The following is a 57,671-nucleotide window of genomic DNA, read 5'->3' on the forward strand; positions in this document are numbered from 1 at the left end:
AGTTCGGCAAAGTCCCCTGTCTGTGTGTGTATTTGCCAAAGGCTAGATTGTGACATATTGATTACTCTAACCCTTTAGCTAAGACCTTAACTCAAATCTACCTACCCGTAATGATTTTAGGTAACTCTAAGTAACTTTAAACATATTCTAATAATAAACAACAAGCTGAGTAACCCGCACCAAAAGAACATAATACGCTCTTGTCGCCAGTCACTAAACCTTGCTTGTTTTTGTGTAAAGCAACGATACAACCTGCTGAACTAGTATTGGCATACTCATCCAAAATAATAGGTGCTTCATGACTTTTTGGCTCTCTGCCTAGTACTTTTTTAGCTATAAAGTTATTCATAGTACTATTAGCTTGATGTAAGTAGAGTCGTTTAATATCATTAGCGCCCAGCTCCATTTTAGCCATTTCGCTAGTAATTAACTCTGATACCATAGGCAATACTTCTTTAAAAACTTTACGTCCTTGTTGAATAAAAAGCTTATCAACATCATTAACATGTTCAGGACTACAGTTATTCATATAACCAATATTACTACGAATATTATTAGAGAAGCGGGTCATTGGTTTTTCACTAATAATTTTAAAGACGTGCTCAGCATTGGCAGTACTTTCATCTTCAATAATAGAAGCGGTTGCCACATCACCAAAAATAAAGTGGCTGTCTCTGTCGCGATAATTCACTTGCGGTGATAATATTTCAGGGTTAATCACTAACACTGTTTTGGCGGTGCCACTGCGAATGGCATTAGCTGCATTGATTATGCCAAAAGTTGCCGCTGAGCAAGCAACTAACATGTCAAACCCCCAACCACCACAACCAAGCGCCTGTTGTATTTCAATTGCCATTGCCGGATAAGAGCGCTGCGTATACGCACAAGCAACAATAATAAGGTCAATATCGGCAGGTGTTTTATTCGCAGCTAGCATGGCTGCTTTAGCTGCAGCGACACCTATTTCAGCCTGCATTGACAGTTCGTCGTTACTACGCTCGGTATAACGTGGTGACATAACATCAACATTTAAAATATCTTCTTTCGCCATAACATAGCGGCTTTTAATACCTGAAGCCTTTTCAATAAAGCTGCTATCTGAAGGAGCTAGTGCAGCGACTCTCCCCTCCTCAATATCTTTGCTATGATTGCGATTAAATTTTTCTACGTATTGGTTAAAACAATCAACCAGTTCTTCATTGGATATACTCTGCGTTGGTGTGTATAAACCAGTGCCGCTAATAACTACTGCCATAATAGGTCTCTTAAAACAAGGGATAGATACCATTGTAATTTATGTACTAAGCTGAATCCACTTAATACCCAGTATGAAATAACATAATATTTCAATGGCAATCAAATGATAGTGATTATCATTTGCATATAGTTATTTCTTTGCTTATACTCTTACTTATAGAGAATAATTAGGGGGAAGTCGATATGGCCACTATAACAACAAATGATATCAACAAAGTACAGCTAGAGATCTCAAGTGATTTACTCGCCAATTTACTTAATTCAGGCTTACTACATTGCGGTGATTGTAAATGTTTAAATGCTAATGCGAAGAACGTCATTTGGCACAATTTACTTGCTCGCAGTACCAACACCAACAGTCATACCACTAATACGCTCAATGCGTCTAACAATGAAGAAGAAATATTGTGTGCTTAACAGCATCAAATGACTTTGCTTATGGCTCTGCATGTTGTTAACCACCCACGACGCTAACCCAAGCACTGCAATGAGTTAACTTAGTGTAACTCGCATTGCTTAAGGCGTTTACTTACATAATCTTTAATATGTTTATTAAGCATTTTCTTGCCTGTGAAAGAAAATTGCTGGCAAATAGTATCGCTGTCATGCTTTTGTATCAATCGAGCAATGAGTACTAAAGCATCCTGCTTAACTTGACAAGAAATGTTTTCATCATGCGCCAACAAGTCATGCTTTAGCCATAAATATAAGCTATAACAGCAACTACTATATAGCCGCTCTCCTTTTGAAAATGCGTGAACATTAGCCATATCCAGTGCAGACAAGCTGATTAATTCTTCACTAGTATTTTGTTTTAATAGTAAACTGACTAATGCTGTCGGTAAGGTTTTATATTCTTCGAGTAGTAGATAATCAAAGCTTCGATAAAAATTCTTTTGTAGTACTTGTTGTGCTTGCTTACTTTGCGTCTTAATACTCTTAATCAATAAAGCGGAATGCTCACCACTGGCTTTGTCTTTAGTAAACCCTATTCTAGCGGTAGCAAAGCCGCTATTAAGCCAAAATGAAAGTAAGTCAGGGTTAATACCAAAGCTAGCGCCAATAAAGTCTGCGCCCTGCGCTATCGCCAAATGCTCTATATTATTAAGGAGTGTAGAGCCTAAGCCTAAATACTGCATTTGTGGGTGCACGGCAATACGCATAATACGTAGATAGTTATAATTAAATGCCTGTTCAAACCCACAGTGACTCAATAATGATTGGGGTAAAAAATGATTACGCAAACGACGTTGGCCATGTTTTATTGCCTTAATATCAGCTTCATTTACGCCAGCATCTTTACCTTCTTGCATTAATAGCGCAACGGCAAGTAATTGTGCATTATCATTGCTATCAGAGAAAAAAACCGCTAACTGGACTTGTCGATTATCGAGTAAGAGCTGTAAATCACTCGGCTTTGTTTGATAATGTGCGGTCACTAATATAGCAAAAACTTGTTGTAACAACGCCTCATTAGCAACTAATGCGTCAGCACTAATAACTTTGAATACCCCTTCACTTAATAACGGGGCTGTTGATGTTTTTGTTAAGCCTTTTGTTATACTTTTTGATGACGTTTTAGTTAATACTTTAGTTAATGTCGAACTTAACTGAGGTAACTCAGCATTAAGTAAACAAGCATCAAAAACTAACTGCTCAAGTGGATCATTTTGTCGCCAGCGAATAGGCTGATGCAAGTGTAAACTTTGCCACTGTGGGCATAACCGAGTAAGTATTTTTTGAAACTTCAAGGTGAAACCACGCCCTGCTCCCTCATAACCGTGCACAGTACTGGAGAAAACCATTCGATGATAACTACCTAGTAATTGCTCCAATAAATAAACAGGGATCCCTGCTGCTTCATCAACTAAAACAAGGTTAACTTTATCGACTGTTTTTATTAATTGATCAACGGGTATAAAAGTTAACTGCGCCTTACCCAACACAATAATGTTCTGTTGCTGCTCAGCATCAGGTAGACACTGCTTGAGTTGTTGATAAAAAACGGACAACGCCTGAGTATCAGGTGCGGTAATGACAATAGTAAATAGTTGCTGCTGATGGGATTTCATTAGCTGAGCACAGGCAATAGCTAACGCTGAAGATTTCCCCCGACCACGATCAGCCGTTAACACTAAGGGTCTTTTTCGGTGTCCTGAGATAACTTTTTCGATGGCTAAAACCGCACTGTATTGCTCTTTAGTCACACAGCCTAACGGATAAGTTGAACTTAACGTTGCTTTTACTGATAAGGAAAAATCAGTACTATGGACTAAAGGCGTAAGGTCAGATTCAGTGATAATAGTATGGCTAGGCATGGCTTTTATTAATGAATAAAAGCGCTTAAAAAAACGTGTTGGCTCAGTTTTTTCTTTTAATAGTGATTGTTCATTTAATATGGGTAATTTAGGTAGCACTAAGAAAAATATACCGCCTGCTTTTAATGTACCTGATAGCGCGGCAAAAGCATCAATGGTCAACTGACTGTCGGCAAAAATAATAACATCACTTTCACTACCTAACTTATCTCGGTAACGTTTTTGCGGCACATTAGCAGGCAATAATGGATTATCACTATAAATAAGACAGCTTGCTTCATGTTCAATAGAGCTTTGAAAAGCAGTTTTGTCTTGAGTATTAAGAGTGCTTTGAGCTGAAAGGCTCGCTGATGATACTGGCGTTTTATTCGCTAAAGTAGCCGCTACCAGATCAATAGATGTCAATAAAGATAGCGCCCATTGCTCATTACCTGATAAAACCACTAAACGTCGTTCATTGTTGACTAACGCTGCATGAGCGAAGTCTTTAAACCAAGATAAAAAATCGGGTACTGCTATCATCTTTTTTAGTGTCCTAAAGTGTGTACCATTAATGAGCTTTTCAACAACGCTCAGGCAAAAAAACGCTATGTTGCTTAAAAAGCACCTATGGTCTATATATTGAGCTATACAATGAATCATTATTTTATGATTAAACTGGAAAGCTTGATGTAGGTCAACTGAGTGTCTTTAACAAACGATTAAGATGAATAAAAATTAATCAATCAACAGTGTTTATTACCAGTAAAGCAAGCTTAGCCCTATACGCATACCTACTACGCATATTAGTTTAGCTATAACGTAATTTATCTTTATCATAAACGTTGAGAATATTATGAACCAAGCTACATCGCCTGAACAACAAAAAAAGCATGAGCGAAATACCTTTATTTTTCTTGCTGTGTTTTTAGCACCTATCTTATCTGTCATTATCGTTGCTGGTTTTGGCTTTGCTGTTTGGATAAGCCACATATTTTTCGGCCCACCAGGCGCTTAAAATATGTCTATCAACCCCCCTACAACAGCACGTTTAGCTGATCCGTCAAAAAGACGTTTTTTTCGCGGCCAAATAAAAGCTAAGCAAGAAATACGCTTACCTTGGGTAGTTAACGAAGCGGTGTTTACCTCAGGTTGTACCCAATGCCAAGACTGCATTAGCCAGTGTGAAACGAATATTATTGTTAAAGATGAACAGGGTTTCCCCAAAGTTGATTTCAGTTTAGGTGAGTGTAGCTTTTGTAATAAGTGTATCGAGGTGTGTGAACAACCACTTTTTTCAGGTGCTTTTGCTGATAATGAGCCTGTAAATAGCGGTGAAAAAGCTTGGCCTACCACATTAGAAATTAGTGATAAATGTTTAGCGAAAAACAATATTTATTGCCAAAGTTGCCGCGATGAATGTGAAACCAGCGTCATCAAATTTAACTATCTTGACTCAAGTATTCCCCAGCCTAGTTTACATCTCCTTGATTGCACTCAGTGTGGCGCTTGTATCAAGGTTTGCCCTCAAGATGCTATCGCCTTTACTTTCAACTCAACGCCAGCCAACGCGACTAATTAGAAGAGATACCTATGACAAAAAATACCCTAAATACCGCCTCTGAATATCATGTTGCTAGTTTAGTTGCTTATCCTATATTTACGCAGCTAGATGATGTTAAAGCAGCAATTGTTGCTGTTGACGGCACTGAAATACATGCAACCAGCGAGGAAGGCAAAATAGTTTTTACTATAGAAGGTAATAGCTATAAAGATATTGGCAAAAAGATGGATCTGATTAGAGTACACAAAGGCATTATTAATTTATCACCTGTTTACCATCAAGTGCTTGATGAAAGTGGTGATGACAAGGTCGCACACAATAGCTGACTTACCAAGTAAGTAAGTAAAATAATTAACCCATTTATATTATAAAGGTAATAAACGTAACAACGATATAAATAAAAAACATAGCCCTATTTACCGTAAAACACAAATAACGCAAGAAGAAGGTAGCACCATGACAATTAATCGCCGAGAATTTATTAAAGCTAATGCTATTGCCGCAGCGGCGGCTGTTGCTGGGGTATCCGTACCTGCTATCGCATCAAACTTAATTACCAGCTCAGATATTACCAAGCTAAAGTGGGATAAAGCGCCTTGTCGTTTTTGTGGTACTGGCTGTAGTGTTAATGTCGGTGTTATGGATGGCAAAGTAGTAGCTACACACGGAGATATTAAATCACCGGTAAATAAAGGATTAAATTGTGTTAAAGGTTACTTCCTATCGAAGATTATGTACGGTAAAGATCGATTAACAACACCATTGCTACGTATGACCAATGGAAAATACGACAAAGCAGGTGAGTTTGCCCCTGTGTCTTGGGACAAAGCATTTGATGTGATGGCTGAAAAAGCTAAAGATGCATTGAAAAAAGATGGTCCAGAAGCGCTCGGTATGTTTGGCTCTGGTCAATGGACAGTACAAGAGGGTTATGCCGCTGTTAAGTTAATGAAAGCAGGCTTTCGTACCAACAATATAGACCCTAATGCGCGTCACTGTATGGCATCAGCTGTCGGTGGTTTTATGCGTACCTTTGGTATTGATGAACCTATGGGCTGTTACGATGATTTAGAAGCCGCAGATGCGTTTGTATTATGGGGCTCAAACATGGCCGAAATGCATCCCATTTTATGGACTCGTTTAACTGATCGCCGTTTAAGTGCGCCGCATGTAAAAGTGGCCGTGTTATCTACTTTTGAGCACCGAAGTTTTGATTTAGCAGATAACGGCATAGTCTTCACGCCACAAACTGATTTAGCCATTTTAAATTACATTGCTAACTACATTATTCAAACTGACCGTGTTAATACAGACTTTGTTAACAAGCATACTAACTTTAGATTAGGTGAAACCGATATTGGTTATGGATTACGCCCTGAGCATGAGTTAGAGCAAAGAGCGAAAAATAATGGCGAAACATCAGGTAGTTCAACACCAATAAACTTTGATGAATACGCTAAATTTGTCAGCACTTATACCCTTGAATACACCGCTAAATTATCAGGTGTGCCAGAGCATAAACTAAAAGCATTAGCTGAGCTTTATGCCGATCCAAAAATTAAAGTCACTTCTTTTTGGACCATGGGCTTTAACCAACACACTCGTGGTGTGTGGGCCAATAACCTTTGTTATAACATTCACTTATTAACCGGTAAAATATCTGAACCAGGCAACAGCCCATTTTCATTAACAGGCCAACCCTCAGCTTGTGGTACGGCGCGTGAAGTAGGTACTTTCTCCCATCGATTACCTGCTGACATGGTGGTTAAAAACCCTAAGCATAGAGCAATCGCAGAGAAAATTTGGCAATTACCTGAAGGCACAGTGCCACCTAAGCCAGGCTATCATGCAGTATTACAAAATCGCATGTTAAAAGATGGCAAGTTAAACTTTTATTGGGTGCAATGTAATAACAATATGCAGGCCGCTGCCAATATTAATGAAGAAGCTTACCCTGGCTATCGTAATCCTAAAAACTTTATCGTTGTCTCAGACCCTTATCCTACCGTCACTGCACAAGCGGCTGACTTAATTTTACCGACCGCAATGTGGGTAGAAAAAGAAGGGGTTTATGGTAATGCTGAGCGCCGCACTCAATCCTGGTATCAGATGGTTGAAGCGCCAAATGGAGCTAAATCAGATTTATGGCAGTTAGTCGAATTTTCTAAACGCTTTAACGTTGAAGACGTTTGGCCCGAAGAACTTATTGCTAAAAAGCCTGACGTACGTGGTAAAACATTATTTGACGTACTTTATAAAGACTCTGCTGTTGGTAGGTTCTCACTTGATGAGATACCCGAAGATCGCTTAAATCATGAGTCACGTGATTTTGGTTTCTATATCCAAAAAGGCTTATTTGAAGAGTATGCAACTTTTGGTCGAGGTCATGCACATGATTTAGCTCCTTATGATAGATACCACCAAGAGCGTGGTTTACGCTGGCCTGTCGTTAATGGCAAAGAAACGAAGTGGCGCTTTAAGGAGGGCTCAGACCCTTACGCTAAACCGGGTAGTGGCTGGGACTTTTATGGTAAACCAGATGGTCGTGCTGTTATTTTCGCCCTGCCTTATGAGCCGGCAGCAGAGTCGCCTGATGAAGAATACGACTTATGGTTATCAACAGGTCGTGTATTAGAACATTGGCATTCAGGCTCCATGACACAACGTGTACCAGAGCTATATAAGTCGATGCCAGATGCCTTAGTTTATATGCACCCTGATGATGCTAAAAAACGTGGTATGCGCCGTGGTGATTTAGTAAAACTTATTTCTCGTCGCGGTGAAGTACAAACACGGGTAGAAACGAGAGGCCGTAATAAGCCACCAATTGGTTTAGTGTTTATGCCCTGGTTTGATGCTAGTCGCCTACTCAATAAAGTGACATTAGATGCCACGGATCCGTTATCAAAACAAACGGATTATAAAAAATGTGCTATCAAAATTGTTAAAGTTTAGGAGTCTGACATGAAAAAAATTAACCTCGCTGTGATTGCCAGTTTATTAATGCTGGCGATAGCCCCTATGATGTTCTCTCTAAATGCCAGTGCCGCTGATAAAAATACCGTAAACTCTCTAGCAACGCTCAGAGATAGCACTCCTATTGATCGTCAAAAAGAGCCCAATAGCATACCCAAAGTAGTAAATAAAGATATTAAGCAAGGACGTAATTATCCCATGCAGCCACCTGTTATTCCTCATACTACCCGTAGTTATGAAGTGAATTTGAACAATAATAAGTGTATGTCTTGTCACTCACGTCACCGCACAGAAAAGTCTCAAGCACCTATGGTCAGCGTTACCCATTATATGGATCGCGATGGCAACTTTTTAGCCGATGTGTCACCTCGTCGTTACTTTTGTAACCAGTGCCATATAACGCAGCTTGATGCAGAGCCTTTAGTAGAAAACACCTTCACTGATATGCACAGCTTAATGAAAGAAAAAACTGCCACTACAGAGCAACATTAGGAGCCATCATGAAGAATATATTATTAATAGGGTGGCGAACGCTCACTAGACCTAGCGGCTACTATAGCTTGGGTGCTTTAGTTATTGGCGGTTTTATTGCCGGTATCATTTTTTGGGGTGGTTTTAACACGGCCTTAGAAGTAACCAATACTGAAAAATTTTGTATCTCATGCCATGAAATGGAAAATAACGTTTATGAGGAGCTAAAAACTACCATACACTTTACTAACCGTTCAGGCGTAAGAGCAACCTGCCCTGATTGTCATGTACCTCATAACTGGACCGATAAAATAGCCCGTAAGATGAAAGCCTCTAAAGAAGTATGGGGGGCTATTTTTGGCACTATAAATACTCGAGAGAAGTTTTTAGTACAACGTAAACGCTTAGCCCAACATGAATGGGAGCGCTTAAAAGCCAATGATTCATTAGAATGTCGTAACTGCCATAATTTCGATTATATGGATTTTACCGAGCAAAGTGAACGTGCTGCTTATCAACACTCAACCGCATTGGCCTCCGGTGAAAAAACCTGTATTGATTGTCATAAAGGTATTGCTCACGAATTACCTGATATGAAAGGTGTAGAAGGTTGGTAATACTACAACAGTAACTTAGTAATATGCTTTATCAAAACCAGTGCTTGTCACTGGTTTTTTTATTACTTGATTAACTATCATACGTTTTGTATTGATAATTAAATACATACTAATACCAAGTTGATTAAGTTATTTCCCAGTCAGCGAGCATTAAAAGGTTTAGAGGTAAGGCATTGATTGAAAAGAATGGTTATTCAGGAGAATGTGCGTCCTGCATTCTCTAATAAGCTACCTTCGTGTAGCGTCCTTGTCAAAATCAATAACGCCACATGTAAGCCTTTATCTTTTATTAGCTACTCCCCTTGGGAGCTTGCTCTGTGTTAGGAATAAATTTAATTAAATTGGTATAAATTAAAAATAAAGTCAAGCATGAATAAAGGCAAACCTATTAGCAATAAACTTTAACAACCACATTATGAAATTTAATTAGCTATCTGCGACTTAATCACCAAATTTAACATCACTATAGTCAATTATACCGTTCATTGTCTGATAACGTATTAGCATTTTTTTATCGAGACCTAATATAAAATCACCTGTAAAAAAATTAATAGTAATTATTCGTAATAATTTTATATTTTTTTGTCATTGGATATTGAAAATAGCAACGTTATTACCTATGTTAAGCAATATACATTCTATAATTTTTATAGCCATTGCATTAAAAGGTAACCCAACCATGGTAAGCGATATAGACGATGACTTTTTAGACGACACCAGTGATAGTGACACTGAAGCTGATGAAAAAGAGGAGTCAAACGGCAATACTTTAACAGAGAAAAAAATCCAAGAACAAGCACAAAAAAATCTGTTAGCACGTAAGCGTATTGAAGAATTAAGGGAACAAAAACTACTCAAAAGTTTACTTGATGATAGCGAGGATTGGTAAGAAACAGCGAATATAAACATCTTTTCTCATCACGCTAACACTGCCTTTATAGAACCTTGATATAACTTTGCAACAAGCTAATTTAAGCATAGAATAACTACCTATTATTAACACTCATTAGCTTGTAATTATTATGACCTTATTTGAAAAACTACGTTGTCTATTTACTTTTGGCCAAGGCGTCGCCTTACCACTTCCTGAATTATCGAGTGATACTACACCCGCTCAATTATTCGAATTATGGTTTGACGATGCTAAAAAAGCCGGTATTTTACTGCCCGAAGCAATGTCTGTTAGTAGCTGTAATAGCGATGGGCAACCTAGCTCTCGTATGGTGTTACTTAAAGATTATGATAATGATGGTTTTGTATTTTTCACCAACTACACTAGCCGTAAAAGCCAAGAGTTGAGTGAAAATAATAAAGTCGCATTATTATTTCATTGGAACGTATTACAACGACAAATTCGTATTGAAGGAACAGTAGAAAAAGTATCTGTACAAGAATCTGCTGATTACTTTCACAGCCGAGACAGAGGTAGCCAAGTGGGTGCTTGGGCATCAAAACAAAGTCAAAAGCTTAAGTATGATAATGAATTAAAAGAGCAGATGAGCCATTATCAAGAGAAATATTCGGAAGGCGAAGTGCCACACCCTGAGTTTTGGGGGGGGTGGCGCATTAAACCTCATGCAATAGAGTTTTGGCAAGGGCGTGCTAACCGCTTACATGATCGTTTATGTTTTGAAAAAGATGGTAACAAGTGGCTTAATTATAAGTTAAACCCTTAAGACATAAAATATTTTTACGTGGTAAGGGAGTATAGTTAAGTTATAGTAAGTCGGGTTTAGTCACTCATTATGCCTTAGGTACTGGAATTACCTGAGGCTTTTGACAGTTAGGTCTATTGCCTGCTTGATAGTATTTCATTGAACTAGTTAAGTGTTTCGTTAACTGTTTAATACGTGTTTCATTTGATGGGTGAGTCGACATAAACTCTGCTGGCGCCCCATCACTTAATTTAGCCATATTTTGCCAAAGTTTAATGCTTGCACTTGGATCAAAACCTGAACGAGCCATCAGATCTTGACCAACAATATCAGCTTCACTCTCATGAGCTCGACCATAAGGCATTATTACACCATATTGTAAGCCAATTCCTAGCCCTGCCATCCACAGACCTTTATTTTCGATGTCTGTAAAACCAACTGCTGCGGTTGCTGCAGCCATACCTATGTTCTGTAATTTATTTGCTGATAAACGCTCATTAGAGTGATGTTCAATGACGTGACCTACTTCATGACCAATAATAGCGCCCAATTGATCTTGATTTTCAGTGACGCTTAAAATGCCGGTATAAACACCTATTTTACCACCTGGCAAAGCAAAAGCATTGACTTGCGCAGAATCAAAAACAACGACTTCCCAATCACCTTGATGCACCGATTTAGCAACATTTTTAGTAATGGCGCTAGCAACACATTGAACAAAGTCATTAGTGGCTTTATCGGCACTCATTGGCGTGTTTTTTTTCATATCGTCAAACGAAGCTGCCCCCATAGTATCCAGCTCGGTATCTGAAAATAACATCACTTGCTTTCGTCCCGTACTTGAGCTTGAACAAGCGCTAAGGGCTATCAACACGCTAAGCATAATAAGCGTACGTTTCATCATTGGACATCATCCTTCAATTGTTAAATTTTTTTGTTATGGCTATTAATATATCAGCTAGCAATGTTTTTAGTCTATTTTTACTTTTTAACATAAAACTCTGCATAAAAAAACCGAGCCAGGCTCGGTTTTTTATCATCACACACATTCAAAAAGTCGCTATAAAGCTAATAAGTGCTAGCCACCAACTAAGGCTAATAAAATACCCGCAGCGACAGCAGAGCCAAGAACACCTGCAACGTTAGGTCCCATGGCATGCATCAACAAGAAGTTATGTGGATTTGCTTCTAAGCCGACTTTATTAGCAACTCGCGCCGCCATTGGCACAGCTGAAACGCCTGCAGCACCAATAAGTGGATTAATTTGCTCGTTAGATAGCTTATTCATGGTTTTAGCCATCAGCACCCCTGACGCAGTACCGATTGAAAACGCGACAGCACCTAGCGCTAAAATACCTAAGGTCTCTACATTTAAAAAAGCTTCTGAACTAAGCTTAGAGCCAACCCCTAACCCTAAGAAAATAGTAGTAATGTTAATTAGCTCATTTTGAGCAGTTGTGCTTAATCGATCAACAACACCTGACTCTCGCATTAAGTTACCTAAACAGAACATACCCACAAGTGGCGTAGCGGAAGGTAAAAAGAAAATAGTCATCATTAATACACCAAGCGGGAAAATAACTTTCTCGATTTTAGTTACAGGACGTAACTGTGCCATTTCTATTTTACGTTCATCTTCGGTGGTTAACGCTCTCATTATTGGCGGTTGAATAATTGGTACTAAAGCCATATAAGAGTAAGCTGCTACCGCAATAGCGCCCAGTAATTCAGGTGCGAGTTTTGAAGCAAGAAATATAGCCGTTGGACCATCAGCGCCACCAATAATGGCAATCGCTGAAGCGTCTTTAAGGGTAAACTCAATGCCAGGAACATAATTCAAGGCAATAGCGCCAAATAAGGTAGCAAAGATACCAAACTGTGCTGCAGCACCTAAAAGTAATGTTTTAGGGTTAGCAATAAGGGCACTAAAATCGGTCATCGCACCAACACCCATAAAGATAATGAGTGGAAATATACCGGTATCAATACCTGCATAGTAGATATAGTGTAATAAGCCGCCCACTTCTGAAAAGCCTGCCGCAGGGATATTGGTTAAAATGGCGCCAAAGCCCATGGGTAATAACAGTAATGGTTCAAATTTTCTTGCAATAGAAAGATAAAGTAAACCACAGCCTACTAGCATCATTATCACCTGACCTAGCTCAAAGTTTGCTAGGCCGGTTGATAACCATAAAGTATTTAATGAATCCATAATGGCCTCTATCTATGAGAAACTAAGTAATGCATCACCAACGGCAACTGAGTCACCTTCTCTGGTGAATAAAGAGACGATTTCGCCTGAAGAAACAGCACGTATTTCAGTTTCCATTTTCATTGCTTCCATAATAAGAACAACATCGCCTGCAGCTACCTGGTCGCCTTCATTAACTAATACTTTAAAAATATTACCCGCCAGTGGCGCATTTAATGTTTCTTCTGTTGTGCTAGCTGCTGACTTTTGAGCCGTATTATCAGTGGCCGCTGTTATACCTTCAATAGAGCCTCCTGGTGCGACAACGACATCGAAAACCTGACCATCAACACTTACTGCATAGTTTTCTTTAGCACCGTTTTGCGCTGATGTAACTGCCGGTTTATTGGTTTTAGCCCCCTGATTATCACTAGCGCTTTCTTTTGTTGGAATTGGCTCAAACGCCTCACAATTATGACGGTTTTCTAAAAATTTCAACCCTATTTGTGGGAATAAAGCATACGTTAATACATCATCAATACTGTCATCAGCTAAGGTGATATTTTTTTCATTTGCTAAAACCTGTAGCTCTTCAGATAATTTATCGACTTCAGGGTCTAATAGATCAGCTGGACGGCAAGTAATAACCTCTTTACCATCTAAAACACGTAACTGCAATTCACTATCAACTGGTGCTGGAGTAGCGCCATATTCGCCTTTTAATACGCCAGCAGTTTCTTTAGTGATCGACTTATAACGTTCACCGGTTAATATGTTAAGTACCGCCTGAGTACCAACTATTTGCGATGTTGGCGTTACCAAAGGTATATAACCTAAATCTTTACGCACTTTAGGAATTTCAGTTAGCACATCATCAAATCTATCTGAGGCGCCCTGCTCTTTTAGTTGATTTTCCATATTGGTTAGCATGCCACCAGGAACTTGCGCCGTTAAAATACGTGCATCAACGCCTTTTAAGCTACCTTCAAATTGGGCATATTTTTGTCTTACATCTCGAAAATATGCGGCAACTTCCGCCATTTTTTCAACATTAAGGCCTGAATCACGTACAGTACCCTCAACAATAGCAGCAATGGTTTCCGTGGGTGAATGACCATAAGTCATACTCATTGAAGAAATGGCCGTGTCTATCACGTCAACATCGCTATCAATAGCTTTCATTTGAGTCGCAAGGCTCAAACCCGTCGTAGCATGACAATGTAGCGCAATAGGTAACGCAACGGTTTCTTTGAGTCGACTAATTAACTCTGCCGCATCATAAGGTTTTAATAAACCAGACATATCCTTAATACAAAGCGAATGTGCACCCATATCTTCAAGTTGTTTAGCCATAGTTAACCAACCTTCTAGCGTATGAACAGGGCTTTCGGTATAACTTAATGTACCTTGTGCATGTGCGCCTACTTTAACCGCAGCTTTAATTGATGTTCTTAAGTTTCTAACATCGTTCATCGCATCAAAAATTCTAAAAACATCAATACCGTTGATATGAGCACGCTCAACAAACTTTTCTACAACATCATCAGCATAGTGGCGGTAGCCTAAAATATTTTGACCACGAAATAACATTTGTTGCTTAGTTTTAGGCATCGCTTTTTTAAGTGCACGAATACGCTCCCACGGGTCTTCACCCAAGTAACGAATGCATGAATCAAACGTTGCACCACCCCAGGATTCGATAGACCAATATCCTACATCGTCTAACGTAGCTGCAATAGGCAGCATGTCGGCTAAACGAAGCCTAGTGGCTAGAATTGACTGATGTCCATCTCTTAAAACAACTTCGGTGATACCTAATGGCTTACTCATGTTTATGCCCTTTTATCTAATTTTTAATGATGATTATTAAGAAGAGTTGCAAGTATGTTTACGTTATTACGTTTGTCCGTGTTCCGTTCGATAACGCTTTATTGCGCCACCAATTGCCGCAACAACTTGAGGGGAAATATCCCCACTGTTTGCGTTAGCACTCTTATTCTTTTTATTAATGCGAGTGGTCGGGGTCACGATAGGATCTGGAAACCTTATCGCGAGTCTTGCCAACACCGTATTAATAAAAAAAATTAGAATACCTAAAAATGCAAACACAAATACCATTCCCGCTAACATGAGTGTTCCAGCTTCTATAAAGTGCTGCTGCATATTGTCCATTTTTATTCTCGTTTAAAAAACTTACAATTAGAATAATCACTCCACCAACAAGATTGCAAACAGTTTTATTCAAATTCATAAAAATAATTTAAGTCAACCCTAGAAACGACTAATATTCAGCAATAAAAGTGATATATCGAGACAATTTTGCATACTTTAAATATTGTATACATTATCAAAACCATGAATGTAGAGTATTCTTAGAGAGTAATCTACTATTTTATACAATATACACAACCACAAAGTTCATTCATAAAAAGTGAATATATATACAAAAAAAGGGAATATTAGAGGTAATTAAGTGAGTGTTCTAACAAAAAAGAGGGACTACCGACATAACTTTTGATGGTCGACAATATGATAAAAAATCAATAATACCGAGTAATAATATCAGTAGCGATAAACCCAATTGAAGCGTTACAAGTAAAAGATAACTGAGATATTGACTCTCTACTTACCCTTTTACCTGCGGTTATCTGATTATCAAACGGTACAGTACTTTATAAGGTTTATTTTACTTATTTGAATTGTCAGTCTGTAAACATCGCGCAAAGCTACTATAACGGTTTATCGTCAATAGAAGAGCTTAATTCTGTGCTATTAATATCGTCCGACTCTTGTAATATTTCTAGCATATCTGATGCAACTTCAGGAAAAGAGTCGACAAATGTACTGGCAATATCGACGGCATGCTCAGGGATATTTTCAACAATGTGATTAACATAGTTAGTTGCCGCATGCTCGATATTTTCTAACGCGTCCTCTGCAGAAGTTTGTTCACTTTCACTATCAATCAAGTGTTGTACATAAGCTTCGGCAACATCATTGGATGATTCAGGTAATGACTCAGAAACGGTTAAAGCAAGCTCTGCTGACTGGGTTGGAGCAACGTCGGTTAAGCGATTATAAAGCTCTGTTGCGGTATTTTCTGACGCCGCTGCGACTCTATCAATAGCTCGCATTGAATCTAAAGAATCTGAAAAGTTAGTCATGTATTCTTCTGTCATTTCTAATAGTTCGTCAGGATATTCTTGTGCCATATTTTCAGCCGCTAATTCCATCACATCAATGCCGTTATCTGGCATTGCATTAGCAATCGCAACCACAATATTAGTAAATTGGTCGGGATACTCTGATGTGATCCAATCAACCAATTTCTCTGCTTGCTCAGGAGAAGCATTAGTCAGTGCTTGTGCAATATGAATACTCATTTGCGGCGCTGCAGAGGTTATTGCTCCATATAATTTACCTATGTCTATTGCCTCTATGGTACTTAGTGCCGCTGCTAAGTTTGAAGCATTTTCAGGATCTCTAAGTACTAGCGCTTTAACCATATTAACAGCCGCTGATGGATTTTTACTAGCAAGATTAATAGCAACTTCTACTTCGGGCGTTGCTTCAAATTGTGCTTCGACATAGTGTATACGAGGATCCAATTCTGAGACTACACCACTGGGTGTTTGCATAATAAAATTTTCTTGTTCTTCAAGAGGTAAAGCTTGTCTTAGCTTCATACGAATACTGATAAAAATTAACAGTGTTAACGCGACCATATTCATAAAGCCAAACAAAGCGCTGCTACCGAACACATCCATTGCCATAGAAGCAAGATAAGGCCCTAAAATACTACCTACTGCATAGATCAATAATAATGAACTCATTGCTGACAATATTTGTTCTTTTAACACTTTATCAAACGTTTCAGACATGCTCATAGGGTAAAGGCAAGCAACCAAACCCGTTATAAGCGCAATAACCAATAAGGTAAGTTTGAACATGTCATTAGCGATAAGTAGGGGAACAAATAAGCACAATATAATCAGCGTTGCGACCATACAAAACATAACTTTTCGACGGTCAAAATGATCAGATAAGTAAGCAATTGGGAATTGTAATATAATTGCGCCAGAGATAGCTGTACCCATGAATATTGATAAATCTAACCCAACAATGCCATTGGTACTGGCAAAAATAGGTAACATATTAATTAAACCAGCATATAAAACCCCGCAATAAAAGCAACTTACCACGCCTAAAGGAGACAGTTTAAAAACGGTCAGTAAAGACATCGATTGACTATCTTCTATTTGTGGACCTTTTTGGTTGCTAATAACGATAGGAGTAATAGACAAGCTAAATAAAATACCGCAGATAACAAATAGAGTAATATCATTAATTGGCGCGACATTTAATAAAAATTGACCGGAAAATAGTGCTGTCATTATCATCATTTGATTAATAGAGAGTATGCGACCTCTATTTTTTTCAGTGGCGCTATGACTTAACCAGCTATCGAGTGTGGCATTAGTACAAACAATGCAAAACCCCGTTATCACCCTCATACAGGCAAGCATTAAGGGCTCTGGGTAGAGACCCGAAAGTAAAATAGCAACTGAGGTTAAGCTACCGCACATGGCGAAGATTCTTATATGCCCCACCCGTTGTAACAAGAGCCGGCTATAATAGGCACCCAACAAAAAACCCACAGATAGCATAGACAGCACTAAGCCGATATGACTCATGCTCATGCCATCACTCTGCATGCGTACCGGTAATAAAATATTGCTCAAGCCATAACCGAGCATTAACAAAAATCCACTTATTAATAATAGAATAAACGGTTTGAGGGTCATTATCACAATAAATTCTCTTATCTATTAAGTGGATAGCTATGTTGTTTAGCATAATCCCGATGGTGCAGACAATATCTTAACAAGTGTCTTCAAACGAAAAAAGCCCCAGCTAAAAGATAGGACTCTAACTGTGCTGGTTTCGACAGTAATCGACCCCTTTGCTTGAACAGCGCTTGGTTCATTCTGCTGCGAACTGACGACAACATACTCTCTAATAAGCGTTTAGCATTGCTAAACGCTAAAACGAAAAAAGCCCCACCTAAAAGGTGAGGCTTTTTAATGTGGTGGGCGCGGCAGGTATTGAACCCTTTGCTTGAACAGCGCTTGGTTCGTTTGCTACGGACTACCTAATACATTATTTTTCAATTGTTCAATTTTTCAAATGTGGTGGGCGCGGCAGGAGTCGAACCTGCGACCGCCTGGTTCGTAGCCAGGTACTCTATCCAGCTGAGCTACGCGCCCACATAGAAATTATTTATCCAGCCTTAACTTAAGCTGCCTTCATTATTTAATCACTCGAAGAAAGTACCTTTACTAACAATGCTACCAATAAATCAGTAGTTACTATGATTAAAATTATCTTTAAGTCTTCTTTAAAAAGATATATATCACTATTTGCTAATAAAGAAAAAAGCCTCACCAAGAGGTGAGGCTTTTTAATGTGGTGGGCGCGGCAGGTATGAACCCTTTGCTTGAACAGCGCTTGGTTCGTTTGCTACGGACTACCTAATACATTATTTTTCAATTGTTCAATTTTTCAAATGTGGTGGGCGCGGCAGGAGTCGAACCTGCGACCGCCTGGTTCGTAGCCAGGTACTCTATCCAGCTGAGCTACGCGCCCACATAGAAATTATTTATCCAGCCTTAACTTAAGCTGCCTTCATTATTTAATCACTCGAAGAAAGTACCTTTACTAACAATGCTACCAATAAATCAGTAGTAACTATGATTAAAATTCTCTTTAAGTCTTCTTTAAAAAGATACATATCACCATTTGCTAATAAAGAAAAAAGCCTCACCAAGAGGTGAGGCTTTTTAATGTGGTGGGCGCGGCAGGTATTGAACCCTTTGCTTGAACAGCGCTTGGTTCGTTTGCTACGGACTACCTAATACATTATTTTTCAATTGTTCAATTTTTCAAATGTGGTGGGCGCGGCAGGAGTCGAACCTGCGACCGCCTGGTTCGTAGCCAGGTACTCTATCCAGCTGAGCTACGCGCCCACATAGAAGTTATTTATCCAGCCTTAACTTAAGCTGCCTTCATTATTTAATCACTCGAAGAAAGTACCTTTACTAACAATGCTACCAATAAATCAGTAGTAACTATGATTAAAATTCTCTTTAAGTCTTCTTTAAAAAGATACATATCACCATTTGCTAATAAAGAAAAAAGCCTCACCAAGAGGTGAGGCTTTTTAATGTGGTGGGCGCGGCAGGAGTCGAACCTGCGACCGCCTGGTTCGTAGCCAGGTACTCTATCCAGCTGAGCTACGCGCCCACATAGAAGTTATTTATCCAGCCTTAACATAAGCTGCCTGCATTATTTAAACACTCGAAGAAAGTGGTGGGCGCGGCAGGAGTCGAACCTGCGACCGCCTGGTTCGTAGCCAGGTACTCTATCCAGCTGAGCTACGCGCCCTCATGAACTATGTTTTATATCTTAGTCTAAAGATATCGAACTTTCGTTCTTCACAACCATTACTTTAATAAAAAGAAAATGGCGGAGAGGGAGGGATTCGAACCCTCGATCCGGCTACAAACCAGATACTCCCTTAGCAGGGGAGCGCCTTCGGCCACTCGGCCACCTCTCCAATGGGTGCGAATAATAAGGGATTCTAAAAATAAGTCAAACATTTTTTATAATTTATTTACTATAAATGACTGTTTGCCGACAATTTAGGCAACTTTACCATTTTTTAACCGTTAACCAAAGCTAAGGCATAAAAAAACACCGCCTTAGCGGTGTTTTTTCATAGGTATATCAAGCTTTATATATACTGTTGTTGTTCAAAAAAGCTATCGATTTATCTACAATCAATAGTATTAATCAACTTTATTGCCTGAAACATCATCATCATCACCTTTCTCGGCTTGAATACGCATGTAAATTTCTTCACGATGTACTGATATTTCTTTTGGCGCATTAACACCTATTCTTACTTGATTTCCTTTAACGCCTAAAACAGTCACGGTGACTTCGTCACCAATCATCAAAGTTTCACCTACGCGTCGTGTTAATATAAGCATATTTGCTTCCTTATCCTTTAAAGTGAGATCACTAAATAAATATATATAAGCTAGTAATATATTCGAATTAGTTACTTTTTAATCCATTAACTAGAACACATAGTCATAATTAATTTTCTATAAAAAGTCATTTTTCATTAAAACATCATATCCGATGATCATTTCAATGAAGTTTAGGTAATAAGCAATCAAACTATCATTACCTATTAATCTATCATATTTTAACAAAATTTCTTTAGCATTGAATAGCTTTATAGCTCACTTTTACCACTAAAATTGTAATCAATTAACCCAGTTTAGTCGTATATTGTAAAGAAGAGCAAACAAACGCCTCAACAAGATAAAATATAATAGTCGCTATAAATAGCAAAAAGGAAGCCTAGGCTTCCTTTTTATTGTGCTTAAAATGAGCCGTTAATTAACTCACTATATTGTATAAGCCTTAAGCTAACTTCTCTGTTAACCATGATGATACGCTAGCTAAAGCAGAGGTTATATTTTCAGGTTGGCTACCGCCAGCTTGCGCCATATCAGGACGACCGCCACCTTTGCCACCTACTTGTTGGGCAACCATATTAACTAATTCGCCAGCTTTAACTCGACCAACTAAATCTTTAGTTACACCAGCAATCAAGCCAACTTTAGCGCCATCAGCGGTTGCGAGCATAATAACCCCTGATTGCATTTTGTTTTTAAGCTCATCAACCATGCCACGAAGTGCTTTACTTTCTACACCACCTAAATCAGCAATAAGCACCTTAACACCATTGATTTCAATCGTGTTATTAACCAAATCAGAGCCAGCTTGTGCAGCAAGCTCTTGCTTTAATTGACCAATTTCTTTTTCTAATTGCTTAGTACGGCTAACAAGTTGCTCAACTTTACTGCCTGCATTAGTTATATCACTTTTAACTAGTGCAGCAATGTTAGTTAACGCGCTAGCTTGTTGATTAATAAAATCAAGCGCACCTGTACCAGTAACGGCTTCAATACGACGAACACCCGCAGCGATACCTGATTCAGAAACAATTTTCAGTAATCCAATATCCCCCGTTCTTTGTACATGCACACCACCACAAAGCTCTATAGAAAAGTCGCCTAAGGTGACTACGCGAACTTCATCATCGTACTTTTCACCAAACAGTGCCATAGCACCCTTTTCTTTGGCTTCATCTATATACATAGATTCTGTTTTTCTTGCGTGGTTACGACGAATTTCATTATTAACCATTTGTTCAACAGTATGTAATTCTTGCGCAGTTACCCCTTCAAAATGAGAGAAATCAAAACGTAACTTATCACTGTCACATAATGAGCCTTTTTGCGTAACATGCTCACCTAACACTTTACGTAAAGCAGCATGTAACAAATGCGTTGCCGTATGGTTTTTAACAATAGCAGCTCTGCGCTCAACATTAATTTCAGCTTTTACTCGTCGGTTTAAACCAATATCAGTATGTGCTGTGCCTCTGTGAGCAAAGGCATTACCTAATTTAACTGTATCAGTAACTTCAAAAACACCGCCATCAAGGTGTAATAAACCACTATCACCTACTTGACCACCAGACTCAGCATAAAATGGTGTGTGGTCTAATATAACAATACCTTGCTCGCCACTACTTAATTGGCTTACTGCTTCATGACCTGTATTGTTGAATAGCTCGACAACGGTAGCTGAGTAAGAAGCATTGTCGTAACCTTTAAAGTCTGTTTTATGATCAGATTTCAGCTGTTGATTATAATCAGTACCAAATTGACTTGCTTGCTGAGCACGTTCACGTTGTTGGCCCATGGCTACATCAAAGCCATTATGATCAATTTTAAGATGACGTTCGCGCGCAATATCTGCCGTTAAATCCGCTGGGAAGCCATAAGTATCATATAACTTAAAAACGTCGTCGCCTTTAATAGTATCGTCAGTTAAATTAGCAAGAATATCTTCAAGTAAAATCATACCGCGATCTAGCGTACGACCAAATTGCTCTTCTTCAATACGTAATAATTTTTCAATAATGGCTTGTTGCTGAACTAACTCAGGGTATGCATCGCCCATTTGTTCAATTAATGAAGCAACCAGTTTATGAAAGAAGTGACCTTTTGCTTCGAGTTTATGACCATGGCGAATAGCTCGTCGAATAATACGACGTAGTACATAACCACGACCTTCATTTGATGGTACAACACCATCAACAATTAAAAAGCTACATGAACGAATATGATCACTAATAACACGCAGTGATTTGTGCTCCATATCATTACAATCAAGTAACGCGGCGGTATCTTTAATTAGCGCTTGAAAAATATCTATTTCGTAGTTGCTATGCACATTTTGCATAATGGCAGAAATACGCTCTAAGCCCATGCCCGTATCAATTGACGGGTTAGGTAGTGGCTCCATAGTACCGTCACTTTGACGGTTAAATTGCATAAAGACTATGTTCCATATTTCAATAAAACGGTCGCCATCTTCATCTGCAGAGCCCGGAGGTCCACCAAAAACATTTTCACCGTGATCATAAAATATTTCAGAGCAAGGTCCACAAGGGCCAGTATCACCCATAGACCAAAAATTATCTTTCGCGCCAATACGAATAACACGTTCAGCGGGTACACCTACTTTCTCAATCCAAAGTTGCTCTGCTTCATCATCTTCTTCAAAAACAGTGACCGTTAATTTTTCTTTCGGTATTTGTAAAACTTCAGTTAAAAAAGTCCAAGCAAAGAAAATCGCTTCTTCTTTAAAATAATCACCAAAACTAAAGTTGCCCATCATTTCAAAAAATGTATGGTGGCGTGCTGTGTAACCCACATTTTCTAAGTCATTATGCTTACCACCCGCTCGCACACAGCGCTGCGCTGAGGTAGCTCTGGTATAACTGCGTGTTTCAGCGCCTAAAAAAACATCTTTAAAAGGAACCATGCCCGCATTGGTAAACAATAAGGTGGCATCATTACCAGGAACGAGTGAACTACTTTTAACGACTTGGTGTTGCTTAGTGGCAAAAAAATCTAAAAATGCCTGACGGACTTCAGCGGTGCTTTTAATCATGGGATACTCAATAAATCGATTTGGGACTATTTTATGCAGGTCTATGTTTCAGGTCTACTCTAAATTATATTTTTAATCTAATTTTTCTAAACTAGTAATACAAGAATATCATCTCTGGAATAGCCACGGTATTGTAAGAATGAATCATGTTGGCTTGCTCTACTTGCTACTGCTTTTCTATCAAGCGAACTATCTGTATCGCCATCAACAGTGTTCTTGGCAGCAAGCTGATTATTATACCCAAGCTGAGCTTGAAGTTACCAATATTTTCACAACTTTTATGCAGTTTTTGGATAATTAATAGACTAATCAGCTAATAATGCTTAAAAAGATAGCTGGAGTTGCTGAGTTTCGCTAGGGCTATCGGCGAAACCCAATGTTAAACCAACCAAGCGAACACCACGTTGATTTGCTCTGTCATAAGCTTTTGCTAATAAACGCGTAAACAATATTTGCTGGCAGGCATTACTCTGTATTTCTACCGTGGTTTGAGTAAAGTCAGTAAATTTAAGCTTTACACCTTGTCTAACAATTTCTCTATTACGGTGAGGTGCAAGCCTTGCCTGCAATTTTGTATATAAGGTGTCAATCACAAGCTGACATTCATCTTCCGTGCATAAATCTTGTGCTAACGTAGTTTCAATAGCCAGTGACTTTCGCTGTCGACTCACTTCTAAAGGACGCTCATCTACACCATGAGCTTTTAGGTAAAGGTTACTAGCAAACTGACCAACAATATTTTGTAAACTACGAATATCGCTTTCCCTGACATCAGCACACGTTATATAGCCATGGCGCTTAAGTTTTTCAAAAGTTTTGGGACCAATACCAGGTATTTTCTTTAATGAAAGTTTTTCAACAAAGCTGGCAACTTTATCGGGAGTTATAACGCACTGCCCGTTTGGTTTGTTTTCGTCACTAGCAATTTTAGCTAAAAATTTATTGGGCGCAATACCCGCCGATGCCGTCAATGCTAACTCATTAAAAATATCAGCTCTAATTTGCTCAGCAATAAGCGTAGCGCTCCCCTGGCACAACGTTGCCTCGGTTACATCAAGATAAGCTTCATCTAATGATAATGGCTCGATAAGATTGGTATAACGCGAAAATATTTCTCTAATTTTTTCAGAAGTTGCTTTATAGACATCCATGCGACCATGGACGATAGTTAGGTTAGGACAAAGCTGTTTTGCTTTGGCGGCAGGCATAGCAGAGCGAACGCCAAATTGACGTGCTAGATAGTTACTGGTACACAAGACACTGCGCGGACCATCACCGCCAACAGCTAATGGAATATTTTGATACTCAGGGAAGTCTCGCATTTCCACAGCTGCATAGTAGCAGTCCATATCTATGTGTATTATTTTTCTCTGCTTAGCCATCTTTAGTTTACCGCCAGGAGCTGTACATAAAAACAGTATACTATTTTTATGTACCTTGGCAAGTGAGTTTAGTGTATTGGCAACGCGCTATTATGACTATATTGATTCTGTTTTAACGGTGTAGTTAAATCTATCAATTATCTTTCTCACCGAGAAAATAGTTTCATAGTCGCTATCAAAGTGATGTAATTAATAATTAACTTATAAAAATGAAAGCTGCGGTATTTATGCTCACTTTAAAAAACATGTCTGACATTTTAAATTCTCTTCCTGACCCGACATTTATTTTAACGAAAACGGGGCGATATGTAGATGTGTTTGGGGGAAAAGACCTTCGTTATTACCATGATGCAAGTCATCTGATTGGTTTGTCAGTTAACGATGTTTTAAGTACAGAAAAAGCCGCGTGGTTTATTGGTAAAATCAATGAGGCATTAAAAACTAAGGAGCTACTCATTACTGAATATAGCCTATCCAACAAAGATGTTAAGGGGTTAGATAATAATGGTCCTAGCAATGCCATCTATTTTGAAGGACGTATTCAGTCTCTAAACTTTAGTGTTGAGGATGAGCCTGCTGTTTTATGGCAAGCAACTAATATTACTAAGCGGCACCAATTAGCAGAAAAGTTGCGTACCATCAGCGAAACAGATCCTTTAACTGGGGTTTGGAACCGTCGTTATTTTTATAAAATGATTGATAAAGAAAAAAGAAGAGCTAGGCGTAACGATCTCCCTATCTCTTTATTGATGCTAGATATTGACCATTTTAAATCAATAAATGATCAATGGGGACACAAAGTTGGCGATCTTATACTTAGTGAAGTTGTTGCAGTGACGCTCAATTGTATAAGGGAATCGGATATGGTTATTCGATGGGGCGGCGAAGAATTTCTCATTTTTATGCTAGATACCGGGTTGGATGCTGCCTACTATGTTGCTGAGAAACTTCGTCTTAAGATTGAACATCACACATTTTCAAGTGGTGTTGAAGTAAGTGTTAGTATTGGCTACGCTCAATGGAATAATGTAAGTGAAAATATTGAAGAGACTATTACCAATGCTGATACTGCGCTTTACCTTGCTAAAAATGAAGGTCGTAATTGCGTTAAAGGTTACCATAATGACTAGCTGCGTAACTGATAAATTAATCAAGCTGTCAGTTAAAAAGCTATTAGCAACTTATTGTTCTGGTTTAGCTAAATAGCACATATTTATTGTGAACACTTCAATTTAACTCTGCCGTTTTATCTTAGGATAAAAAATCTCATGGTGAACGTGATTATTACCATCGTTTAGCGCGACTAATCTAGTGATAACTTAACAGAGATTAAAAAAATAAGCTTAGCTAAAATGATAGTTCTAGCTAAGCTTAATTACGTTTACTTGAGTTGTGTTATGTTGTGTATTTTACTCAACCAAACTATCAACCACCAGCTCAAGTGTTTCACTTCGATTAACATCTACACTAAGGGCTTGTGCTTTATAATCACCTGGTTTAATACCAACACCACCTTGCATTGAAACAACCGCATAAACGTGAACTTGCTCAACACTGGCTAAGTTATTGGCTGGGCTCATCGCTTGGCTATTGTTCAGTACCACTACTTTAGGTAAGTCACTCGCTTTTATTTTAATAGCGGCAAGCGGCATACGCTGCCCGGTAGTGGGTACGGCGTAAATAAAGACTATACGGTCTTCACCGCCAGCAAGTTGCTTGGTAATTTCATCAGATAAGCTAACACTAACAGTTAATTGCGGACCCGTTTCAGCTGCTGCCTGTGTAGTGTTATCTGCCGAACCTGTCGACTGACCAAGGCGGTTTTTAGCTTCAGCTACCGCTTCTTTTAGCGCAGTAATATTTACGCCTTGATTATTGGCATCAATAACACGCTGCCAATAGTTTATCGATAACTGGTAATTTTGAGCAATAAAATTGTGCATACCTAATAAAATATTGGTTGAGGCATCATTACTATCAAGCGCTAAGGCTTTATCAATATAAGTTTGTACTTCAGGGGTAATTTTTTGACCATTTTTATAATAGATAGCTTGCGCAATAGCCCCTAATAAGTCGGCATGTTCACCTTCAATTTTTATTACTTGGTTAAAGGCGTCAATCGCTTCATCAAAAGCACCCACAGCAACATAAGTTTGCCCTAAGTTATACCAAGCTTCACTATCATCAAGATTTGAATCAATATGATCTTGTAACTTAATAATATGTGCCATCGCTTCATTTTCACGTTGCTTTAACCTTTCTTCTTGTGACATTGTCTCTTGCTGACCATGGCTTGACGGTACCTGGGTGATTACTCTATAGCTGCCTTGTTTATTATAAAGCACTACGGTAAAAAAAATAATGAAGACGCTTAAACCTAAAGGCCAAAGTGGAGAGTAGGTTTTCTTTGCTGAAACGGTATTGGTTGCTTGTGCTGATGTACTTTCAATATCTTGTAGCAAAGTGTTATTAAGCTCACTTAATAAATACTGATAGTTTTCTTCATCAATACCACCTTCGCGATAATCTTTTTCTATCTCTTTTTTGTGCTCATGATATAAACGCACGTTAGTTTCGTCACGTATATTACCAACAACATGCGCTTCTTCTGTCTTTTGTTTGAAGAAAGGTCGCCATACCATTAATAATAATAAAATTAGAAATATAAGGCTTATTACTAAAAATTCCATAATGTTATCTACTACTTATTTTAATGTATCGAGAGGTTATTTATCATTTAACAACTTTTTAAGCTTATCTTGTTGTTCAGAAGATAAAGCCAAGTCTTTCTTATCAACAGGCTTTCTGCGAACAATCATAATAACCACCAAAATAGCTAACAAAATTAACACCGCTGGACCAAACCATAACACATAGGTTAATTGAGAAACTCTTGGGCGATATAAAACAAACTCACCATAACGGTCCACCATGAAATTAACAATTTCACTATCGGCTTTACCCTGTTGTAATAAGTCATATAACTCTTTACGTAAATCAGCAGCAATGGGCGAATTAGAGTCCGCTAAGTTTTGGTTTTGACACTTAGGACAACGTAATTCTTTGGCTAATGCTTGAAAGCGTATTTTAGTCACTTCATCATGAAATTCATAAGTATCTACAGGACTTGCTTGCACTGGGTTTACCGTTAACATAAATGCTAAGGCAAGAAGTATAAAGCTAATTAAGCGCATGTTATTTCCCCTGCTTTTTTTCTTCAATGAGCTGAGCAATTAATGGCTCAAATTCTCGTCGCCACACCCGTGTATCAATAGCACCAGCAAACCGTTTACGAATAACGCCATGGTGATCAATAACAAAGGTTTCAGGTGCTCCATAAACACCTAGGTCTAAACCCAAAGTGCCTTTTTCATCAAAAATAGAAAATACATAAGGATCTTCATAATTTTGTAGCCATTGCTGCGCGGCCATACGATCGTCTTTATAGTTTAAGCCATACAAGGTTACTTGCGGGTCTTTAGCTATATCAACTAAATAAGGGTGTTCATATTTACAGGTTGGACACCACGTTGCCCACACATTAACTAAAACAATATCACCGTTAAGATCAGCATTGGTCACCAGCTTGTCATTATCAGTTAGCGTTTTTAACGCAAAACTTGGCATAGTTTTCCCCACAAGTGCCGATGGCATTTCCTGTGGGTCAAGTGATAAACCGCGATATAAAACTACCCCTAAGGCAAGTACTAATATTAAAGGTAAAAAACGAATTAACTTACCCATTATTATACCCCTGATGTTTTTTTGTTAGCTGTTGATGAGCTAGTGGATGAACTAAGTACTGGGCTAGTTAATGAGTCAGCCATTACTTGCGAATTATCAACCACTGTTTTTCTGCGGCGATAGCGCTTATCAAAGATAGAAAGCAGCGCACCAAGTCCCATGAAAATAGCACCTAACCAAATCCAACGAACGAAAGGTTTGTAATGTACGCGAATAGCCCAAGCACCCTCTGGTAGTGGGTCTCCTAAAGCAACATAGACATCACGGAATAAGCCTGGATCAATACCTGCTTCAGTCATACCCATGGTTTGTACACGGTAAGTACGACGCTCTGGTTTTAATAACGAAACAAAGTCACTTTCGCCTGAGCTGTTCACTTTATAGATATTAATTTGTCCTTGCTCAGCACTATAGTTTGGCCCTTCAATATGTTTAATGCCTTTAAACTCAATTTCATAACCAGAAATAACCACTCTTTCATTAAGCGACATTTTCATGTTAGTTTCGCTTTCATACATTGACACGATTGTCACGCCAACAATAGTAATAGCAATACCTGCATGAGCTGTTGCCATACCTAAATGACTAATCGTTAATTTTCCTGATGTGTTAAGTTGATGATGGACTTCCTTTACTACCACTAAGAAAACCCAAGTAGCAAGCGTAATCCCCATAGCAACTAAGGCATTAAACTCACCACCGTAAATCACAGGGAATAGCAAACCAAAGGCAATACTAAACACAGACGGTTTAAATAAATGTTTGCGTAGTTCACCTTTTTTAGCTTTTTTCCAACGAATTAACGGCCCTATTCCCATCACAACAAATAAAATACTCATAATAGGAATAAAAACGGCATTAAAGTAAGGAGGACCTACCGATATTTTTCCGTACCCTAACGCATCAACTAATAGAGGGTATAAGGTGCCTAACAATACGGTGACAGCGGCAACCACCAAAATCACATTACACAGTAATAGTGCTGTTTCTCGGGAATAAAAAGCAAAGCGAGAGAAACTTGAGACAGTACTTGCTCTAAATGCATAAAGGGTTAACGATCCGCCCATCGCAATAGCTAAAATCATCAAGATGAAAATACCACGTGAAGGATCGGCAGCAAAAGAATGCACCGATGTGATCACACCTGAACGTACCAAGAAGGTACCCAATAAACTTAAACCAAAGGCAAAAATAGCCAGTAATATTGTCCAGTTTCTAAAAGTGCCACGTTTTTCTGTTACGGCTAATGAGTGAATCAGTGCAGTGCCGACAAGCCAAGGCATAAACGAAGCATTTTCAACCGGATCCCAGAACCACCAACCGCCCCAGCCAAGTTCATAATACGCCCACCAACTGCCTAGTGCGATACCAATTGTTAAAAACATCCATGCACCTAATGTCCAAGGTCGAGACCAGCGAGCCCAAGCTGCATCCATTTTGCCAGCCATTAATGCAGCGACCGCAAAAGCAAAAGCCACAGCAAAACCAACATAACCAAGATATAACAATGGCGGATGAATAATTAATCCAACGTCTTGTAATAGTGGATTTAAATCACGACCTTCCATGGGTACATTAGGCCATAAGCGTTCAAATGGATTAGAAGTAAGGAGAGTAAAAGCAATAAAGCCTATAGCGACCATACCCATAACCGCTAAAACACGGGCAATGAATTCTTCTTCAATACCGTCTGAAAAGCGTGCTACGGCGGCTGTCCACGCGGTTAATGAAAAAACCCATAAGAGTAATGAACCTTCATGACCACCCCAAACTGCGCTAATTTTAAAATAGTAAGGCAAGTGAGTATTAGAGTGACTCGCTATATATTTAATAGAGAAGTCATCGATAACAAAACTGTAAGCAAGGATAACAATACTGATAGCGGTAAATAAAAACATACCGTAAGTAAGAGGCTTAGCATAGCCCATGAGTTTTTTTAACGAACTCTGCTGTGAACTCTGTACTCCAATTAACGGAATAAAGCTTAAACAAAATGAAAATGCTAAAGCAATAATAAGGGCTAAGTGTCCTAGCTCGGGTATAAGCTCAGGCATTTGTGTGGCTACCACATCTGGTATCATTGGTTTCTCCGCTCTACTTCAAAAAAAATTAACCTGTAGTGGCTAATTATCAATACTAATGAGGTTAAAAATTACCGCGTCATACTAACATCTTATTAGAGCAGATATTAATGTTATTTAAGCGCTCAAGTTGTTTCATAATGTTACAAGTTTCTGGGTAATATTAATAACGGCTATGGTATTATGTTGCTCATATGAGAAGTTACTCGACCCACATACACTAAACTTCTTGCTACTAGCTTGGGGTAAAATTTGAACTTTAACCTTAACTAAACGTTGAGAAAATAATAAGTGAATACCTTGTCTAAAAAAAATTCGACACCGTTAATCAGTGCCAAAAAACTTACCTGTATTCGAGAAGAGCGCTTATTGTTTGATGAACTCTCCCTGGAGATTAGCGCCGGTGACATAGTGCAAGTAGAAGGACCTAATGGCTCAGGAAAGACCAGTTTATTACGTATATTATCTGGACTATCGCAGCCCTATGATGGAAAAATATTTTATAAAAACCAATTAATTAGCCGCTGTAGAGAAGAATTTCATCAAAACCTACTGTATTTTGGTCATTTATCTGGCGTAAAAGGTGAAATGACCGCTGAAGAAAATCTTGACTTTAATTTAGCCCTCCATGGTAATAACACCACTGAAAGTTTGGCTTACTTGGCTAACGTTAACCTTGCCGGTTTTGAAGATAGTTTAGCCTCACATTTAAGCGCAGGTCAGCATAGACGTATCGCCTTAGCACGGTTATATCAAAGTCATGCGCCTATTTGGATTTTAGATGAACCTTTTACTGCCATTGATAAACAAGGTGTCGCGAGTTTAGAGCAATTATTTATTGCCCATGCCGCTCGAGGTGGTTGTGTTATTTTAACGACTCACCAAGATTTAATTACTATTAAGCCCGAGCAAGTAACAAAAATCACCTTAGATTATAGCTATGATAGCGCTTTTGATTAATACATCACCTTCAGCGCATATAGAGAAAAGACCTAATGACCTTAAAAGCTAACGCTGAACAAGCCACTAAACATTCTGTTACAAAGCATACAACAATAAAAAGCAGTTCAACTGAGAGTCTTTCAGCAGAAAGTGTCATAATGGGCAAGGTTTCAATAGAACATATCAGCTTGGAAAGTAGCACATTGAAAAGCACAACGTTGGAAAGTCATACACAGTCATCACCGCAACTCTCATACCGTCATGCATTTATGCTGGTATTAAAGCGTGATCTTACTATTGCTATGCGCCATAAAGATGACATTATTAACCCGCTACTCTTTTTTGTTATTGTGGTGACGCTGTTCCCACTAGGAATAGGCCCAGAAGCACAAACGTTAAGTCGTATTGCACCAGGCATTATTTGGGTAGCGGCGCTACTGGCAACGTTATTATCACTCGATCGATTATTTAAATCGGATCACCTCGATGGCTCGCTAGAGCAAATGTTACTCAGCCCTCACCCTATTTTTATTTTAGTGTTAGCAAAAATATTTGCCCATTGGTTAATCACCGGCTTACCGCTTATTTTAATAGCACCACTACTGGCAGTGTTATTACATTTAGATGAGCGCAGTTATACTGCCTTGTTATTAACCTTGTTACTTGGCACGCCTGTGCTGAGTTTACTTGGCGCAGTCGGTGTCGCACTTACTGTAGGGATTAAAAAAGGCGGCGTATTACTGAGCCTGCTTGTTTTACCTCTTTATATACCTGTGTTGATTTTTGCCACCAGTGCGATAGATACTGCCGCACTTGGTTTACCTTATAGCGGTCAGCTTGCTATAATCGCGGCATTATTTTTTGGTTCTTTAACACTAGCCCCTTTTGCTGTTGGGGCCGCACTAAAAGTGAGTACTAACTAATGTGGAAATGGTTACACCCTTATGCAAACCCAGAAGTCTCTTATCACCTAACTAATAAGTTACTGCCTTGGTTTAGTGGCCTAGCGGCAGTATTTTTAACCATTGGTTTAGTATGGGCTTTGTTATTTGCCCCTGCTGATTATCAGCAAGGTGATAGTTTTCGTATTTTTTACGTACATGTACCTGCCGCGTCCTTGTCAATGGGCATTTATTTTGCCATGGCAATTGCCGCGTTTAGTAGCTTAGTATGGCAATTGAAACTTGCGGATGCCTCAGCAGCTGCTATAGCTCCTGTTGGCGCAGCATTTACTGCTATTGCACTTATTACCGGTGCTGCATGGGGTAAACCTATGTGGGGTACTTGGTGGATATGGGATGCTCGTTTAACGTCTGAACTTATTTTATTGTTTTTATACCTAGGGGTTATCGCACTACATAACGCGTTTGAAGATAAAAACCTTGCCGGTAAAGCCGCTGGGATATTAACCCTAGTGGGTGTCATTAATATCCCGATCATTAAGTACTCAGTTGACTGGTGGAATACACTCCATCAAGGCTCTACCGTCAGTAAGTTAGGTAAGCCATCAATGTCACTTGATATGCTATGGCCATTTATCTTTTCTTTTATTGGTTTTTCATTCTTAGTCGGGGTGATTATTTGTCTACGTTTTCGTAATGAAATATTAGCACGTAATAGCATACGCCCATGGGTACGTGAGCTGGTAAAAAATAAGGCCTGTTAGCCATATCAGTTAACATTTAACGTGACAAAAATAAAATTAGCAACGTAGTTGGAGAGCATTCAATGCAATTTAATAGTTTTAGCGATTTCATCAATATGGGCGGTTATGGCTTTTATGTATGGCTTTCTTTTGGTGTGTCGGCTTTAATACTTAGCCTTTTGTTGATCAGCTCTAAACGTGGCCATCAGCAAATTATCAATCAAATTGCTAAGCGCAAACAACGTGAAGATAAGCTTCGCGAAGCTAAAGCACTTAGAAAAAAGCACAATGAAAAAAATGAAGAAGCTAAAAAAGCTAATGCAGCATTAAACGAGGTAACTGAATAATGAATCCACGCCGTAAAAAACGTCTAGCGATTGTTGGCTCTATCCTGATTGGCATCAGCGTTGTCGCTGGGCTGGTTTTATATGCCTTAAGTCAGAACATCGATTTATTTTTTACCCCATCTGAGATCACTCAAGGTAAAAAAGACACTGGCTTAAAGCCAACCATTGGTCAGCGTATACGTATTGGGGGCTTAGTCGTACCCGGTTCAGTAAAGCGTGACGCTGAAAGTTTAAAAGTGTCATTTAGACTAAGTGATATGACTATGCCCATCGTGTTTAAAGATAGCGATCCTATGATTACTGTTTATTACGAAGGCATATTGCCGGATCTGTTTCGTGAAGGCCAAGGCATTGTTGCCAATGGTACCTTAACTGAGCATCCACCAACGGGGTTAAGTATTGAAGCCAGTGAAGTACTTGCTAAGCATGATGAAAACTATATGCCAGCTGAGTTAGCTGAGGCAGCCGGTCAAAAACATGACAAAACTACCTATAGTGACAAGCAATTAGAGAGTAAAAAAACTAACAGCTATTAAGGCTAAAAATTAACTTAACTGCTAATAATACATAGCATTGGGATGACCTTGTGCAAGGTCATCCGCCTTCATTAAACGCTCGTATTCACAACGCTCATATTAACGACTTTTATAATATAGTTAATTACCCTAGTAAAACTTTTTCCCCGCAATCCAAGTTTCTTTCACCGACAGATCATCGTTTAGTACCAGCATATCTGCTTGCTTTCCTTGGCAAAGCTCACCGCGAATAAGCGTGTTATGGTGATATAAATACTGGGCTGGGTATAAACTTGCCATACGAATAGCTTCACCTAGCTCAATGCCTAACTGTTGATGGGTGTTTTTAACAGCAGCTGCCATGGTTAATGAAGAACCAGCCAGCTCACCAGTGGTTGATGTCAGTTTGCCGTTATTAACATAAACAGTACGATCGTAGAGCGCAAATTGAGTGAGTTCTGTACCTACAGGTGGCATAGCATCAGTCACTAAAAACACCTTGCCCTGTGGCTTAGCTTGAATAGCTAATTGACAACTAGCGTAATCAACATGGAAACCATCTACAATTAAACCGCAACTGGTGTGATTATTTAACAGTGCAGCACCAACAACGCCTGGTTCGCGCCCTTGCAATGGTGACATAGCATTAAACAAATGGGTAAAGCCACTTGCACCGGCATCAATAGCTGCTTGTGCAGTTTTAAAGTCGGCATTAGTGTGCCCTAAACAAACTCTAATACCTAACGCGACCATACGTTTGATATCAGCTGGACTGACATTTTCTGGTGCAAGAGTAACTATCACCTGTCCTATGTCTTGGCGCGAAAACACCTGCCACTCCTCAGCTGAAATACTGCGAATGTAATCAGCACAGTGTGTGCCTTTTTTCGCAATGGATAAGTGCGGTCCTTCGAAATGAATACCAATAATACCTGGAACGCCTTGTGCTATTGCTTGTGCAATGGCATCAGCAGCTTGTTGCATTATTGATAGCGTATCGGTAATTAACGTTGCCATCATGGCTGTAGTACCAAACTGAGCATGAGCCTTTATCATGGTTTTTAATTGCTCAACCGATGGTGAATCATTAAATAAGGCTCCACCACCACCGTTTACTTGTAAATCAATATAACCAGGCACAACTAAACCGGTAGCCATAATATCAATCTGACTAATGTTTTGATCAATGGAGGTAATTTTACCATCAGCTATGGTTAATACCTGATCTTCAAGAAAGGTTTTTCCATTAAAAAGTCGTTGAGCATAAAAACGTATTGGCATCATTGGCTACCCTAAATTATTTACCCTGACATCTTTGTCATAAAATACTTGTCATAATATAGCAACGTTAAAATATCAGCTTCAATGAGAGTTTGAGATGAAGTGCTAATCATCAATTGTTATAGCAATGAGTTAACGTAGTTAAATATATTTAGCTACTGCCTAGCTTGCTGTTGTCTAGCATAGAGTACAGCACCAACTTCAGGCGCATTTAATGGTGGAGATAATCGGCTTTGCAGCGTATTGGCTAACCAAGGTATTAACCTTGATGTTAAGCCACCTATCATTGACAAGCGCGGTGGTTTTTTCTGAAATAACGTTTCAGCCATCATATTAATATATTGGGCTCCGTCATTAATAATAGCCAAAGCGGCTTTATCACCGAGCTCTGCGGCAGCAAAGACTACGCTAGCTTGTTGGGCATAAAAGGTTGCTTTTTGGTTAGCTACCGCTTCAACTAAATCAATATCACTATGACAGTTAAGTTTTTTTAGTAACGCATCTGTCATCAGTGTTGTGGGAAGTAAGCCGTCAAGAGAGAGTAACACTTGCTCAACAGCTTGTAAGCCAAACCAAGCGCCACTGCCCTTATCTCCTTGAGGAAAGCCATGACCACCAACAACAGTATACTGCTGGTTAACGCAACAAAAGCCACAAGAGCCAGTACCACTGATAATGACTGCGCCATCACTACCGTGGTGAGCCCCTAAACAAGCAATTAATAAATCAGTGGTTAAATGCATAGTCTTAAAAGGGTGTCGCCAAGCGGAAACTTTATCAAATAATATCGGCATGTTAACGCCCGCCAAGCCAATCCCAGCAATAACGTCATGGAGTTGAATGTGCGCCAACCCGGCATTATTAAGTGCTAGCGTTGCTGATTGAGTAATAGAATGAGTCGCTTGTTCAAAACCATGTAACGGATTACCTGGACCTGAAATTCCCATACCCAGTATTTCGTTATTCTCGTTCATAACAATGGCTTTGCATTTACTGCCGCCACCATCAATACCTAAAAATAACGACTGACTGGTATTACTGAGCGTTGACATAGGCAATTTATTTACGATTGAATGATTCTTCAATTTTTTTCATTTTTGCTAAATAATTCAAGTGCGCTTTTCTCGCTGCAAAAATAAAAACAGCGATAACGGCAACTATTGATAGAGAGAGTACGATAGGCTCTTGTGAGAGTATATTATTCAACCATTCCATGGGTTACTTTCCTTAGTATTACTTTTTTAATATAAGAGACTGAGAGCTGCAAATATCAGTCGATATAGTTTAAAACTATATCTTAAACGTTGATAACTGTACGTTATATGTAACGCCTTAGATCTATACATTGATAACTTATATAGTAGCTATATATAAGTTATCAGTGACAAATAACCTGAGCGTTATTGGTCACATGGTAAGATATTTTATAACCTTGTTCAAGTTATAGAATATTTTACCTTTCATCGATAAAACTACTCTTCGAAGTAAGTGCCCCAACCATCGTAATCAACACCACATTTTTTTGCTAACTCAAACATCGCTTGGGTTTCTTTTTTGATTAATTCTACTTCTAGCATCTGCTCGGTAACAATATCAAAAGCAAACACCTTATCGCCATTTTCTAATTCGGCTTCTTCTGGCTCTTCAATTTCAAGGCCTAATTTAAATGCTGCGATAGCTGTTTTTTCTAATAGATCAAAATCACTGCTCGCAAAGTGGTGCTCTATCGTATGATAAACTTCGTCATTAGTGCCATCGCCTAACAGTTCAGCAATTAACATTTCAGTGTGGCTAAACCATTGTTGTAATTCTTCATCAATCATCTTTACTACCTATTTATTTTCTTTAAACAATTTATCTATTACGATAAGCCGCTGCTTCAGCTGATAACTTATCAATCTTATTAGCCATTAATGTATGCACTTCATTTACTGTAGAACGTAAGTTATCTCGATTAGCCGCCTCCAAATAAATAGGCGCTAAAAACTCGATAATAATTTTACCATTATTCCAACGATTTAAATCAATAGTACCCACTTGGTTACTAGCACAAATAGGCACAATCGGTACATTCGCTTGCATCGCGGTACGAAAAGCGCCCGTTTTAAATGGTAATAAACCTTTACCTCGACTACGCGTACCTTCGGGAAACACCCAAACCGACAGTTTGTTTTTTCTTATTTTATCTGCCGTTAACTCAATAGTATTCATGGCTTTATTGGTGTTTTTTCTATCAATTAAAATATTACCGGTTAACCAGTACATTTGCCCAAAAAAAGGGATCCACTTTAAGCTTTTTTTACCTACGCTCACAGTGCCCGGTTGAACCGCGTTGGCATGGGTAAACAGATCATAGCTATTTTGATGATTTGCCAACCAGACAACAGGGCCAATATTTTTAACCGACTCAGGAATTCTAACCTCAACGTTAATACCCAGTAAGGTAGTCACTTTTCCTAAAAATTTTGCGGTATGATAAACATTATTGCGATGAAACGGACGCAACAAACAATAAAGTATTGAGGTAATGCTAATGATAAATAACGCCAAAAATAATAAAAATATGCGTATAACAGCTAACAAATACAGCTCCAACATTAATAGCTAAAAAGATTATGGGCGAGTATACAGAAAAAATAAATAATAAAGCTATTATTTATTTAGCTGAGAGCTTGGTCAGTCGATTATAAGAGCGTTTGAGTAAACGACTTTTAGTGTCGATGGTTGTGTTTTTTTTGGCAAGTTCAACACACTCAACCAGATCAATACTTAATGCCATCACAGCCTTTTAAAATAAACGGTTAGATAATGTAGCGGGGATTCTTCGCTGGTACTAACCGCGGTTAGCTTTTATTAAAAAATAAAAAGTGATGGGGCTTAATGCTTAAGGTCACTTGTTGTTTTAAGGATAAAGCGATATCGCTGTATAAGCTCAGTTTATTAAATGCCATTGACTCGTCTGAAGTTACATCATCTAAGCTACTGAGGTAGTAGTGGTAACCTTGCTCAGTAACACTAATATAGTCAACTTGAGCATTAGCCTTCATTGCTAAATTACTATTAACATTACTATTAGTGCTGTCGTTAATAGTGAGTAATAAATTGGCCGGTTTTACTAATAAATACACTAAGTCTGCTTGCCTATTATGACTGTTTTCTATGTCAAGTTTACCTAATAAACTCTGTGCACCCGCTAGGTTAATTTTACAAGGCAGCCAACTACCTAGCTGTAAAAAATCCGCTACTTGATAACTATTAGGTTGCTGGCAAATAATACTGGGGGCATCGAATTGCAATAATTTCCCTTGTGCCATTACCGCCATTTTATCGGCAAAAGTGAATACTTCATCTTTATTATGCGTGACAAAAATAGCGGTCATGTTAAATTGCTTCAGCAGCAACCTTATTTCTAGCATTAACTCGTTACGAAGACGAGCATCAATATTTGAAAAGGGCTCATCAAGTAATAAGAGTTTAGGCTTGGGTGCTAATGCTCGCGCAATCGCCACTCGCTGTTGCTGCCCCCCAGAAAGCTGATGAATATAACTATCTTGGTAGTCGGTTAGTTTTAATATTGCCAGTAAATGATTAATCTGCTCTAGCTGTTCAGCTTTAGTTAATTTACTTAAGCCAAAAGCAATATTCTCTTTTACCGTTAAATGCGGAAATAGTGCATAGTCTTGGAAAATCATCCCTACTTGGCGTTGTTCAGCCGGTACATGGCGCTGGTCATCATTAAGTATTTTACCTGCAATGCTCATTTTTCCTGCGCTAGGTTGACTAAAACCAGCAATCGCGTTGAGTAAGGTCGTTTTACCACAACCGCTAGCACCAACAAGCCCTAAGATTTCGCCTTCATTTAAGGCTAAATCTAGCGCTGATAAAATAACATTATCTTGTAACTTAATAGTCAATTGCTCGATTGCTAACAAGGCTGGTGACTTGCTTACAATTGATGATTCCTCAGATAACTTGCTGAATGACTCTAGTGGTGAGAGCGCCGTCATAGTTGTTCCTTACTCTTATTTAGCAATACTATAGGTAATAAACCAAACAGCACAATAAGGATGGCACCTAATGCCCCTTGCTCTAACATTTCATCAGAAATAAGCTGATATATTTGGCTACTTAAGGTTTCAAAGTTAAAAGGTCGTAATAATAATACCGCGGGGAGCTCTTTCATTGCTTCGACAAAAACTAACAACCATGCGACCAGTATCGCCGGCATTAACATCGGTAAATGTACCTTAGTTAAACTCCCTTTGAGGCTAACGCCTAAGGTAGCAGGTGCATAATCAAGCGATTGGGGTATTTGTTTTATACCACTAACAATCGTGCCATTAGCAATCGCTGAAAAACGTACGACCAGTGCAAAAACAATAGCAAACAGCGTACCTGATAATAATAACCCTGGTGTCGTAAAACCTAAAAATTCAGCACTATCGTTAAGCCAATGATCAAGAGGTCCTAAGGTTGATAGCATCGCCATAGCAAGCACGGTTCCTGGCACTGCATAACCAAAGCTTGAGATAAGTTGGGGAAATTGGCGGTATTTATCACAATGTAAACGTTGGTATAAGCCTAGTAATAACGCGATAACAACGGCGATGGTGGCTGCCAGTACAGACACTTTTAATGAATTTATCCCTGTAGAGAGTAAAATAGATAATTGCGCCATGTCGCTATATTGCACCGCCATCATAATCAGCAAGGTTATGGGTAATAAAAACCCTAATATCACTAATGCCCAACAAAACAGGCTCGCCATCAGTTGTTGGCTTAAAGACAGTTGTATTAACGATTGCTTGGCATTAGGTCTAGCACTCTGGTGGCGAAGCCCTGCCCTACTGCGCTGCTCTGCTAACACCACAAAGAGTACTAATAACATTAAAACACTGGCTAACGCATTAGCAGCGCCCAAATCACCATAACCTAGCCATGTATCATAAATAGCTGTTGTTAGGGTATTCACAGAAAAATATTGTACGGTGGCAAAGTCAGCTAAAGTTTCCATTAACACTAAACTAGCTGACACGGCAATAGCGGGTCTTGCCAATGGCAGTGACACTTTAAAAAAGCTTTGTTTAGCGGTACAACCCAATAAGCGACTTGCCCGCGTTAAATTATGATCTTGCTGCTCAAAAGCGCCACGCGTTATCATATAAATATAAGGGAATAATACCAGTGCCAACATAAACGCCGCGCCCGGTAAGGTACGTATATCAAAAAACCAATAATCATTAGGCGATTGCCAATTAAACCAAGCTCTTAACGTTCGCTGTACAGGGCCGGCATAGTCAAATAAATCCGTATAAAGGTAGGCGACTAAATACGCTGGCATAGCTAAAGGTAGCAGTAAAAGCCAGCGCAGCTGCTTTCTAAAAACAATGTTAGTTTGCGTAATAATGGCTGCACTACAAACACCAAAAAACAAAGCCAACACCAGCACGCCCAGTGCAAGTAATAGGGTGTTTTCTAGATAACTGGGCAGTACTGTTTGCCACAAATGCACAAACAGTTGCGTTGAAGCACTAACACCACCAACGAGCATAACCACCACAGGTATTATCAATACCAATGTGATTATATAGCTAGATAACGTCCATGCTTTATTGTTATGTAGGGCAATCACAAGTCAGTCATTACAAATCAAATTGAGCTTGATCTAATAACTTCAATGCTGCTTTACGATTTTTAGCAATATCTTCTAAAGGTAGCGTATCAGCTTTATAACTCCCCCAAGATGCAACCAGTTTAGATACCGCAACACCCTCACGCACGGGGTATTCCATATTTGTTTGTGCATATAAGGCTTGTGCAGGTTCAGACACTAGAAATTCCATAAGGGCTTGGGCATTTTTTACGTTCGGCGCATATTTAGCCATGGCAACACCTGAAATATTGATATGTGCACCACGATTATTTTGGTTAGGGAAGTTAATGTATACTTCATCAGCCCACACTTTTTGCTTTTCATCGCTGAGCATATTGCCAAAGTAGTAACTATTACCTAAAGAAATATCACACAGTTGTTGATGAATAGCCTGTACCTGACCACGATCACTGCCCTGCGGCTTACGGGCTAAATTGTTTTTAACTTTTTTCAGCCAATCTAAAGTATAAGCTTCACCATGTTCACTAATCATAGAGGCAACTAAGGCAACATTGTAAGGGTGTTTACCACTGCGAGTACATACTCGTCCTTGGTATTTTTCATCCGCTAAATCTTCATAATTTAGCTCAAGCTTACCTAATCGTTTCGCTGAATATATATTACGAACCCGTGTCGTTAAGGCAAACCAAGTATTGTCTTGTGCTTGGTATTGTTTCGGGATTGCACTATTTAACACAGGAGAGTTAACTGCTTGCACCAAGCCTTTATCACGTAATTCAATTAAACGACTAATATCAGTGGTGAGTAAGATATCGGCAGGGCTGTACTTGCCCTCTCGCGCTAAACGTTCCGCCATACCATTTTTAGCGAACACCACATTAACGTTAATACCTGTTTGCTCGGTAAATTTAGTAAATAAGGGCTCAACTAGAAAAGGTTGACGATACGAATAAACATTGACTTCGTCACTGGCATTAGCGCTAAAACCTGTCATGAAAAATAGTGAAATAAAGGCGGTAATAAATGATTTTTGCAACATAAGTGATGTCTCAATAAAATACAGTGGCAATATTGTACAAGCACCATAATCACTGTCAACATTTTTGAGAATAATTCTCATTAAGAAGTGTTAGAATTTGTTAATAACTACTAAGCCTATACCTTAAGTGGATAACACTAAGAGATAGGCTTAGCTAAGCTATGCTTAAAACTGCCCTAACATGGCTTACACCATAACGGGGTTTTTAGCCTTGATAAAACTGATCGCCTCATCTGATAAACAGGCTTTAGAAATATAACTTTTACTGGCAATATCTTTACCCGTTACGCTTTTACCTAAGCTAAAGTTAATAACAAAACCTAAATCAGTTTCCACAACAGAGGTAACATCCGCCCATAAAATACGACTATTAACATGAAAAGACTCTGTCAGAATGCCTTGCTCATCAATAGTAAGGGTAACCTTACTATTGGAAGCCTTACTTAGCATCTGTCTAGTTACCCACCAAGGTTTATGATAATAAACACTAAGCGTTTCAAGGATACCTAGGGCAATAACAAACCAAGCCGCATAAGGATTGACGGGAGTAGCAAATAAAATAATCAAACCAAAAACCGTTAAAATATTGGCTTTAAAATAGGTTTTTTTATTGTGCTCTAGGGTACTCGATTGCGTGTAGCATTCTGTGTAATGTGCTTTGTCTAGAGTAAAGTTGGCTGTATATGAACTAGATTGAGTCATTAGAAGTGTAAATACCTATGTGCATTAACGTAGATTAACAAATAAAATTGTCGCTAGTTTACCAGACTATTTGCTCATTCATCAGTGGAAATTCATTTTAACGGTTAATTCCTTATCCCGTTATGTGCTGCACCGATCTCATCAAAATAGAACAATTAAATCATTACACAAGTGCATAAAAATATTTTTTAGAAAACAAAAAAGCGCAAGTTAACTTCGCTAACTTGCGCTTTCAATAGATATTATTTATAGCTAATTGACTTTATTGTTGTAATAACTCAGGTAAAAAATTTTCACTTTCCTGAGCTAACTGGCACTGTTGCTCTAAAATATCTTGTAGGATTGCTTTAGTGGTTAATGGATTTGCTAATACCACTCTAAAAACAATCACTTTTTCACCACCATACTTAGCAACTTCAATACGAGTACGTGACACAAAAGATTTGCCGTCTTCACGTTGACGCTTTTGAATAAACTTAGTTAACTTTCCTAATAATAAATTCACCGTTTTATTGGCTTCTTCATCTTGATTACGTGCTAAAAACGCCTGTACTGATTTAGGTGCATAACGATATGTTAATAAGCACAGTTCCGGACGAGTAATTAACTCAAAGTCTTCATGCTGATTGATAATGTCAGCAAAGTATTTTGCTTTCTCAATCGCCTGATTAATAAGCATTTCATAACCTGGTCGGCTAATAATATGTAAACTTGCATACACCAGCATTGCCATTCCTGGACGAGAGCCTTCTAACGTATGACTACCTAAATCTTTTGAACCTTTACGTAATATATATTCTGCATGATGCTCAATCGCGCTAACAGACGCGGGGTCTTTAAAAATAACTAAACCTGCGCCCATAGGTACATACATTTGTTTGTGAGCGTCAATAGTTACTGAATCAGCTTGCTCAATACCTTTAAGTAATGAACGGTACTTATTAGACAATAAGGTTGCTCCGCCCCACGCGGCATCAACATGAAAATGACACTGGTTTTGCTGAGCTATTGCCGCAATTTTATCCAGTGGGTCAATATTGCCCGTTTCAGTGGTACCGGCAACACCGACAATCGCCAAGACCTTAATATTTTGTGCCGCCAATTGCTGGCACTTTTCTGCCAGCTTTTGACAATCTATTTTATTATTTTCATCGGTAGGTATAGCAATAACATTTTCCTGACCTATACCGAGAATATCTGCCGATTTTTTTAATGAATAATGACCACGATCTGACACTAAAATAGCCAGGTCTTGGTAACCATAATGCTTCATGGCGCGATGCAAGCCTTCTCGCGCTACGCCTCTAAAATCACCATCCGCTTTTAATAACTTATTGCGTGCTACCCATAACGCGGTAATGTTGGCAACAGTGCCCCCAGAACAAAAAGCGCCAAGGGAGTGCTGAGCACTGTGCATCCAGTTTTGATAAAAGTCATCATTTTGTTGATAAACCAAATTATGCATCATACCCAAGACTTGACGCTCTAGAGGAGTAAAGGCTTTTGAGGTCTCAACTTTCACTAAGTTTTGATTTAAACCGACCATCAACTTAGACAGCGGTAAAATAAAAGACGGTAGCGCCGAGGTCATATGACCAATAAAACTAGGGCTTGAGGTATGTACAGATTGCGCAACTAATTTTTCAAGCAAGTGACGCATATGATCTGAAACAAATTCAGGTTGCTCTGGAATATGAGGATTAATAAAGTCTTGCTCAATATCCGTTAAGGCATTTTTACTGGCAACGATATGGTTATTTAAAAAACCAACCAAATTTTGTGACATCTCCTGTTCAAGACGACCTAAAGTAGAATCAGGTGCCTCTGCAACAGTAAAAATTCGATACAAAGATGCTTGTGTCGCATCAGCAATGCGTTTAGTTGCTCTCATAGTTGGTCACTTAACTGGTCGCTATTCACGCTATTTAGCCGTTTTGTCTCTGTTAGTTATTAAAAGTTCTGAGTCATAAAACGGTCTAAACAAGCGTTATAATTATTAGCAATGTAGAAAAAGAAAAAAGCACTTTAATAAAAAACATCACAAAAGTCTTGTAGTTTCGTTAATAGCGCTAACTATATTCATTACTTAGGTAGGTTTTCGATGTAAAGTTAACTGCCAACAAACCTGACCACTGGCTTGATACTTTGCTTCAAACGGCGTTAGTGCTAACGAGGCATCAGTAACTGGTAACGCGTTAATTTCCCCTTGTAAGTCAACTAATTTAGCTGCTTGTTGAAACTCAGCTAAATAAATACGCCAATTACTGCGTAAAATAAGTTGCTGACCAATACGGGTCATTTGAGGGAAAACTTCACTACCATGCCAGCGGCGTTGTAAATGCTTAGATTTAGGCCAAGGGTTAGGATACAAAATATAATGTTTGGATACCGGCCAGTTAGCCGCTTTAACCAAGCGATAAAAATCATTTAAATCGGCACGCACTAACTGATAGTTATCTGCGGTAAAACCATTATTAGCGTCAAAACCTTCAACATTACGATTAATTCTATGATCAGATTTATCAACGCCAATCACTAGTGCTTGTGGGTTTTGTTTAGCTAAAATACGCGTACTTTGGCCAACACCACAACACGCATCTAATATTATTTCGCCCGCAGGGTTTGCCGCTAAAAACGCGTTAACTAAAGCATCCGTTTTTTCAAAAGCTTGCTGGGTATGTTGTTGATACGGTTTTTGCGATGCATGTGTTAAGTGTCTTTGTACCACTTCATCAAGCTTTTCATGAATCCCTTCTTGATTACTAATAATCGCTTTAGAGTCACCCATGGTTATTTCTCTCTTTAAGGACTGTTTATTTTCGGTAATAGTCTTAGTCATCTTAGCTTCTCAGTCCTATGCCTTTAGAAATAAGTACCATAGCCACGGTAAATAAAGTGACAATAAAAAAAGTAATCACAGCAAACGCGGAGACTAAACTAACATCAGATATACCTAAAAAACCGTATCTAAAAGCATTAACCATATAAACAATAGGATTAATTTGAGAAACACCCTGCCAAAATTCCGGTAATAAACTAATCGAATAAAACACGCCTCCAAGGTAAGTCAACGGCGTTAAAATAAAAGTAGGTATAATCGAAATATCATCAAAACTGCCCGCAAAAATAGCATTAATTAACCCACCTAAGGCAAAGGTTGCCGAGGTTAAGGTAACGGTCGCAATAATCACCCAAATATTATGTAGTTGAATATCAACAAACAGTAATGACACTAAGGTAACTATTAAGCCGACTAAAATGCCACGGCACATACCGCCGCCAACATAACCAGCAACAATGACCCAATTAGGCACAGGCGCCACTAACATCTCTTCAACATTGCGCTGCCATTTAGCACTAAAAAACGACGATGCCACATTCGAGTATGAGTTAGTAATAACAGCCATCATAATAAGACCAGGGACAATAAACGACATGTAATCAACGCCGCCCATTTCACCAATACGAGAACCAATTAATGAGCCAAAAATAACAAAGTACAAACTGATGGTTATCGCCGGTGGTACTAATGTTTGCACCCAAATACGCATAAAACGCTGTATTTCTTTGGTTAAAATACTTTTTAACGCAATAGAGTTATTCATTTAATTTGCTCCTACAACAGCACTTTGCTGCGTTGCCACAGCGGCATTCGATTTTTTATTGATCAAGCTAACAAATAAGGCCTCTAAGCGATTACTTTTATTACGCATACTCAGTACTTCGATATTGGCAGCACTTAACTGTTTAAAAATATCATTAAGGTTTTGCGACTTATTCAAATCGACTTCTAAGGTATGATCATCAATAACCCGGTAAGTCATTGTCGGAGATTGCGCAACAAATTGCGTTAACGTCGCTATGGTAGTGTTATCCTGTAGGTCAAAGACAAAGGTTTCGAGGTCTAATTGAGCTAATAGCTTTTTCATACTGGTATCTTCAACAATTTCACCGCCATCAATAATGGCAATATTACGACACAAGGTTTCGGCTTCTTCTAAGTAATGTGTGGTAAGAATAATAGTAATGCCTTGCTGATTTAACTCTTGTAGAAAACTCCACATTGAGCGGCGCAGCTCTATATCAACGCCAGCGGTTGGTTCATCTAAAATTAATATTTGTGGTTCATGCATTAACGCACGGGCAATCATTAAACGACGTTTCATACCACCAGAGAGTGTACGAGCGGGTTCGTCACGCTTATCCCATAACTCTAACTGTTTTAAATATTTTTCTGCACGTTCTAAAGCGATCTTTTTAGTGACGCCATAATAACCGGCTTGGTTCACTAAAATATGGATTAACGGTTCAAACTGGCTAAAATTGAACTCTTGTGGCACTAAGCCAATAAAGCTTTTCGCTTTTTCTAAATCAGTATCAATGTCATAGCCAAACACTTTAACTTGACCGCCCGTTTTATTGACCAGTGAAGTGATCACGCCAATAGAAGTCGATTTACCTGCACCATTAGGACCAAGCAAAGCAAAAAAGTCGCCTTGTTTTACGGTTAAATCAATGCCTTTTAACGCTTGAAAACCCCCTTTATAGGTTTTTTCCAGTGCGCTAATCTCTAGTGCGTATGTCATAGTAGCTGCCAATAAAATAAAATGAGGGTGGAGTTTATACCAATAGGACTAATTTATTAATCATTTAGCGAGAATTTTAACAAGAGTTAAATCACGACGCTTGTTATGCCATATGGAGGCTAAGAATTAATTTTCAATAGTTTAAGGAGATATTTAGCCATTAGCTATCACATCGTTGTTTTTATTTACGCGTAGTAAAAAGTATGGGTGAGGTGAATGACTGACTGATCAGTAACGTTCGAACTTAAAAGTTAAGGAATTGAAATTAAAAACCATTATTAGCAAGTGAGCTTAGTTGGTTTGTACTTTTATGTTACTTTTTCTTAGGTTATTTTCTATAGTCTCTTGTAAAAGGCTTGGTAAGAGCACTATTTTTTGCTTTCTGGCTCTACATCTTTTTCATCAAGAAGACATAGCATTTTGATGAAGTTCTCCGCCTCTTGTAAACTACCAAAGCGGCCGATAGCCTCTTCATCTGCATCCTCTACTTCGTAAGTAATTCTAATTGCTACGTTATTTTCATCTAATAACTCAACTTGTAATAAGTTAAAGTTCGCTTGCACGGCAAGTTTATCGTTTGATTTTTCAGCTGATTTGTCAACAACTTGCGTTAGTAGTGTTTTTCTATTTTTCATTACAACCCCACTCCCGTTACAAAATGGTAAAATTGGCAAAAAATGATTAAAGTTGAGTCCGTTTAAACAATTTCAACAACACTTTCAACGATCTTCACTAACGGTATTAACTAGCTAGTACCGAATATTAACTAGCTGAAGTAACTAGAAAAATTAATTTTTAATGATGGAGTTTACGCCATCGCTATAACCTAACGCAAAAGCTTGGTGAAGACTTTTATAATGACCATCGTTGTTAGCACCTGACTCGCCCAAACTATCAAGATCTAAACTAATAAACTTTTGTAATAACGATCCTTGTTGATAACCAGAATTATAAGCACATTGGCAGCATTTATTTGCCTCTTTAGCATTGACTTGCTGCGCTGTTAAATTGGTTAACATGCTTTCATCTACTTGCCTTAAATGCGCTTGATTGCATGATAGTGGCTTATTCATATTTATTACCTTAAACACACACGTTGTAGTACTTATTTTTTCTCTGAAAAGTCACTAAGTTATTAGGAAAAGTTTATTATGTAAACCTGAATTCAAATCAAGCACAGGTAATAATATTGCCCGCATTATTATCTTTCTCACCTTAACAAGCTCATCTTCACAACAAAGTGACAATATAAGGTTGCCTATTATCAAGGTGATTAACATTATTCATCATCGAACAACTATTTCACAAATAAAGAGAAATAGACATTACACGACATTACAAACGCTATGTCATTGAAAGTTTGTTGCATTTTTCTACATAAATATTGTTTAAAAATGACACCAGCTTACAAAAATAAAAACTGTTTTTTTTTACGATAATAAAAAATAAAGGTATGAATAAATAATAAGAACTTAATTAACAACAACTTATTAGTATAAAAACAGTAATAAGCAAAAATAAACAAACCTATTAAAGCGACTGTAATTAGCTGTCATAGCTTAAAGCCATCTAAGACGATAAATTTAGTCACAGATTTGAAGGCACTGGTAACCAAAACAAACAATAAGACTTCAAAACGACAATTTATCAATGCACTTAACTATTCACATTAAATACTTTTAACACTTTTAACACTTACACAAATAATAATTAAACGGGAATATTATGAACAAATCTATTAAAGCGGTATCTTTAGCCTTTGCCTTAACTAGCAGTATTTTTTTGCCTAGCGCCATGGCAGCTAATGCCACTAGTTCGACCACTATGCTCATTACGATTGCAGAAAATAACCCGGTGTTGATAGAGCGATTAGATGACATTGCTTTACATAATCCAAAACTACTTACGCAACTATTAGCGATGGCAGGATCAGATGCAGAGCAATTAGAGAGATTAATTAATTTAGCGGAATCAGACTCGGCAATATTTGCGAAGTTAGTTAGCATTAAGAATGCTAAAGCAACACAAGAATTAAAAGATCAGCAAACATCACCAGATGATCAAATGTCAACGTTTGGAACTATCAGTGATGGTGGTATTAAACGAAATTAAACAGCGTGACGCATTATTATACTCCATCATTAACGTTTGAAACTGTAGCTCTTCACATAAGCTATCAAACCAGGGCAGATTAAACCAAACTACGCCGACATTATTTTTTAATGCTACTTTAACATGATGGGTAGCAGATATTTTTTCTTTTAATAAACTATAAACAAGAGCTGAAGCATAAGATACTTCACCATTTTCAGGTGCTAAGCCTTGCGCTTTATTTAACGCTGAAATTGCCAAATCTCCTTGATTTAAATGTGCATAAGCTTGCGCTAAGCTGGTTAAATATTTAACATCATTTTTCTCAATCAAAATTGATACAACTTGTTGATAATGAGATTTCGCTAACTCTTGATACCCTAATACTTTTTCTATATCGGCTAAATTTACTAAATTAAAAGGGTGCTTTGGTTTTTTTTCTAGCGCTTTTTGAGCAAACTCAAGTGACTTATTATATTGTTTATTCAAGCCATAAGCTAAACTCAAGTTAGTCATGTCCTTAGCATTATTAGTGTGAAAAACAATTAGCTCATAGGCTTCAATAGCTAACTCAAGCTGCCCTTGACGTAACCAAACACTAGCCTGTAACTGTTTAGTACTGTAATCATCAGGGGTTATTTCAAAAATTAACTTTAATGAAGCTTCTGTTTTTTCTAAATCACCCATGCGCCAATAACTAAAAGCAATGTTATACAGTAAATTGGTACTAGGACGTAATTTAAACGCTTTACTATAAGAATCAACTGCTGCTTGATATTGTCCAGCATTAAAAAACACAAAAGCTTCTAAACCTAACAGTGTTAATTCATCAGCACCTCTTTTTTTCGCTTCGATAAATTGGAGTTTTGCTTCTGTCTCATCGCCCATATCTGAAGCCAACCAAAACCTGTCTATGGCGGCAAAGACACTGTAACGATATTCAGGTGGTGAGTTTTGTAACAACAGCTCTAGCTGTTGGAAGTGTTTTTTATCTTTTGAATCTAAATACAAATCTAGTGCCGTGTCACGATACAAACTATAACCCGCATACAAGTAAGGTGACCGTTTAAGTAAAGCCTCCAGTTGAGTCAAACTTTCATCACTATAATTGCCATGACCTTTAATTTGGCTATAAAGCGTGATGTATTCACGGTAATCCGCTTCATCAATGGGGCGCTGTACTAAAGCTAATTGGTTTATTTCTGCGTGCTCAGCAAACAGCGCGGCAAACTGTGTTTGGCTGGTACTAAAGAGGGCATTAAATTTATCAATAGGCGCTAACCAGTTTTTTTCAGATTTAACCGATAAACTATCACGGCTATTATCATTAGCTACCAACCGAGAAAAGCTTACCTTACAACGGTTATTATCACATTCGAGTGTCGTTGAAATAATATCTGAGGCGCCAACCGCTTGCTTAATTTTTTTCAAGTTATCAGGATATTCTTTGCTGATGGCACCGACTTCGCGCTGTGAGATTAAATACATATTTTTGCTATTGATCACCGCTTGTCGCAGCGCATCTTCAACCGCTGAAATAACTAAGTCTTGTTGCATCTTCGCCATTAGTGGGCTGTTAACGAGTATCGGTTTTAAAATAACAATTTGTTTGGCTGTAACATCTTTCTTATGGTAAAAACCAAAAAACAACAGACTCATCACACTTAGAAAAACAATACTGGCTACTATTTTAGAGCGTAGTGAAAACAAGACGGCTTTTTTTTTATCCGGCGATTGAACACCTTGCTCACTATAATTTGCGTGATAAGTTGCCTGATTGACCTGAACAACTTCAGTGTGCTGAAGAAGTTGTGTCGCTTCAATAGCCTGGCTGTATGGCGCGGTATTATCAGGGTAAGTATTAGCGCTAGTTAACGCAGCAGACAAAGGGAGTGTTGCTTGCTCATTTATTTGTGCTTGTAACAGCGCGGTACTAATGTGCTGTAATCTATTTTCGATAGCACTGGCGGTTAAGGTTCTTTGCTCAACCGGCTTAATCAGCATTTCCATTAACAAGTCAGTTAATGCTACCGGTGCATTTAGCATTAAGTTTTTGGCGTGCTCTGGTGTACTAGCACTTATTCTACTGGCAATATCGGTTGCTGAGCCGCCGTTATGACCAACAGCAAAAGGGTGGCTGCCTACCATCAGCTGATAAGCGACAATCCCTAATGAAAAAATATCACTACGATAATCTAGGGTATTTTTTTGTAATTGCTCGGGCGACATATACAACAGGCTACCGTATTGCACACCATCGGGGGTATTAAGCTGTTCATTATGTGCTGTCGATTGACTGTCATTATTAGCAATTAACGCAATGCCAAAATCAGTTATTTTTAGCTGCCCTTGCTCATTAACTAAAATATTACTGGGCTTTAAATCACAGTGAATAATATTGTTTTTATGCGCGGCAGCTAAGCCAGCAGCGAGCTGTTGTAATAAATTAAGTTTTTGAATGAGCGTGCAATAATGTTCTTGTTGAAACTGAGTCAACGTTTTGCTGTGAAAGTATTCCATCACCAAGGAGATATGATCGCCTTCATCATGAACATTATAGATTTGTATTATATTAGCATGGTTCACACGGGCCAATAATCGTGCTTCTTGTAGGGCGTGGTTAACCTTGCCACCTTGGCGCTGACAGGTTAATTCTTTAATGGCAACTTGGCGCTGTAGCTGGTTGTCTTGAGCAAGGTAAACCTTACCCATTCCCCCCTCACCCAATAATTTTTGCCGGCTATAATGGGGTAAGTTGTTATCCATGTAATACCGTCAATGAAACCTTATCTTGGCCGCGATTAACGATTAACTCGTTACCTTTATAAATACGATAAAAAACACCAGCAAAGCGTATTTTTCTGCCCTTACGCTCAATAAGTTCATCACCATCACAAGCACCATCAAGCATTTCTCTAAATTGCTGTTTTGCGCGACAAACATGAGTATTAAATAAAGTAATATCACAACCTAATTCTTTAGTGAGTACTTCAGGCAAACGCCAGCCTTGATTGTCAGCATCAATGCCTTGTTTAGCATCTTCATCTCGGTGTCGCGCTAAACTCAACGTAAGGTAATGATGTGCTTTATTGGCTAAACAAAATTTTTCATCATCCGTTGTTACGGTTAGCTCTGTACTCTCTTCATCTAGACTTAAATTAAAGCGATATTTAATTTGCTCAACGGAGAGTTTAGCTTTCGCCATTAGCACGGTATTTTCAGTTAACGGCGTTAATTTGAGCTGCCATTTTTGATGATTAAAATAAAGTAAATCTAAATTAGCTACCGGATAAGCACCGCCATCAGTATCAATAAGAAATTCTTTATACCACTGGTCTTTACTTGGTACGTAAAACAAAGCGATTTCAGGATTGTCTTCATTAGGTAGTAAATTACCATCGCTTAAAATTATCGGCGCTTGAGTCACTTGTTCGCCGTGTTGACCGAGAGGCAGCAACATATTTTGCGGAGGGCTTAAATCTTGTATAACAACACCATGACTTTCACCTGAAGCAAAAAATATCTTATCGCCTACTTTCAGCGTGTGTGGGCTATCTTTAACTAACTTGTGCTGATTTACCCAGGTACCATTATTACTAAGATCGCGAATAAGCCATTGGTTATTACTCCATTCAACAACCGCATGAATACGAGAGACTTCTTGCGCATTAATCACAGTATCGACGTTAGTTGGCGAGCGACCAAAACAATGACACGCATTTAAATAACGTAACGCTTCGTTTTTATTATGTAAATTTAAAATAGCTGCCATAGGATCATCATTAATACGTAAAGTTTTATCACGAAGGTGCAAAGTACATAGAGTTGATTATTGTATCTAAACACAAGAGGCTCTTCTAGTGAAGATGATAACTTATCTCATTGCTTTTTAATTATATCATTACGATATAGCAACTAGGTTGCCATCAGTTTACTGAAAAAACACGCCATTTCTAAATCCTGCAATTCATGTTTACAGCTGTACTTCAAATAGCTATTTATAATATAGCATCAGTTTAGTGTATTCACTCTCTTTTTTGTATATAAAAACATCTAAAAAAGCTAAAAAACCACGAGATAGATACAACCAAAAAATAAACATAGGCACATGTTATTAAAGGTAAATAACAGCATTAGCCCGATATAAAAACTAGTGTGTATTTATCACTAAAACGGTTATTAAAATAACATTAACCTTTAAAGCAATAAGGTGAACAAAATTATTACTTACCTCAAGGTTTTTATTTGTTTTCCTGCTACAATCTCCCAATATACGTAGTTACCTTGTTCTTATTTTATTATGGCTAAAAAAAAGCTTACCATACGTGAAAAAACCATTTTTGACGGCATTTTCACCAAATACTTCTTAAAATTTATTTTTACCTTATGGTTTAAAATAGCGGGTTGGAAACTTTGTAAAACTGTGCCCGAGGGTGCTGGTGTTGCTATTGCAGCGCCTCATACTTCTAATTGGGATTTTGTCTACGCCCTTGGTGCCGCTATTTTACAAGACATTAAAATTTACTTTTCGGTAAAAGAAAGTTTATGCCGCATACCCGTGTTAGGTACTTGGATGATGTACCTTGGGGCAATACCTATTGATCGCTCCTCAAAAGGCGTTGGTCAAGTAGAGCAAATAAAACAATTCATCAATAGTCAAAAACTAAACAGAGTGTTTTTTTTATTTACCCCAGAAGGGACACGCGGCCCAGTCCCTAAATGGAAAACAGGTTTTTATCATGTTGCTCAAGGCTGTAACTTACCTATTTTTTTAGCCAAGGTAGATTATTTAAGTAAAGAAACCGGTGTTTTTCATACCTTTAAATTAACTGACGATAGAGAAAGTGACATACGAGCGATACAGGCGTCTTATGAAAGTGTACAAGGTAGATTTCCATTAGATCAATACCCTCCTTATACTGGTCGTATGCCAAAAATATCTGAAGTAGAAGCAAAGATAATCAAAGCACTGTATTCCTTTAAAGGCGTTGCTACTGAAGTTGAAATTAGCGCTAAAGTAAAACTAGGCGAACTATCAACCACCATGCTCGACTATTTAATTGATAAAGGGCTATTAGAGAAAAGCCTAAATAGCGATAAAAATGGTGAACCAACCTATCAACTGACCTTTGCAGGTCGTGGCTGTTTTTTACACTTACCACCTAATGCTTAATTCGCTAAGCGAAGTAGATTAAGTTAACCGTAAAAACGATAATATCCACTGGAGCGTTTAACTTGATAACCGCCGCACTATTATTGCCTGCTATGCTAGTTGTTATCTTATTATTTGTTAGTGCCTCACTTGTTTATAGTACGATAAGGCTTGGTATATCCCCTATGCCAAGCTCAAATAAAGCCTATATTGCTATGATGCAACTAACGGATCGAACAGGGCCTGGAACAATAGTCGATTTAGGTAGTGGCTGGGGAAATTTTGTTATACGTATTGCCAAAAAGCATCCACAACGGCAAATAATAGGCTATGAACTCTCTTGGTTGCCTTGGCTAATATCTGTGTGCTTTAAAAAGCTGCTAGGCTTAAAAAATCTAACCCTGCATCGACAAAATTTTTATCAGGCTGACCTCTCTGATTGCTCTGTCTTGATCTGTTATTTATTTCCTGGAGCAATGAACAAAATAAGTAAAAAATTACAATTAGAGCAAACAAATATTAACTTCTTGATCAGTAATAATTTTTCCCTACCCGGCTGGAAACCTTGTAAAGCTATAAAAATTGATGATTTTTATAAATCTTCCATTTACCGCTATAATATCAATAGTAATAAAAAACCCAGTAAACAATAAGCTGCTGACTGGGTTTATTTACTAACCATTAATTATTTGATTAGCGAAACTAATTGACTAACTAAACTAAAAAATCGAGCCTATTTCTAGGTGGTAAGAGCCAATACTGGCATCACTTGAATGACTAAGATCAATCCACGATTGTTTATAGCTGGCTCGAAAAAATAGACTGTTATCTAACTCATAGCGAAAGCCTGCGGCAACATTATACGAAAAGCGAGTATCGTTGTAAGTGCTTTGATAACCTTCACAAATATATCCCCACCAAGGATCATACCAACAAACAGTGTTGGGTGGTCCATCAGCAATATTACTATCAAGATAACTCCAGCCAGCTCCAGCCTGAACATAGGGTGTCAACTGAGAAGCAAAAACACTGTAAACCACATTAAACTGACTGTCGAACAGGTTCATTTTATGATTTACCTTATATTCACTACCATTATCTTTAACCAATGTTGCCTCATAGCTAGGCGTAGTTGATGAAAAATCAAAGTTAATCAAAATATGTGGGTTTAGGTTATAGCCGAAGGTAAAGCCCCAGCCATAATCACTTTTCATCGCAATAGTAGAATCATTCTGACCATTAATATCTGCAGACTGACTATTTAATACTTTAAAACTCGCTTCCCACTTATCGCTACGGTGAGTGTAATTAGCATTGGCATCAACACTCACCGTGCTAGCGAGAAAGCCAATAGCACAGCTAACAACTGTTAATTTTGACATTAAGACTTTATTCATCAACATAATTATTCCTTTAGTTATATTGGCTATATTAGTTAGCCAGACTTAAGTTATTAAAGTCAATTACACACAGTAATGCTATACATTATGGACAATTATTGAGCTTTTGTTGCTCTTGATACATATTCACCAGAGCGGGTATCTATACGCACTTTTTCACCAATTTGCACAAATAAAGGCACACGAACAACAGCGCCAGTAGCTAATGTCGCTGGCTTGCCACCCGTACCTGCGGTATCGCCTTTTAAGCCAGGATCTGTTTCAGTAATATCAATTTCAACAAAATTTGCTGGCGTAACGGTAATTGGCGTGCCATCCCATAAAGTTATAGTACAAATATCACCTTCAACTAACCACTTGACTGTATCGCCTACTGCTTTTTCTTCAGCGCCAATTTGCTCAAATGTTTCGTTATTCATAAAGTGCCAGAATTCGCCATCTGAATATAAGTAAGCAAGATCTACTTCTAATACATCAGCGCCTTCAACGGTTTCACCTGATTTAAAGGTTTTTTCTAATACTTTACCTGAAACGAGTTTACGGATTTTAACGCGACTAAAGGCTTGGCCTTTACCTGGCTTAACCAATTCATTTTCAAGAATATTACAAGGTTCGCCATCAAGCATGATTTTAAGTCCAGCTTTAAACTGGTTGGTACTGAAATTAGCCATAGTAAGAGTGCTCTTTTATTAATTACTTAGTTATTTATTTGATCTTCACTAACCTATAACCGTTATAATGGTCTAAGTAGTTAGTAAGACATATTCAATTGAGATTAGAATTGCCGCAGATAATAACCCAAAATAGTCATGATTTGCATCTTTGTGATGAAAAATCATGGCAAAAAGATTTACGCGATGTTGTGACAGAACCAGAACAACTGTTAAGGCGACTTAATATTGTCCCTAATGACTATTTACAACATTTTAAAGCACGTAAACTATTTCCCGTTCGTGTACCCGTTTCATTTATTAACCGCATGAAGCCAGGTGACTTTGACGATCCTCTACTTAAACAGGTGATGCCACTATCAAGTGAGTTTTTACTTACCGACGGTTATTCAACTGATCCGCTTAGTGAACATGATACTGTTGCGGAAGGCTTACTACATAAGTATAAAAATCGTGTGTTGATGATAGTCAAAACTGGCTGTGCTGTTAATTGTCGTTATTGTTTTCGCCGTCACTTTCCTTATCAAGACAATAGTCCCTCTAAGCAACGCTGGCAAGGTGCTCTTAATTATATTGCTCAACATAATGAAGTAACCGAAGTTATTTTCAGTGGTGGCGATCCGTTAATGGCTAGCGATGATCATTTAGCTTGGTTAGTTGCCCAGATAGAAAAAATTCCCCATGTAACACGTTTGCGAATACATAGCCGCCTGCCGGTAGTTATCCCTAATAGGATCACTGCATCACTCGTCGCTTTATTAAAAGATTCACGTTTAAAAGCAACCATGGTCTTGCATATTAATCACCCCAATGAAGTGAATGAAGAATTAGTACAAGCACTTGAGCCACTGCGCCAAGCGCGTATTCCACTATTTAATCAAAGTGTGCTGTTACGCGGGGTAAATGATAATGCAAAAGTATTAGTGACGTTAAGTGAAGTATTATTTGATGCTGGTATTCAGCCTTATTATTTACACCTTTTTGATGCGGTACAAGGGGCTGCTCACTTTGATGTTAACGAGGCAGATGCCGTTGCTATTGCTACTGAAATGTTAGCAACTTTACCGGGGTTTTTAATGCCTAAATTAGTACGAGAAATTGCTGGTCAAGCTAACAAAACGCCAATCAATCTGGCATAATTAACCAAATTAAATACTGTTTTTTCAACACCAAACCGTATTGAAAAAACAGTATTATTAAACCCAGCCCTATTACTCATTTAAAAGCACTATTATGACTAAAGCAATTGAACAACAACTTATTGAAAATATTTCAATTATTTTGAAAAAGTCACTAACAGCGGATGCCACGTTAGCTGATTTACGCGAAAAGAAAAAAGCTAGCTTTAAA

General features: G+C 38.3%; 55 protein-coding genes and 6 tRNA genes (2 of these 61 running past the window's edge). 21 read left to right on the plus strand and 40 right to left on the minus strand.

Going from position 1 to position 57,671, the window contains the following annotated elements; translation table 11 throughout:
- Together FCS21_RS06850 and FCS21_RS06855 are read right to left on the minus strand one after the other, a co-directional pair.
- Window positions 1-56, minus strand: partial view of a hypothetical protein gene (locus tag FCS21_RS06850; RefSeq protein WP_138621767.1) — the 5' end (the start) only. The gene continues 631 nt to the left of window position 1, outside the view; 56 of the gene's 687 nt are visible here — the first part of the coding sequence; it begins with the start codon at window positions 54-56; the stop codon falls past the left edge of the window.
- A gap of 80 nt (window positions 57-136) precedes the next feature.
- The gene (locus FCS21_RS06855; protein ID WP_171035648.1) at window positions 137-1,255 is read right to left on the minus strand and encodes a beta-ketoacyl-ACP synthase III; all 1,119 of its coding nucleotides are present in this window, start codon (window positions 1,253-1,255) and stop codon (window positions 137-139) included.
- 185 nt (window positions 1,256-1,440) lie between these two features.
- On the opposite strand from FCS21_RS06855, the gene FCS21_RS06860 reads away from it, so the two are divergent.
- Entirely contained in the window at window positions 1,441-1,674 is a 234-nt protein-coding gene (locus tag FCS21_RS06860; protein ID WP_138621769.1) for a hypothetical protein, read from the plus strand.
- An 80-nt stretch (window positions 1,675-1,754) separates the two neighbouring features.
- Here the strand turns inward: FCS21_RS06860 and FCS21_RS06865 are convergent, their stop codons facing one another.
- Window positions 1,755-4,097, minus strand: coding sequence for a tRNA(Met) cytidine acetyltransferase TmcA domain-containing protein (locus tag FCS21_RS06865; protein ID WP_138621771.1), 2,343 nt, complete (start codon window positions 4,095-4,097; stop codon window positions 1,755-1,757).
- A 313-nt stretch (window positions 4,098-4,410) separates the two neighbouring features.
- On the opposite strand from FCS21_RS06865, the gene napE reads away from it, so the two are divergent.
- The 8 genes from napE to pdxH all read left to right on the plus strand — a co-directional run bounded on the left by napE (window position 4,411) and on the right by pdxH (window position 10,858).
- Complete coding sequence (gene napE, locus FCS21_RS06870; RefSeq protein WP_138621773.1) at window positions 4,411-4,572, plus strand: periplasmic nitrate reductase, NapE protein; 162 nt, start codon at window positions 4,411-4,413, stop codon at window positions 4,570-4,572.
- A gap of 3 nt (window positions 4,573-4,575) precedes the next feature.
- Entirely contained in the window at window positions 4,576-5,136 is a 561-nt protein-coding gene (locus FCS21_RS06875) for a ferredoxin-type protein NapF (protein WP_138621775.1), read from the plus strand.
- An 11-nt stretch (window positions 5,137-5,147) separates the two neighbouring features.
- A complete protein-coding gene (locus FCS21_RS06880; RefSeq protein WP_138621777.1) occupies window positions 5,148-5,444 on the plus strand; it encodes a chaperone NapD in 297 nt (98 codons plus the stop codon).
- A gap of 130 nt (window positions 5,445-5,574) precedes the next feature.
- The gene (napA, locus tag FCS21_RS06885) at window positions 5,575-8,073 is read left to right on the plus strand and encodes a nitrate reductase catalytic subunit NapA (RefSeq protein ID WP_138621779.1); all 2,499 of its coding nucleotides are present in this window, start codon (window positions 5,575-5,577) and stop codon (window positions 8,071-8,073) included.
- Between the two features lie 9 nt (window positions 8,074-8,082).
- Window positions 8,083-8,586: a nitrate reductase cytochrome c-type subunit gene (locus FCS21_RS06890; protein ID WP_138621781.1), complete on the plus strand. Its 504-nt coding sequence runs from the start codon at window positions 8,083-8,085 to the stop codon at window positions 8,584-8,586.
- An 8-nt stretch (window positions 8,587-8,594) separates the two neighbouring features.
- Window positions 8,595-9,182, plus strand: a complete 588-nt coding sequence (locus FCS21_RS06895; RefSeq protein ID WP_138621783.1) for a cytochrome c3 family protein — start codon at window positions 8,595-8,597, stop codon at window positions 9,180-9,182.
- Window positions 9,183-9,861: 679 nt separating this feature from the next.
- Window positions 9,862-10,071 carry a PA3496 family putative envelope integrity protein gene (locus FCS21_RS06900; RefSeq protein ID WP_138621784.1) on the plus strand — a complete coding sequence of 70 codons (210 nt, stop codon included), beginning with the start codon at window positions 9,862-9,864 and terminating at the stop codon, window positions 10,069-10,071.
- 133 nt (window positions 10,072-10,204) lie between these two features.
- Window positions 10,205-10,858 (plus strand): pyridoxamine 5'-phosphate oxidase, encoded by a 654-nt coding sequence (pdxH, locus tag FCS21_RS06905; RefSeq protein WP_138621786.1) that lies wholly within the window; start codon window positions 10,205-10,207, stop codon window positions 10,856-10,858.
- Between the two features lie 67 nt (window positions 10,859-10,925).
- On the opposite strand, the gene FCS21_RS06910 is transcribed toward pdxH, so the two are convergent.
- The 13 genes from FCS21_RS06910 to alaS all read right to left on the minus strand — a co-directional run bounded on the left by FCS21_RS06910 (window position 10,926) and on the right by alaS (window position 23,129).
- A complete protein-coding gene (locus FCS21_RS06910) occupies window positions 10,926-11,741 on the minus strand; it encodes a M48 family metallopeptidase (protein ID WP_503328483.1) in 816 nt (271 codons plus the stop codon).
- A gap of 174 nt (window positions 11,742-11,915) precedes the next feature.
- Window positions 11,916-13,049 carry a sodium ion-translocating decarboxylase subunit beta gene (locus tag FCS21_RS06915; RefSeq protein ID WP_138621788.1) on the minus strand — a complete coding sequence of 378 codons (1,134 nt, stop codon included), beginning with the start codon at window positions 13,047-13,049 and terminating at the stop codon, window positions 11,916-11,918.
- Window positions 13,050-13,061: 12 nt separating this feature from the next.
- Window positions 13,062-14,858, minus strand: coding sequence for a sodium-extruding oxaloacetate decarboxylase subunit alpha (gene oadA / locus FCS21_RS06920; protein ID WP_138621790.1), 1,797 nt, complete (start codon window positions 14,856-14,858; stop codon window positions 13,062-13,064).
- Window positions 14,859-14,924: 66 nt separating this feature from the next.
- Window positions 14,925-15,200, minus strand: a complete 276-nt coding sequence (locus tag FCS21_RS06925; protein ID WP_138621792.1) for an OadG family transporter subunit — start codon at window positions 15,198-15,200, stop codon at window positions 14,925-14,927.
- Between the two features lie 557 nt (window positions 15,201-15,757).
- Entirely contained in the window at window positions 15,758-17,833 is a 2,076-nt protein-coding gene (locus FCS21_RS06930; RefSeq protein WP_138621794.1) for an MFS transporter, read from the minus strand.
- Window positions 17,834-18,218: 385 nt separating this feature from the next.
- Window positions 18,219-18,295 (minus strand) — tRNA-Arg (locus tag FCS21_RS06935).
- A gap of 302 nt (window positions 18,296-18,597) precedes the next feature.
- Window positions 18,598-18,674: transfer RNA gene (locus FCS21_RS06940), tRNA-Arg, on the minus strand.
- Window positions 18,675-18,977: 303 nt separating this feature from the next.
- Window positions 18,978-19,054 (minus strand) — tRNA-Arg (locus FCS21_RS06945).
- A 200-nt stretch (window positions 19,055-19,254) separates the two neighbouring features.
- Window positions 19,255-19,331: transfer RNA gene (locus FCS21_RS06950), tRNA-Arg, on the minus strand.
- Between the two features lie 64 nt (window positions 19,332-19,395).
- A tRNA-Arg gene (locus FCS21_RS06955) sits at window positions 19,396-19,472 on the minus strand.
- Between the two features lie 79 nt (window positions 19,473-19,551).
- Window positions 19,552-19,644 (minus strand) — tRNA-Ser (locus FCS21_RS06960).
- Between the two features lie 232 nt (window positions 19,645-19,876).
- Entirely contained in the window at window positions 19,877-20,080 is a 204-nt protein-coding gene (csrA, locus tag FCS21_RS06965) for a carbon storage regulator CsrA (RefSeq protein ID WP_118056351.1), read from the minus strand.
- A gap of 442 nt (window positions 20,081-20,522) precedes the next feature.
- Complete coding sequence (alaS, locus tag FCS21_RS06970) at window positions 20,523-23,129, minus strand: alanine--tRNA ligase (protein WP_138621796.1); 2,607 nt, start codon at window positions 23,127-23,129, stop codon at window positions 20,523-20,525.
- A gap of 139 nt (window positions 23,130-23,268) precedes the next feature.
- On the opposite strand from alaS, the gene FCS21_RS16770 reads away from it, so the two are divergent.
- The gene (locus FCS21_RS16770) at window positions 23,269-23,430 is read left to right on the plus strand and encodes a hypothetical protein (protein ID WP_171035650.1); all 162 of its coding nucleotides are present in this window, start codon (window positions 23,269-23,271) and stop codon (window positions 23,428-23,430) included.
- 22 nt (window positions 23,431-23,452) lie between these two features.
- Here FCS21_RS16770 and dinB read toward each other — a convergent pair whose 3' ends face one another.
- On the minus strand, window positions 23,453-24,511 hold the full coding sequence (dinB, locus tag FCS21_RS06975; protein WP_138621798.1) for a DNA polymerase IV: 1,059 nt from the start codon (window positions 24,509-24,511) through the stop codon (window positions 23,453-23,455).
- Between the two features lie 209 nt (window positions 24,512-24,720).
- Here dinB and FCS21_RS06980 point away from each other — a divergent pair, with 209 nt between their 5' ends.
- Entirely contained in the window at window positions 24,721-25,641 is a 921-nt protein-coding gene (locus tag FCS21_RS06980) for a sensor domain-containing diguanylate cyclase (RefSeq protein WP_138621800.1), read from the plus strand.
- A gap of 279 nt (window positions 25,642-25,920) precedes the next feature.
- Here the strand turns inward: FCS21_RS06980 and ccmI are convergent, their stop codons facing one another.
- From ccmI to FCS21_RS07000, 4 genes are read right to left on the minus strand one after another with little or no spacing between them, the layout of a single operon-like run.
- On the minus strand, window positions 25,921-27,201 hold the full coding sequence (ccmI, locus tag FCS21_RS06985; protein WP_138621802.1) for a c-type cytochrome biogenesis protein CcmI: 1,281 nt from the start codon (window positions 27,199-27,201) through the stop codon (window positions 25,921-25,923).
- 36 nt (window positions 27,202-27,237) lie between these two features.
- A complete protein-coding gene (locus FCS21_RS06990; protein WP_138621804.1) occupies window positions 27,238-27,705 on the minus strand; it encodes a cytochrome c-type biogenesis protein in 468 nt (155 codons plus the stop codon).
- Between the two features lies 1 nt (window position 27,706).
- Window positions 27,707-28,255 carry a DsbE family thiol:disulfide interchange protein gene (locus tag FCS21_RS06995; RefSeq protein ID WP_138621806.1) on the minus strand — a complete coding sequence of 183 codons (549 nt, stop codon included), beginning with the start codon at window positions 28,253-28,255 and terminating at the stop codon, window positions 27,707-27,709.
- Window positions 28,256-28,257: 2 nt separating this feature from the next.
- Complete coding sequence (locus tag FCS21_RS07000; protein ID WP_138621895.1) at window positions 28,258-30,309, minus strand: heme lyase CcmF/NrfE family subunit; 2,052 nt, start codon at window positions 30,307-30,309, stop codon at window positions 28,258-28,260.
- A 327-nt stretch (window positions 30,310-30,636) separates the two neighbouring features.
- Between FCS21_RS07000 and ccmA the strand changes: the two genes are divergently transcribed.
- The 5 genes from ccmA (at window position 30,637) to ccmE (ending at window position 33,806) form a co-directional block, all read left to right on the plus strand.
- Complete coding sequence (ccmA, locus tag FCS21_RS07005) at window positions 30,637-31,296, plus strand: cytochrome c biogenesis heme-transporting ATPase CcmA (protein ID WP_138621808.1); 660 nt, start codon at window positions 30,637-30,639, stop codon at window positions 31,294-31,296.
- A 251-nt stretch (window positions 31,297-31,547) separates the two neighbouring features.
- Window positions 31,548-32,201, plus strand: coding sequence for a heme exporter protein CcmB (ccmB, locus tag FCS21_RS07010; RefSeq protein WP_138621897.1), 654 nt, complete (start codon window positions 31,548-31,550; stop codon window positions 32,199-32,201).
- Window positions 32,201-32,944: a heme ABC transporter permease gene (locus FCS21_RS07015; RefSeq protein WP_138621810.1), complete on the plus strand. Its 744-nt coding sequence runs from the start codon at window positions 32,201-32,203 to the stop codon at window positions 32,942-32,944. Before ccmB ends, FCS21_RS07015 begins: the two co-directional genes overlap by 1 nt.
- A 62-nt stretch (window positions 32,945-33,006) precedes the next feature.
- The gene (gene ccmD / locus FCS21_RS07020; RefSeq protein WP_138621812.1) at window positions 33,007-33,270 is read left to right on the plus strand and encodes a heme exporter protein CcmD; all 264 of its coding nucleotides are present in this window, start codon (window positions 33,007-33,009) and stop codon (window positions 33,268-33,270) included.
- A complete protein-coding gene (gene ccmE / locus FCS21_RS07025) occupies window positions 33,270-33,806 on the plus strand; it encodes a cytochrome c maturation protein CcmE (RefSeq protein ID WP_138621814.1) in 537 nt (178 codons plus the stop codon). Before ccmD ends, ccmE begins: the two co-directional genes overlap by 1 nt.
- Window positions 33,807-33,935: 129 nt before the next feature.
- Here the strand turns inward: ccmE and nagA are convergent, their stop codons facing one another.
- From nagA to FCS21_RS07095, 15 genes are all read right to left on the minus strand, one after another.
- On the minus strand, window positions 33,936-35,069 hold the full coding sequence (nagA, locus tag FCS21_RS07030) for an N-acetylglucosamine-6-phosphate deacetylase (protein WP_138621816.1): 1,134 nt from the start codon (window positions 35,067-35,069) through the stop codon (window positions 33,936-33,938).
- A 152-nt stretch (window positions 35,070-35,221) separates the two neighbouring features.
- A complete protein-coding gene (gene nagK / locus FCS21_RS07035; protein WP_138621818.1) occupies window positions 35,222-36,118 on the minus strand; it encodes an N-acetylglucosamine kinase in 897 nt (298 codons plus the stop codon).
- A gap of 7 nt (window positions 36,119-36,125) precedes the next feature.
- Window positions 36,126-36,281, minus strand: coding sequence for a hypothetical protein (locus FCS21_RS16775; protein ID WP_171035651.1), 156 nt, complete (start codon window positions 36,279-36,281; stop codon window positions 36,126-36,128).
- 257 nt (window positions 36,282-36,538) lie between these two features.
- Window positions 36,539-36,889, minus strand: a complete 351-nt coding sequence (gene rraB, locus FCS21_RS07040) for a ribonuclease E inhibitor RraB (protein WP_138621820.1) — start codon at window positions 36,887-36,889, stop codon at window positions 36,539-36,541.
- A gap of 31 nt (window positions 36,890-36,920) precedes the next feature.
- Window positions 36,921-37,649 carry a 1-acylglycerol-3-phosphate O-acyltransferase gene (locus tag FCS21_RS07045; RefSeq protein ID WP_138621822.1) on the minus strand — a complete coding sequence of 243 codons (729 nt, stop codon included), beginning with the start codon at window positions 37,647-37,649 and terminating at the stop codon, window positions 36,921-36,923.
- A 260-nt stretch (window positions 37,650-37,909) separates the two neighbouring features.
- On the minus strand, window positions 37,910-39,073 hold the full coding sequence (locus tag FCS21_RS07050; protein WP_138621824.1) for an ABC transporter ATP-binding protein: 1,164 nt from the start codon (window positions 39,071-39,073) through the stop codon (window positions 37,910-37,912).
- The gene (locus FCS21_RS07055) at window positions 39,070-40,698 is read right to left on the minus strand and encodes an ABC transporter permease (RefSeq protein WP_138621826.1); all 1,629 of its coding nucleotides are present in this window, start codon (window positions 40,696-40,698) and stop codon (window positions 39,070-39,072) included. Before FCS21_RS07055 ends, FCS21_RS07050 begins: the two co-directional genes overlap by 4 nt.
- Before the next feature lie 10 nt (window positions 40,699-40,708).
- Window positions 40,709-41,674: an extracellular solute-binding protein gene (locus FCS21_RS07060; RefSeq protein WP_138621899.1), complete on the minus strand. Its 966-nt coding sequence runs from the start codon at window positions 41,672-41,674 to the stop codon at window positions 40,709-40,711.
- A 231-nt stretch (window positions 41,675-41,905) separates the two neighbouring features.
- Entirely contained in the window at window positions 41,906-42,421 is a 516-nt protein-coding gene (locus FCS21_RS07065; RefSeq protein WP_138621828.1) for a YcxB family protein, read from the minus strand.
- A gap of 262 nt (window positions 42,422-42,683) precedes the next feature.
- Window positions 42,684-44,312, minus strand: a complete 1,629-nt coding sequence (gene panP / locus FCS21_RS07070) for a pyridoxal-dependent aspartate 1-decarboxylase PanP (RefSeq protein ID WP_138621830.1) — start codon at window positions 44,310-44,312, stop codon at window positions 42,684-42,686.
- Between the two features lie 195 nt (window positions 44,313-44,507).
- Entirely contained in the window at window positions 44,508-45,260 is a 753-nt protein-coding gene (trmB, locus tag FCS21_RS07075) for a tRNA (guanine(46)-N(7))-methyltransferase TrmB (RefSeq protein ID WP_138621832.1), read from the minus strand.
- Window position 45,261: 1 nt separating this feature from the next.
- Entirely contained in the window at window positions 45,262-46,026 is a 765-nt protein-coding gene (locus tag FCS21_RS07080; RefSeq protein ID WP_138621834.1) for an ABC transporter permease, read from the minus strand.
- On the minus strand, window positions 46,027-47,007 hold the full coding sequence (locus tag FCS21_RS07085) for an ABC transporter ATP-binding protein (RefSeq protein ID WP_138621836.1): 981 nt from the start codon (window positions 47,005-47,007) through the stop codon (window positions 46,027-46,029).
- Window positions 47,008-47,375: 368 nt separating this feature from the next.
- On the minus strand, window positions 47,376-47,642 hold the full coding sequence (locus tag FCS21_RS07090; RefSeq protein WP_138621838.1) for a hypothetical protein: 267 nt from the start codon (window positions 47,640-47,642) through the stop codon (window positions 47,376-47,378).
- 153 nt (window positions 47,643-47,795) lie between these two features.
- Window positions 47,796-48,080: a hypothetical protein gene (locus FCS21_RS07095; RefSeq protein WP_222927951.1), complete on the minus strand. Its 285-nt coding sequence runs from the start codon at window positions 48,078-48,080 to the stop codon at window positions 47,796-47,798.
- A gap of 652 nt (window positions 48,081-48,732) precedes the next feature.
- Between FCS21_RS07095 and FCS21_RS07100 the strand changes: the two genes are divergently transcribed.
- Entirely contained in the window at window positions 48,733-49,119 is a 387-nt protein-coding gene (locus FCS21_RS07100) for a hypothetical protein (protein WP_138621840.1), read from the plus strand.
- Here FCS21_RS07100 and FCS21_RS07105 read toward each other — a convergent pair.
- On the minus strand, window positions 49,075-51,864 hold the full coding sequence (locus tag FCS21_RS07105; protein WP_138621842.1) for a serine/threonine-protein kinase: 2,790 nt from the start codon (window positions 51,862-51,864) through the stop codon (window positions 49,075-49,077). The genes FCS21_RS07100 and FCS21_RS07105 overlap by 45 nt on opposite strands.
- Window positions 51,857-52,870 carry an FHA domain-containing protein gene (locus FCS21_RS07110; protein WP_138621844.1) on the minus strand — a complete coding sequence of 338 codons (1,014 nt, stop codon included), beginning with the start codon at window positions 52,868-52,870 and terminating at the stop codon, window positions 51,857-51,859. Before FCS21_RS07110 ends, FCS21_RS07105 begins: the two co-directional genes overlap by 8 nt.
- 528 nt (window positions 52,871-53,398) lie before the next feature.
- Between FCS21_RS07110 and FCS21_RS07115 the strand changes: the two genes are divergently transcribed.
- Together FCS21_RS07115 and FCS21_RS07120 are read left to right on the plus strand one after the other, a co-directional pair.
- A complete protein-coding gene (locus tag FCS21_RS07115) occupies window positions 53,399-54,271 on the plus strand; it encodes a lysophospholipid acyltransferase family protein (protein WP_138621846.1) in 873 nt (290 codons plus the stop codon).
- A gap of 164 nt (window positions 54,272-54,435) precedes the next feature.
- Window positions 54,436-54,903, plus strand: coding sequence for a class I SAM-dependent methyltransferase (locus tag FCS21_RS07120; RefSeq protein WP_138621848.1), 468 nt, complete (start codon window positions 54,436-54,438; stop codon window positions 54,901-54,903).
- Window positions 54,904-54,969: 66 nt separating this feature from the next.
- Here FCS21_RS07120 and FCS21_RS07125 read toward each other — a convergent pair whose 3' ends face one another.
- Window positions 54,970-55,653 (minus strand): outer membrane beta-barrel protein, encoded by a 684-nt coding sequence (locus FCS21_RS07125; protein ID WP_138621850.1) that lies wholly within the window; start codon window positions 55,651-55,653, stop codon window positions 54,970-54,972.
- A gap of 92 nt (window positions 55,654-55,745) precedes the next feature.
- Window positions 55,746-56,321, minus strand: a complete 576-nt coding sequence (gene efp, locus FCS21_RS07130) for an elongation factor P (RefSeq protein WP_138621852.1) — start codon at window positions 56,319-56,321, stop codon at window positions 55,746-55,748.
- A 98-nt stretch (window positions 56,322-56,419) separates the two neighbouring features.
- Here efp and epmB point away from each other — a divergent pair, with 98 nt between their 5' ends.
- Window positions 56,420-57,460 carry an EF-P beta-lysylation protein EpmB gene (epmB, locus tag FCS21_RS07135; RefSeq protein ID WP_246047084.1) on the plus strand — a complete coding sequence of 347 codons (1,041 nt, stop codon included), beginning with the start codon at window positions 56,420-56,422 and terminating at the stop codon, window positions 57,458-57,460.
- Window positions 57,461-57,554: 94 nt separating this feature from the next.
- Window positions 57,555-57,671, plus strand: the beginning of a protein-coding gene (locus FCS21_RS07140; protein ID WP_138621854.1) for a hypothetical protein. The gene runs 186 nt beyond the window's last position; the window shows 117 of its 303 coding nt (coding positions 1-117); it begins with the start codon at window positions 57,555-57,557; the stop codon falls past the right edge of the window.

The sequence above is a fragment of the Colwellia ponticola genome, from assembly GCF_005885605.1.
Taxonomy (GTDB): Bacteria; Pseudomonadota; Gammaproteobacteria; order Enterobacterales; family Alteromonadaceae; genus Colwellia; species Colwellia ponticola.

Coding starts and splice junctions, on each gene's coding strand:
- FCS21_RS06855 (WP_171035648.1), bottom strand. CDS start 1,255: ATGGCAGTAGTTATTAGCGGCACTGGTTTATACACACCAACGCAGAGT.
- FCS21_RS06860 (WP_138621769.1), top strand. CDS start 1,441: ATGGCCACTATAACAACAAATGATATCAACAAAGTACAGCTAGAGATC.
- FCS21_RS06865 (WP_138621771.1), bottom strand. CDS start 4,097: ATGATAGCAGTACCCGATTTTTTATCTTGGTTTAAAGACTTCGCTCAT.
- napE (WP_138621773.1), top strand. CDS start 4,411: ATGAACCAAGCTACATCGCCTGAACAACAAAAAAAGCATGAGCGAAAT.
- FCS21_RS06875 (WP_138621775.1), top strand. CDS start 4,576: ATGTCTATCAACCCCCCTACAACAGCACGTTTAGCTGATCCGTCAAAA.
- FCS21_RS06880 (WP_138621777.1), top strand. CDS start 5,148: ATGACAAAAAATACCCTAAATACCGCCTCTGAATATCATGTTGCTAGT.
- napA (WP_138621779.1), top strand. CDS start 5,575: ATGACAATTAATCGCCGAGAATTTATTAAAGCTAATGCTATTGCCGCA.
- FCS21_RS06890 (WP_138621781.1), top strand. CDS start 8,083: ATGAAAAAAATTAACCTCGCTGTGATTGCCAGTTTATTAATGCTGGCG.
- FCS21_RS06895 (WP_138621783.1), top strand. CDS start 8,595: ATGAAGAATATATTATTAATAGGGTGGCGAACGCTCACTAGACCTAGC.
- FCS21_RS06900 (WP_138621784.1), top strand. CDS start 9,862: ATGGTAAGCGATATAGACGATGACTTTTTAGACGACACCAGTGATAGT.
- pdxH (WP_138621786.1), top strand. CDS start 10,205: ATGACCTTATTTGAAAAACTACGTTGTCTATTTACTTTTGGCCAAGGC.
- FCS21_RS06910 (WP_503328483.1), bottom strand. CDS start 11,741: ATGATGAAACGTACGCTTATTATGCTTAGCGTGTTGATAGCCCTTAGC.
- FCS21_RS06915 (WP_138621788.1), bottom strand. CDS start 13,049: ATGGATTCATTAAATACTTTATGGTTATCAACCGGCCTAGCAAACTTT.
- oadA (WP_138621790.1), bottom strand. CDS start 14,858: ATGAGTAAGCCATTAGGTATCACCGAAGTTGTTTTAAGAGATGGACAT.
- FCS21_RS06925 (WP_138621792.1), bottom strand. CDS start 15,200: ATGGACAATATGCAGCAGCACTTTATAGAAGCTGGAACACTCATGTTA.
- FCS21_RS06930 (WP_138621794.1), bottom strand. CDS start 17,833: ATGACCCTCAAACCGTTTATTCTATTATTAATAAGTGGATTTTTGTTA.
- csrA (WP_118056351.1), bottom strand. CDS start 20,080: ATGCTTATATTAACACGACGCGTAGGTGAAACTTTGATGATTGGTGAC.
- alaS (WP_138621796.1), bottom strand. CDS start 23,129: ATGATTAAAAGCACCGCTGAAGTCCGTCAGGCATTTTTAGATTTTTTT.
- FCS21_RS16770 (WP_171035650.1), top strand. CDS start 23,269: ATGAATCATGTTGGCTTGCTCTACTTGCTACTGCTTTTCTATCAAGCG.
- dinB (WP_138621798.1), bottom strand. CDS start 24,511: ATGGCTAAGCAGAGAAAAATAATACACATAGATATGGACTGCTACTAT.
- FCS21_RS06980 (WP_138621800.1), top strand. CDS start 24,721: ATGAAAGCTGCGGTATTTATGCTCACTTTAAAAAACATGTCTGACATT.
- ccmI (WP_138621802.1), bottom strand. CDS start 27,201: ATGGAATTTTTAGTAATAAGCCTTATATTTCTAATTTTATTATTATTA.
- FCS21_RS06990 (WP_138621804.1), bottom strand. CDS start 27,705: ATGCGCTTAATTAGCTTTATACTTCTTGCCTTAGCATTTATGTTAACG.
- FCS21_RS06995 (WP_138621806.1), bottom strand. CDS start 28,255: ATGGGTAAGTTAATTCGTTTTTTACCTTTAATATTAGTACTTGCCTTA.
- FCS21_RS07000 (WP_138621895.1), bottom strand. CDS start 30,309: ATGCCTGAGCTTATACCCGAGCTAGGACACTTAGCCCTTATTATTGCT.
- ccmB (WP_138621897.1), top strand. CDS start 31,548: ATGCTGGTATTAAAGCGTGATCTTACTATTGCTATGCGCCATAAAGAT.
- FCS21_RS07015 (WP_138621810.1), top strand. CDS start 32,201: ATGTGGAAATGGTTACACCCTTATGCAAACCCAGAAGTCTCTTATCAC.
- ccmD (WP_138621812.1), top strand. CDS start 33,007: ATGCAATTTAATAGTTTTAGCGATTTCATCAATATGGGCGGTTATGGC.
- ccmE (WP_138621814.1), top strand. CDS start 33,270: ATGAATCCACGCCGTAAAAAACGTCTAGCGATTGTTGGCTCTATCCTG.
- nagA (WP_138621816.1), bottom strand. CDS start 35,069: ATGATGCCAATACGTTTTTATGCTCAACGACTTTTTAATGGAAAAACC.
- nagK (WP_138621818.1), bottom strand. CDS start 36,118: ATGTCAACGCTCAGTAATACCAGTCAGTCGTTATTTTTAGGTATTGAT.
- FCS21_RS16775 (WP_171035651.1), bottom strand. CDS start 36,281: ATGGAATGGTTGAATAATATACTCTCACAAGAGCCTATCGTACTCTCT.
- rraB (WP_138621820.1), bottom strand. CDS start 36,889: ATGATTGATGAAGAATTACAACAATGGTTTAGCCACACTGAAATGTTA.
- FCS21_RS07050 (WP_138621824.1), bottom strand. CDS start 39,073: ATGACGGCGCTCTCACCACTAGAGTCATTCAGCAAGTTATCTGAGGAA.
- FCS21_RS07060 (WP_138621899.1), bottom strand. CDS start 41,674: ATGACAGGTTTTAGCGCTAATGCCAGTGACGAAGTCAATGTTTATTCG.
- FCS21_RS07065 (WP_138621828.1), bottom strand. CDS start 42,421: ATGACTCAATCTAGTTCATATACAGCCAACTTTACTCTAGACAAAGCA.
- panP (WP_138621830.1), bottom strand. CDS start 44,312: ATGAGAGCAACTAAACGCATTGCTGATGCGACACAAGCATCTTTGTAT.
- trmB (WP_138621832.1), bottom strand. CDS start 45,260: ATGACTAAGACTATTACCGAAAATAAACAGTCCTTAAAGAGAGAAATA.
- FCS21_RS07080 (WP_138621834.1), bottom strand. CDS start 46,026: ATGAATAACTCTATTGCGTTAAAAAGTATTTTAACCAAAGAAATACAG.
- FCS21_RS07085 (WP_138621836.1), bottom strand. CDS start 47,007: ATGACATACGCACTAGAGATTAGCGCACTGGAAAAAACCTATAAAGGG.
- FCS21_RS07090 (WP_138621838.1), bottom strand. CDS start 47,642: ATGAAAAATAGAAAAACACTACTAACGCAAGTTGTTGACAAATCAGCT.
- FCS21_RS07095 (WP_222927951.1), bottom strand. CDS start 48,080: ATGAATAAGCCACTATCATGCAATCAAGCGCATTTAAGGCAAGTAGAT.
- FCS21_RS07100 (WP_138621840.1), top strand. CDS start 48,733: ATGAACAAATCTATTAAAGCGGTATCTTTAGCCTTTGCCTTAACTAGC.
- FCS21_RS07105 (WP_138621842.1), bottom strand. CDS start 51,864: ATGGATAACAACTTACCCCATTATAGCCGGCAAAAATTATTGGGTGAG.
- FCS21_RS07110 (WP_138621844.1), bottom strand. CDS start 52,870: ATGGCAGCTATTTTAAATTTACATAATAAAAACGAAGCGTTACGTTAT.
- FCS21_RS07115 (WP_138621846.1), top strand. CDS start 53,399: ATGGCTAAAAAAAAGCTTACCATACGTGAAAAAACCATTTTTGACGGC.
- FCS21_RS07120 (WP_138621848.1), top strand. CDS start 54,436: ATGCCAAGCTCAAATAAAGCCTATATTGCTATGATGCAACTAACGGAT.
- FCS21_RS07125 (WP_138621850.1), bottom strand. CDS start 55,653: ATGTTGATGAATAAAGTCTTAATGTCAAAATTAACAGTTGTTAGCTGT.
- efp (WP_138621852.1), bottom strand. CDS start 56,321: ATGGCTAATTTCAGTACCAACCAGTTTAAAGCTGGACTTAAAATCATG.